This window comes from Streptococcus sp. FDAARGOS_520, assembly GCF_003812685.1.
In the GTDB taxonomy this organism is placed as follows: domain Bacteria; phylum Bacillota; class Bacilli; order Lactobacillales; family Streptococcaceae; genus Streptococcus; species Streptococcus agalactiae.
Genome location: NZ_CP033810.1, coordinates 980,418 through 1,038,088, shown reverse-complemented (window position 1 = coordinate 1,038,088; position 57,671 = coordinate 980,418). Strand labels below are relative to the sequence as shown.

Annotated in this window: 40 protein-coding genes, 28 tRNA genes and 6 rRNA genes (2 of these 74 cut by a window edge); 1 reads left to right on the top strand and 73 read right to left on the bottom strand. The window is 40.2% G+C overall.

The genetic code is table 11. From position 1 onward, the window contains the following. The 11 genes from adhE to purD form a co-directional block, all read right to left on the bottom strand. Nucleotides 1-1,340, bottom strand: partial view of a bifunctional acetaldehyde-CoA/alcohol dehydrogenase gene (adhE, locus tag EGX96_RS05400; RefSeq protein ID WP_000137036.1) — the 5' portion only. 1,303 nt of this gene lie to the left of the window's left edge; 1,340 of the gene's 2,643 nt are visible here — the first part of the coding sequence; it begins with the start codon at nucleotides 1,338-1,340; the stop codon falls past the left edge of the window. Between the two features lie 269 nt (nucleotides 1,341-1,609). Beyond that, nucleotides 1,610-3,388, bottom strand: coding sequence for an acyltransferase family protein (locus EGX96_RS05395; RefSeq protein ID WP_001220909.1), 1,779 nt, complete (start codon nucleotides 3,386-3,388; stop codon nucleotides 1,610-1,612). After that, the gene (locus EGX96_RS05390) at nucleotides 3,385-3,765 is read right to left on the bottom strand and encodes a membrane protein (RefSeq protein ID WP_000787700.1); all 381 of its coding nucleotides are present in this window, start codon (nucleotides 3,763-3,765) and stop codon (nucleotides 3,385-3,387) included. Before EGX96_RS05390 ends, EGX96_RS05395 begins: the two co-directional genes overlap by 4 nt. Before the next feature lie 6 nt (nucleotides 3,766-3,771). Beyond that, on the bottom strand, nucleotides 3,772-4,209 hold the full coding sequence (locus tag EGX96_RS05385; protein WP_000754813.1) for a low molecular weight protein-tyrosine-phosphatase: 438 nt from the start codon (nucleotides 4,207-4,209) through the stop codon (nucleotides 3,772-3,774). Between the two features lie 151 nt (nucleotides 4,210-4,360). Beyond that, a complete protein-coding gene (gene ruvB / locus EGX96_RS05380; protein WP_000196634.1) occupies nucleotides 4,361-5,359 on the bottom strand; it encodes a Holliday junction branch migration DNA helicase RuvB in 999 nt (332 codons plus the stop codon). Nucleotides 5,360-5,655: 296 nt separating this feature from the next. Next, nucleotides 5,656-6,567: a helix-turn-helix domain-containing protein gene (locus tag EGX96_RS05375; RefSeq protein WP_000912100.1), complete on the bottom strand. Its 912-nt coding sequence runs from the start codon at nucleotides 6,565-6,567 to the stop codon at nucleotides 5,656-5,658. Between the two features lie 151 nt (nucleotides 6,568-6,718). Continuing rightward, on the bottom strand, nucleotides 6,719-8,017 hold the full coding sequence (purB, locus tag EGX96_RS05370) for an adenylosuccinate lyase (RefSeq protein ID WP_000572887.1): 1,299 nt from the start codon (nucleotides 8,015-8,017) through the stop codon (nucleotides 6,719-6,721). 24 nt (nucleotides 8,018-8,041) lie between these two features. Continuing rightward, entirely contained in the window at nucleotides 8,042-9,433 is a 1,392-nt protein-coding gene (locus EGX96_RS05365) for a hypothetical protein (protein ID WP_001079802.1), read from the bottom strand. Nucleotides 9,434-9,486: 53 nt separating this feature from the next. Continuing rightward, nucleotides 9,487-10,578, bottom strand: a complete 1,092-nt coding sequence (gene purK, locus EGX96_RS05360) for a 5-(carboxyamino)imidazole ribonucleotide synthase (RefSeq protein WP_001084004.1) — start codon at nucleotides 10,576-10,578, stop codon at nucleotides 9,487-9,489. Further along, complete coding sequence (gene purE / locus EGX96_RS05355; RefSeq protein WP_001182532.1) at nucleotides 10,565-11,053, bottom strand: 5-(carboxyamino)imidazole ribonucleotide mutase; 489 nt, start codon at nucleotides 11,051-11,053, stop codon at nucleotides 10,565-10,567. The genes purK and purE overlap by 14 nt, the downstream gene beginning before the upstream one ends. Nucleotides 11,054-11,333: 280 nt before the next feature. Further along, nucleotides 11,334-12,599, bottom strand: a complete 1,266-nt coding sequence (purD, locus tag EGX96_RS05350) for a phosphoribosylamine--glycine ligase (RefSeq protein ID WP_000772169.1) — start codon at nucleotides 12,597-12,599, stop codon at nucleotides 11,334-11,336. A gap of 281 nt (nucleotides 12,600-12,880) precedes the next feature. Here purD and EGX96_RS05345 point away from each other — a divergent pair, with 281 nt between their 5' ends. After that, complete coding sequence (locus tag EGX96_RS05345; RefSeq protein ID WP_000158187.1) at nucleotides 12,881-13,684, top strand: MurR/RpiR family transcriptional regulator; 804 nt, start codon at nucleotides 12,881-12,883, stop codon at nucleotides 13,682-13,684. A 22-nt stretch (nucleotides 13,685-13,706) separates the two neighbouring features. On the opposite strand, the gene EGX96_RS05340 is transcribed toward EGX96_RS05345, so the two are convergent. The 62 genes from EGX96_RS05340 to tilS form a co-directional block, all read right to left on the bottom strand. Further along, the gene (locus EGX96_RS05340; protein ID WP_000573446.1) at nucleotides 13,707-14,684 is read right to left on the bottom strand and encodes an alpha/beta fold hydrolase; all 978 of its coding nucleotides are present in this window, start codon (nucleotides 14,682-14,684) and stop codon (nucleotides 13,707-13,709) included. Between the two features lie 7 nt (nucleotides 14,685-14,691). Next, nucleotides 14,692-15,573, bottom strand: coding sequence for an ROK family protein (locus EGX96_RS05335; RefSeq protein ID WP_000198864.1), 882 nt, complete (start codon nucleotides 15,571-15,573; stop codon nucleotides 14,692-14,694). Nucleotides 15,574-15,589: 16 nt separating this feature from the next. Then, nucleotides 15,590-16,507, bottom strand: a complete 918-nt coding sequence (locus EGX96_RS05330) for a dihydrodipicolinate synthase family protein (protein WP_000654092.1) — start codon at nucleotides 16,505-16,507, stop codon at nucleotides 15,590-15,592. Continuing rightward, nucleotides 16,504-17,166, bottom strand: coding sequence for a YesL family protein (locus tag EGX96_RS05325; RefSeq protein WP_000710135.1), 663 nt, complete (start codon nucleotides 17,164-17,166; stop codon nucleotides 16,504-16,506). Before EGX96_RS05325 ends, EGX96_RS05330 begins: the two co-directional genes overlap by 4 nt. Nucleotides 17,167-17,185: 19 nt before the next feature. Continuing rightward, complete coding sequence (locus EGX96_RS05320) at nucleotides 17,186-17,629, bottom strand: YhcH/YjgK/YiaL family protein (protein WP_000638661.1); 444 nt, start codon at nucleotides 17,627-17,629, stop codon at nucleotides 17,186-17,188. Between the two features lie 12 nt (nucleotides 17,630-17,641). Then, a complete protein-coding gene (locus tag EGX96_RS05315) occupies nucleotides 17,642-18,472 on the bottom strand; it encodes a carbohydrate ABC transporter permease (RefSeq protein ID WP_000730582.1) in 831 nt (276 codons plus the stop codon). Nucleotides 18,473-18,481: 9 nt separating this feature from the next. Continuing rightward, on the bottom strand, nucleotides 18,482-19,369 hold the full coding sequence (locus EGX96_RS05310) for a carbohydrate ABC transporter permease (RefSeq protein ID WP_001260027.1): 888 nt from the start codon (nucleotides 19,367-19,369) through the stop codon (nucleotides 18,482-18,484). A gap of 87 nt (nucleotides 19,370-19,456) precedes the next feature. Next, complete coding sequence (locus tag EGX96_RS05305) at nucleotides 19,457-20,773, bottom strand: ABC transporter substrate-binding protein (protein ID WP_000023462.1); 1,317 nt, start codon at nucleotides 20,771-20,773, stop codon at nucleotides 19,457-19,459. Between the two features lie 46 nt (nucleotides 20,774-20,819). Continuing rightward, nucleotides 20,820-21,518: an N-acetylmannosamine-6-phosphate 2-epimerase gene (locus tag EGX96_RS05300; protein WP_001120330.1), complete on the bottom strand. Its 699-nt coding sequence runs from the start codon at nucleotides 21,516-21,518 to the stop codon at nucleotides 20,820-20,822. 246 nt (nucleotides 21,519-21,764) lie between these two features. Continuing rightward, nucleotides 21,765-23,069 (bottom strand): surface immunogenic protein Sip, encoded by a 1,305-nt coding sequence (gene sip / locus EGX96_RS05295; protein ID WP_000783419.1) that lies wholly within the window; start codon nucleotides 23,067-23,069, stop codon nucleotides 21,765-21,767. Nucleotides 23,070-23,215: 146 nt separating this feature from the next. Then, nucleotides 23,216-24,115, bottom strand: coding sequence for a lytic exoenzyme target recognition domain-containing protein (locus EGX96_RS05290; protein ID WP_001045908.1), 900 nt, complete (start codon nucleotides 24,113-24,115; stop codon nucleotides 23,216-23,218). Nucleotides 24,116-24,307: 192 nt separating this feature from the next. Next, nucleotides 24,308-25,855: a bifunctional phosphoribosylaminoimidazolecarboxamide formyltransferase/IMP cyclohydrolase gene (purH, locus tag EGX96_RS05285; RefSeq protein WP_000166549.1), complete on the bottom strand. Its 1,548-nt coding sequence runs from the start codon at nucleotides 25,853-25,855 to the stop codon at nucleotides 24,308-24,310. Nucleotides 25,856-25,874: 19 nt separating this feature from the next. Next, on the bottom strand, nucleotides 25,875-26,627 hold the full coding sequence (locus EGX96_RS05280) for a GNAT family N-acetyltransferase (protein ID WP_000780022.1): 753 nt from the start codon (nucleotides 26,625-26,627) through the stop codon (nucleotides 25,875-25,877). A 22-nt stretch (nucleotides 26,628-26,649) separates the two neighbouring features. Then, nucleotides 26,650-27,198, bottom strand: coding sequence for a phosphoribosylglycinamide formyltransferase (gene purN / locus EGX96_RS05275; protein WP_000686114.1), 549 nt, complete (start codon nucleotides 27,196-27,198; stop codon nucleotides 26,650-26,652). A gap of 167 nt (nucleotides 27,199-27,365) precedes the next feature. After that, on the bottom strand, nucleotides 27,366-28,388 hold the full coding sequence (gene purM, locus EGX96_RS05270; RefSeq protein ID WP_001291337.1) for a phosphoribosylformylglycinamidine cyclo-ligase: 1,023 nt from the start codon (nucleotides 28,386-28,388) through the stop codon (nucleotides 27,366-27,368). A gap of 27 nt (nucleotides 28,389-28,415) precedes the next feature. Next, the gene (gene purF / locus EGX96_RS05265; RefSeq protein ID WP_000220683.1) at nucleotides 28,416-29,870 is read right to left on the bottom strand and encodes an amidophosphoribosyltransferase; all 1,455 of its coding nucleotides are present in this window, start codon (nucleotides 29,868-29,870) and stop codon (nucleotides 28,416-28,418) included. A 411-nt stretch (nucleotides 29,871-30,281) separates the two neighbouring features. Beyond that, on the bottom strand, nucleotides 30,282-34,007 hold the full coding sequence (locus EGX96_RS05260) for a phosphoribosylformylglycinamidine synthase (RefSeq protein WP_001042253.1): 3,726 nt from the start codon (nucleotides 34,005-34,007) through the stop codon (nucleotides 30,282-30,284). 122 nt (nucleotides 34,008-34,129) lie between these two features. Further along, nucleotides 34,130-34,834, bottom strand: coding sequence for a phosphoribosylaminoimidazolesuccinocarboxamide synthase (gene purC / locus EGX96_RS05255; protein ID WP_000184494.1), 705 nt, complete (start codon nucleotides 34,832-34,834; stop codon nucleotides 34,130-34,132). 123 nt (nucleotides 34,835-34,957) lie between these two features. After that, complete coding sequence (locus tag EGX96_RS05250; protein ID WP_000085641.1) at nucleotides 34,958-35,197, bottom strand: phosphopantetheine-binding protein; 240 nt, start codon at nucleotides 35,195-35,197, stop codon at nucleotides 34,958-34,960. Between the two features lie 10 nt (nucleotides 35,198-35,207). Then, a complete protein-coding gene (gene plsX, locus EGX96_RS05245) occupies nucleotides 35,208-36,200 on the bottom strand; it encodes a phosphate acyltransferase PlsX (protein ID WP_000716823.1) in 993 nt (330 codons plus the stop codon). A 77-nt stretch (nucleotides 36,201-36,277) separates the two neighbouring features. Beyond that, nucleotides 36,278-37,156: a CPBP family intramembrane glutamic endopeptidase gene (locus tag EGX96_RS05240; protein ID WP_172581991.1), complete on the bottom strand. Its 879-nt coding sequence runs from the start codon at nucleotides 37,154-37,156 to the stop codon at nucleotides 36,278-36,280. Between the two features lie 62 nt (nucleotides 37,157-37,218). Further along, a complete protein-coding gene (gene recO / locus EGX96_RS05235; protein WP_001266275.1) occupies nucleotides 37,219-37,980 on the bottom strand; it encodes a DNA repair protein RecO in 762 nt (253 codons plus the stop codon). Then, nucleotides 37,970-39,145, bottom strand: a complete 1,176-nt coding sequence (locus EGX96_RS05230) for a pyridoxal phosphate-dependent aminotransferase (protein WP_000171453.1) — start codon at nucleotides 39,143-39,145, stop codon at nucleotides 37,970-37,972. Before EGX96_RS05230 ends, recO begins: the two co-directional genes overlap by 11 nt. 107 nt (nucleotides 39,146-39,252) lie before the next feature. Then, the gene (locus tag EGX96_RS05225; RefSeq protein ID WP_000122450.1) at nucleotides 39,253-40,221 is read right to left on the bottom strand and encodes a ribose-phosphate diphosphokinase; all 969 of its coding nucleotides are present in this window, start codon (nucleotides 40,219-40,221) and stop codon (nucleotides 39,253-39,255) included. A 123-nt stretch (nucleotides 40,222-40,344) separates the two neighbouring features. Beyond that, on the bottom strand, nucleotides 40,345-41,724 hold the full coding sequence (locus EGX96_RS05220; RefSeq protein WP_123957823.1) for a PcsB-like coiled-coil domain-containing protein: 1,380 nt from the start codon (nucleotides 41,722-41,724) through the stop codon (nucleotides 40,345-40,347). 235 nt (nucleotides 41,725-41,959) lie between these two features. After that, nucleotides 41,960-42,047: transfer RNA gene (locus EGX96_RS05215), tRNA-Ser, on the bottom strand. Nucleotides 42,048-42,060: 13 nt separating this feature from the next. Then, nucleotides 42,061-42,134: transfer RNA gene (locus EGX96_RS05210), tRNA-Ile, on the bottom strand. 34 nt (nucleotides 42,135-42,168) lie between these two features. Next, nucleotides 42,169-42,239, bottom strand: a tRNA-Gly gene (locus EGX96_RS05205). Between the two features lie 19 nt (nucleotides 42,240-42,258). After that, nucleotides 42,259-42,331 (bottom strand) — tRNA-Phe (locus tag EGX96_RS05200). 2 nt (nucleotides 42,332-42,333) lie between these two features. Continuing rightward, nucleotides 42,334-42,407 (bottom strand) — tRNA-Met (locus EGX96_RS05195). A gap of 10 nt (nucleotides 42,408-42,417) precedes the next feature. Next, nucleotides 42,418-42,507, bottom strand: a tRNA-Ser gene (locus tag EGX96_RS05190). Between the two features lie 15 nt (nucleotides 42,508-42,522). Continuing rightward, nucleotides 42,523-42,596: transfer RNA gene (locus EGX96_RS05185), tRNA-Ile, on the bottom strand. A gap of 19 nt (nucleotides 42,597-42,615) precedes the next feature. Continuing rightward, a tRNA-Met gene (locus EGX96_RS05180) sits at nucleotides 42,616-42,689 on the bottom strand. 15 nt (nucleotides 42,690-42,704) lie between these two features. Next, nucleotides 42,705-42,778 (bottom strand) — tRNA-Pro (locus EGX96_RS05175). Between the two features lie 7 nt (nucleotides 42,779-42,785). After that, nucleotides 42,786-42,859: transfer RNA gene (locus EGX96_RS05170), tRNA-Arg, on the bottom strand. 11 nt (nucleotides 42,860-42,870) lie between these two features. Further along, a tRNA-Leu gene (locus EGX96_RS05165) sits at nucleotides 42,871-42,955 on the bottom strand. An 8-nt stretch (nucleotides 42,956-42,963) separates the two neighbouring features. After that, a tRNA-Gly gene (locus EGX96_RS05160) sits at nucleotides 42,964-43,035 on the bottom strand. A 33-nt stretch (nucleotides 43,036-43,068) separates the two neighbouring features. Then, a tRNA-Thr gene (locus EGX96_RS05155) sits at nucleotides 43,069-43,141 on the bottom strand. A gap of 10 nt (nucleotides 43,142-43,151) precedes the next feature. Continuing rightward, nucleotides 43,152-43,233 (bottom strand) — tRNA-Leu (locus tag EGX96_RS05150). A gap of 9 nt (nucleotides 43,234-43,242) precedes the next feature. Beyond that, nucleotides 43,243-43,314: transfer RNA gene (locus tag EGX96_RS05145), tRNA-OTHER, on the bottom strand. A 2-nt stretch (nucleotides 43,315-43,316) separates the two neighbouring features. After that, nucleotides 43,317-43,389 (bottom strand) — tRNA-Asp (locus EGX96_RS05140). Between the two features lie 2 nt (nucleotides 43,390-43,391). Continuing rightward, nucleotides 43,392-43,464: transfer RNA gene (locus EGX96_RS05135), tRNA-Val, on the bottom strand. Nucleotides 43,465-43,467: 3 nt separating this feature from the next. Continuing rightward, nucleotides 43,468-43,583, bottom strand: a 5S ribosomal RNA gene (rrf, locus tag EGX96_RS05130). A 74-nt stretch (nucleotides 43,584-43,657) separates the two neighbouring features. Further along, a 23S ribosomal RNA gene (locus tag EGX96_RS05125) occupies nucleotides 43,658-46,559 on the bottom strand. A gap of 154 nt (nucleotides 46,560-46,713) precedes the next feature. Further along, a tRNA-Ala gene (locus EGX96_RS05120) sits at nucleotides 46,714-46,786 on the bottom strand. Nucleotides 46,787-46,840: 54 nt separating this feature from the next. Next, nucleotides 46,841-48,389, bottom strand: a 16S ribosomal RNA gene (locus EGX96_RS05115). A gap of 145 nt (nucleotides 48,390-48,534) precedes the next feature. Next, nucleotides 48,535-48,608, bottom strand: a tRNA-Pro gene (locus tag EGX96_RS05110). Nucleotides 48,609-48,615: 7 nt separating this feature from the next. After that, nucleotides 48,616-48,689 (bottom strand) — tRNA-Arg (locus tag EGX96_RS05105). Between the two features lie 11 nt (nucleotides 48,690-48,700). Beyond that, a tRNA-Leu gene (locus EGX96_RS05100) sits at nucleotides 48,701-48,785 on the bottom strand. A gap of 8 nt (nucleotides 48,786-48,793) precedes the next feature. Continuing rightward, nucleotides 48,794-48,865: transfer RNA gene (locus EGX96_RS05095), tRNA-Gly, on the bottom strand. Nucleotides 48,866-48,898: 33 nt separating this feature from the next. Further along, nucleotides 48,899-48,971: transfer RNA gene (locus EGX96_RS05090), tRNA-Thr, on the bottom strand. 10 nt (nucleotides 48,972-48,981) lie between these two features. After that, nucleotides 48,982-49,063: transfer RNA gene (locus tag EGX96_RS05085), tRNA-Leu, on the bottom strand. A gap of 9 nt (nucleotides 49,064-49,072) precedes the next feature. Next, nucleotides 49,073-49,145 (bottom strand) — tRNA-Lys (locus EGX96_RS05080). A 2-nt stretch (nucleotides 49,146-49,147) separates the two neighbouring features. Then, nucleotides 49,148-49,220, bottom strand: a tRNA-Asp gene (locus EGX96_RS05075). Between the two features lie 2 nt (nucleotides 49,221-49,222). Continuing rightward, nucleotides 49,223-49,295 (bottom strand) — tRNA-Val (locus EGX96_RS05070). Between the two features lie 3 nt (nucleotides 49,296-49,298). Beyond that, nucleotides 49,299-49,414: ribosomal RNA gene (gene rrf / locus EGX96_RS05065) — 5S ribosomal RNA — on the bottom strand. Nucleotides 49,415-49,488: 74 nt separating this feature from the next. Further along, nucleotides 49,489-52,391 (bottom strand): 23S ribosomal RNA (locus tag EGX96_RS05060). 154 nt (nucleotides 52,392-52,545) lie between these two features. Beyond that, nucleotides 52,546-52,618, bottom strand: a tRNA-Ala gene (locus EGX96_RS05055). Nucleotides 52,619-52,672: 54 nt separating this feature from the next. Beyond that, a 16S ribosomal RNA gene (locus tag EGX96_RS05050) occupies nucleotides 52,673-54,221 on the bottom strand. Together the 16S, 23S and 5S rRNA genes with 28 tRNA genes alongside form the textbook arrangement of a ribosomal RNA operon. A gap of 492 nt (nucleotides 54,222-54,713) precedes the next feature. Further along, the gene (ftsH, locus tag EGX96_RS05045) at nucleotides 54,714-56,690 is read right to left on the bottom strand and encodes an ATP-dependent zinc metalloprotease FtsH (RefSeq protein ID WP_000794527.1); all 1,977 of its coding nucleotides are present in this window, start codon (nucleotides 56,688-56,690) and stop codon (nucleotides 54,714-54,716) included. A gap of 22 nt (nucleotides 56,691-56,712) precedes the next feature. Next, nucleotides 56,713-57,255 (bottom strand): hypoxanthine phosphoribosyltransferase, encoded by a 543-nt coding sequence (gene hpt, locus EGX96_RS05040; protein WP_000892188.1) that lies wholly within the window; start codon nucleotides 57,253-57,255, stop codon nucleotides 56,713-56,715. Between the two features lie 4 nt (nucleotides 57,256-57,259). Further along, nucleotides 57,260-57,671: the 3' portion of a tRNA lysidine(34) synthetase TilS gene (gene tilS / locus EGX96_RS05035; RefSeq protein WP_000282856.1), read on the bottom strand. The gene runs 863 nt beyond the window's last position; 412 of the gene's 1,275 nt are visible here — the last part of the coding sequence; the start codon falls outside the window, past its right edge; its stop codon occupies nucleotides 57,260-57,262.

Genomic DNA, 57,671 nt, shown 5'->3' with positions numbered 1-57,671 from the left:
CTAACGTTATCACCAACTGAGTTACGTCCATACGAACCACAACCAAGAGTCAATGATGGCAAGAAAGCATTGTAAACATCCCCAATACCACCAAAAGTAGAAGGAGAATTCCAAATAACACGGATAGCACGAATTCTAGTTCCAAATTCACGAGCTAAGTCTGCATCTTTTGTATGAATAGCAGCTGAGTGCCCTAGACCATTAAACTCAACCATTTGACGAGCTTTTTCAACACCATCTTCTGTAGATTCAGCTTTCAATACTGCAATAACAGGTGATAGTTTTTCACGTGTCAAAGGTTCTTTTTCACTAACTTCAGTACATTCTGCGGCAAGAATATTTGTTCCTTCTGGAACAGTAAATCCAGCTTGTTCAGCAATCCAAACTGCTGATTTTCCAACAATATTTGGATTTAATTTTGCACCAGCACAGTTTTTGCTATTTGCTTTTGCACCAAAACAGAATTCTTCAAGAAGAGCTTTTTCTTTCTTATTAACGAAATAGGTATGATAAGATTTAAATTCTTCAACAAATTCTTTATAAATTTCTTTATCAATAATAACAGCCTGTTCTGATGCACATACCATACCGTTATCAAATGATTTAGACATAACAATATCGTGAGCGGCTTGTCGGATATTAGCTGATTTTTCAACATAAGCTGGAACATTCCCAGCACCTACACCAAGGGCAGGTTTCCCACATGAGTAGGCAGCTTTAACCATCGCATTACCACCTGTCGCAAGGATAGTGGCAATACCATCATGGTTCATCAAAGCATTAGTTGCATCAATTGATGGTTGTTCAATCCATTGGACACAATTTTCAGGAGCTCCAGCAGCAATAGCAGCATCACGAACAATACGTGCTGCATGTGCTGATGATTCTTGTGCTGATGGGTGGAAGGCAAAAATAATTGGATTACGTGTTTTAAGAGAGATTAATGACTTGAAAATAGCAGTTGAAGTTGGGTTGGTTGTTGGCGTGATACCACAGACAACTCCCACTGGTTCAGCAATTAATGTCAAGCCTGTGACATCGTCTTCTTCAATAACTCCCACTGTCTTTGTATGACGCATGTTGTTAACGACGTGTTCACATGCAAATAAATTTTTTGTCGCTTTATCTTCAAAGACACCACGACCAGTTTCTTCTACTGCATGAAGAGCAAGTTCTCCATGGGCATCCAAGGCTGCAACAGAAGCTTTAGCTACAATATAATCAACTTGTTCTTGATTAAGTTGACGCATCTCATCAAGTGCTTTTAAACCATTTTGAACCAATGTATCAATTGCAAGAGCAACATCTGTAGTTTCTACTGCTTTAGTTTTTTCAGTCATTTGAGACTCCTTTTGATTTGTTAAATGTTTCACAAATTTGTTTACGAGATTATTATAGCATATTTAAAAACTTTGTAAATAGTTTCACAACTTTTTTGTGAACTTTTTTTCAATCTTTCGGAAATATTTCTTGAAAGCGCTTTAATTATATTTGTTTTTTCATTACTAATTTTCAGATTAAAGCCTATCGATTTCATTTTTATCACCATAAACGGAGATATCTATTATTCGTTTTCACAAAAAAAGCCGAGTACATGACTCGGACTTGTTTATTTTGCAGCTCGTTGAGCTGATTTTTGAATAGCTTTTTTGACGTTACTAACATATAAATCAGCCCCTGTAGTATCGCTATCACTATAATGCACACCATCTGTATTTCCCCAGATTTCTGGATGTTCTGTCGCAACCTTATACCAGTCAGCAACCGTTATGTAATTATATTTTTTCATTAGCGAGAGTTCATAATCACGCACTGTCGTAACTTGACTCATATTTTTAGCATTATAAGGTGTTACTATAATCAAACGGTGTCCCTTAGGCAAAGATTTAATAAATTGGCTCAAGTCTGTCTTGTAGTTATCTAATGAATTCACACCAACTGCCAAAACAACAATTTTGGACAAGGCTTTATTTTGAATACGGTTTTCAAAAATATCAAATGATTTACTAAAATTACGACTCACCGCAGCATCTAATTGTACTTCTGGTAACAATTTATTAAAAGCAGCACTTGACCTTAAGGCAACTGAATCTCCGATTACTGTCACATCACTAAGAGCACCTGCATCCCCTGCGGCTAGTGTATGTGTTCGGTTAGTATTTGTTCTAGCTTGTTGTAACGAATTCTGCAATAATTCTGTCTCAAAACTACCTATACTTGGAGCTGTCAACATTGTCACTACAGTAATAAGAGTTAGTACCCCTCCGATACTAAATAACCACTTTTTGTAAGGCAACAAGTCAAATTCATAATCAAGGAATTTAGGTTTTCTACCTAAAATAAAAGGTTCAATGATATAAAATGATAATGTTGAGAAGACTGCTGATAATACTACTGTCAAAATAACAGCTATCCAGTTTGGGGATAAACGACTAAAAATAATATAAAATGGCCAATGAAAAAGGTACATACCGTAACTGATATCAGCAAGATAAGTAATCACAAAAGGTTCTGAAATATCTGGTGTATGCTCGTGTAAAATACGTGCATTGTAAATCATTACACTAGCAAAAATGCTAGACAATACAAAACCAAAAAGATATGTTAGCCGATTATCAAAATCAAGTGCAAAAGTTAAAATCATTAGACCAGCAAAAGCACTACCCATCATGATTAAATTATGCTTCAAAGTCAGATTTTTGATATTTTTCTTGAATCGTCCGGTAATCTCTCGAATACCAGATATTGTAGCCACCATCGCTCCTAAAAAGAACGGAAATATATGTGATAATGTAGAGAAATATATCGTTGAAAAATTATCAACGAAAAAGGCTCTAACAAACATGGTAAGGAAGCTGACTCCAAAAATTCCCATGGAAATAAGGAACAAAGTCCCCCTCAATTGCTTTTGATCTTTTGATCTTTTCGATAAGAGCCATACCGTTAAGCCCCATAAAACATAAAAATGGACTTCAATAGAAAGACTCCAGGTATGCACAAATAAGTGAGGGATAAATTGACTTTCGTAGTTACCACCAGTCAAGATTTCGTAAAAGTTGCTGGTAAAACCTAAAGCAGTCATAATTTGAGAGCCAATACTTGCTCTAAAATCGCTTTTAACCAGAAATACAAAAGGTATTGTCACCAAAACCATCAATACTAATGGTGGGAAAATACGGTAAAAACGTCTACGACAAAAACTAACAAAATCAATTTTTTTCGTTTTAGAAAATTCATCAATCAATAAGGCCGTAATCAGAAAACCAGAAAATGTAAAGAAGATGTCAACGCCAACAAATCCTCCTGGAAAACTATTCTTAAAGAAATGGTAAAGTAAAACAAGTAGTAGTCCTGTTATACGTACCAAAGAAAACCATTTTATTCTCATTTTTGATAAATCCCCTGTTTAAATGTCCCCTTATAGACTTTCTTATTTTTAGCATTGAGGCGACCTTGTCCATCAGGTTGACCTTTTTTAAAGTCACCTGTATAAGACCAGCCATGAACTGAAACAAATGTTCCTTTCCCTTCAAAGACTCCATTTACAAAATCGCCCTTATAGTAATCCCCATTCTCATAGGTTAATTTACCTTTACCAGTCATATGGTGATTAACAATAGAGCCCACATATTTTATCTTGCCGCCATCATAGCTAAAGACTCCTTGACTAGAAGTCGTTAAGGTAAATACTGATAAACCAAAAACAACAATAATTATCAAAGATAATATTTCTAGATGAGTTCGTGTTATTTTAAAATTCTTCATTTCTACTTAATCTCTACTATTATTTATTAGCGTTAACCACTGTTTACAGCCATCATTGACTAGACGATAGGTTTCCTCAAAATCACCAGTATACCATGGATCAGGAACACCACCATCACAAAAAAGACTAATCTTATCATCATAGGTTCCTTGTGATAGAGCTTTTAAATCCTTGACATTTTGCTCATCCATACCGATGATATAATCAAAATATGCTAAATCGTCTTTAGAAATAGGTTGTGACCCTTTATCGTTAATGTAAGGAATTTGATAACGCTGCAAAATCGCTTGCGTTCCCCTATGTATAGGATTTCCATGCTCCCATGTTGAAGTCGCACGACTCTCAACCAAGAGGCTATCCTCCTTATCTAAATTCGCCATAACAAACTCAGCCATCGGGCTACGGCAGATATTTCCAAGACAAACAAAACAGACTTTCTTCATAGCAAACTCCTTTTGGTCTATTATAACAGAAAAAAGGTACTTATAATACGTTTAACTGCTCAAAGAATAACTACAACATATCTAATACTTAACATTGCATGAAAATTAAAAAATTAAGACTAGATACTCTAGCCTTAAAATGACTTATGTTTTATTTATCAAATCGCTGATAACCTAAATGTTCATATGCCTTAACCGTAGCTACACGACCGGTACGGGTACGCATAATAAAACCTTTTTGAATTAAATAAGGTTCGTACATGTCTTCAACAGTATCTCGTTCTTCAGCAATATTAACGGATAGAGTTCCTAAACCAACAGGACCTCCATTATACATTTCAATCATGGTTCTTAAGATTTTTTGATCGACGTAATCAAGCCCCTCGTGATCAACATCTAACATCGTTAATGCTTTATCTGTAATATTGTCATCTATCAAACCATCTCCCATGATTTGAGCATAATCTCGAACACGTTTCAATAAACGGTTAGCGATACGTGGCGTTCCACGACTGCGACGCGCTAATTCAGAAGCAGCTTCATAAGTAATTTTCATTTCAAAAATGTCTGCTGTACGCTCAATAATTTCTGTCAAATCATTTTCTTCATAATACTCCATATGCCCTGTAATACCAAAGCGAGCACGTAAGGGATTAGATAACATACCTGCACGTGTCGTTGCACCAATTAAGGTAAAGGGCGGCAAATCTAGATGAACACTTCTACTAGTTTCTCCTGCACCGATCATAATGTCAATATAGAAGTCTTCCATTGCACTATAAAGTACCTCTTCAACCGCCATCGGCATACGATGAATTTCATCAATAAAAAGAACATCACCTGGTTCTAAATCATTTAAAATGGCTACTAAATCCCCTGATTTTTCAATTGCGGGACCTGATGTTTGTTTGAGATTGACACCCAACTCATTAGCAATTACAAATGCCATGGTTGTTTTCCCTAAACCAGGAGGGCCAAATAATAACACATGATCCAATGACTCATCACGCAATTTAGCAGCTTCAATAAATATTTTTAGCTGATCTTTAACCTTATCTTGTCCAATATACTCTCTTAAATACTGCGGACGAAGTGTACGTTCTACCAATTCTTCGTCACCCATTGCATCACTATCTAAAAATCTTGTCATGATATTATTATAACATTTGTATAGGAAAAGTTAAGAACTAAGTTGGTGTATTAGTATCTCCCTTATTTAAAGGAAGAATAAACTGATCTTATAGTTAATCCAACCTCAAGAAATCACAGAACAGCTTACTTAGCCCATATTCCACCAACCCATTCCTAAAAACAAATCAAATGAACCTAAATTTGATAATAGAACAAGTAATACTATTAAAAAACATTTTTTAATCACTATAATAAACTCCTAAATAATATTTTGTACGTTTATTATAAATTTTTAGACCTCAGAGTCACAGGACATCAATGTCCTGTTATATCTTCTTGCCACTCCAATTCTAATTTTTTAATTAGATGCTTGTCATCAATCATTTTTGAAAACATAATTGATTGTTGGTAAGCATTTTCTGCAGACTTTATATCATTGTCAATTGTAATGAAGTATTTCCATTGGTACATAAAATATAAAGGCATTTTATGAAAATCATGTGTTGACACCATCGTTTGTCGGCTAACTTCTAACATTTCTGCAAGACACTCTTCACTATTTAAACAAAGTCCAACAAATACACAATTCAGGAGTACATGATTAAACCAAAACAAATCTTCTGCTGTAAGTTTGTGGTTCTGACTTATCAAAGTTTTACATATAGTTTGAAATACTTCTTTAGTAAATGCTCTATTGTTAAATTTAGATACAACTGCACAAGTTAAAAACAAATCTATGATAATCAAATCATTAAGAGTATATTTTTCTTTATATTTTACTTTATCAAAGCATTCGCATAAAACCTCCACACCAAAATTAATGTCTCCTGTTTGATAGACTTCAAATTTAGCTTGTAAACTGTCAATTGCTAAGCACTCGTCTTCTGGAAGATTATCATAGAATTCTTCGAAAATATGATCAAACTGACATTCTCTTAATTTTAATCGTTCAGCATCTGCATAAGTTGGAATTCTTAAAATCAAATACTTCAACTCTTTATACCGTTTAGGTAATTCTAAGCTCTCTCCTCCTGTTAAAATATCCAATTTTACATTCAATTGTTTAGCTATGTAGTGAGCTTTAGTCAAGTTTGGAATTGACTGTCCACTTTCAATCCTAGCTAATTGTCTTACAGATAACTCAGTTTCATCACCACAAAAATCTTCGCGAGTAATATTTCTAGTTACTCTCAAATTTCTTACTTTACTACCAAAATGTTTTAACATTTTCCTTTAAAAACTAACTCCTAAATTTTTCTTCTTATTATATATTATCATAATAAACTCATTTTAAGTATGTTTTTTAATATTAATTCCTTTTAAATCAATAAAAATTCCATTACTGGTTAAAAAAACGTTAACCAGTAATGGAATTTTCTTATTTTTCTAATCCTAGTCTTTCAAAAATATCATCAACACGTTTTGTGTAATAAATCGGATTAAATAGTTCATCAATTTCTTCCTGTGTAAGACAAGAGGTAACTTTGGTGTCTTCTTCTAAAAGTGGTTTGAAATCCACTTGATTGTCCCAGGAATAAGCTGTCTTAGGTTGAACTAAGTCATAAGCTTCTTCTCGTGTCATTCCTTTTTCAATCAATTTGAGCATAACACGTTGACTATAAATCAAACCAAAAGTTGATTCCATATTGCGCATCATATTTTCCGGGAAGACAGTCAAGTTCTTAACGATATTGCCAAAACGGTTGAGCATGTAGTCAATCAAGATCGTTGTGTCAGGTGTGATGATACGCTCAGCAGATGAGTGCGAAATATCACGCTCGTGCCAAAGTGCCACGTTCTCATAAGCCGTCACCATGTGACCACGAATCACGCGCGCTAGCCCAGTCATGTTCTCTGAACCGATTGGGTTGCGTTTGTGAGGCATAGCAGAGCTACCTTTCTGACCTTTGGCAAAGAATTCTTCAACTTCACGTTGTTCTGATTTTTGCAGACCACGAATCTCTGTCGCCATACGTTCGATAGAAGTTGCAATGCTTGCAAGCACTGCAAAATATTCTGCGTGGAGGTCACGTGGAAGAACCTGTGTTGAAATCTCTTGCGGACGGATGCCCAATTTGTCACAAACATATTGTTCCACAAATGGAGGAATGTTAGCAAAGTTACCAACGGCACCTGAAATCTTACCAGCTTCCACACCTGCGGCAGCATGTTCAAAACGCTCAATATTACGTTTCATCTCGCTGTACCAGGTCGCCAACTTAAGACCGAAAGTCGTTGGCTCAGCGTGAACACCGTGGGTACGACCCATCATGATGGTGAACTTGTGCTCCTTAGCCTTATCAGCCACAATATTTGTGAAATTCTCAAGGTCACGACGGATAATATCGTTAGCCTGCTTGTAGAGGTAACCGTAGGCAGTGTCCACCACGTCAGTCGACGTCAAACCGTAGTGCACCCACTTGCGCTCCTCACCAAGCGTCTCAGAAACCGCACGAGTGAAAGCCACCACATCGTGACGCGTGTCCTGCTCAATCTCAAGAATGCGGTCAATGTCAAAATCCGCCTTCTCACGAATCTTAGCCACATCCTCCTTAGGAATCTCACCCAACTCAGCCCATGCCTCGTCAGCCAAAATCTCGACCTCCAACCAAGCACGGTATTTATTTTCCTCTGTCCAAATTGCCGCCATCTCAGGGCGTGAATAACGTTCGATCATTTTGTTTTACTCCTTTAAAAAATTCTAATTACTACCCTTAGCTTTATCATATTCTTTTTCAAAATAATTCAAAGATTCTTCAGTTAAATAATCCGACACTTCTTTTAATATTTCTTTAGCTTTTTCAACTTCTCCTAAAGAAATTAAGATGTATATGTATTCCTCATAAAGTTTAGGTATAAATATCTTTTGATTATTATGATCAAATATTGATTCTAGTATTAATTTCAAGTTAGTGTAGTTGGGAATTTTATCCAATTCTAAGTTGATAAAATAAACATTTCCTTGAACAAATTGTATATATTTTTCATAGCCATTTTTCATATATATATCTGATAAAATCAAAAATTCTTCCTCTAACTCTAGACGCAACCTAATTACCATTTGCCTAACAAGTTCAAGTTCTCCAATATCTACATTTTCAAGATACTTAATTTCTTTTATCTCACTAAGTAATATTGATGGCTTTATATTTTCATGATCATAATAAAATAAAATACTCTTAGATATAATCAAATCACGCATTTCTTTAGATAGAGCAATAATTCTATCCATAGTAAAAAATATACTAATAAAAAGTAATGGTGTTTCTAAGATTGACAACTCATTTTTTAAATTACCAATTAAAGTGGCAATGAAAAAAATAAAATAGATAACTAACTTTTTTAATAGGAAGGGTTCTGTAACAGACTTATTTTGGTATAACCATGCTAATAAAATAGCAGAACAAGCTAATATTGTAGAAAATTTTATATTAAAATTCAACAATCTAACCATTGCAAAATCAATTACAAAAACAAAAGAAATAGTAAGTAAAAATTTAATAATCAATGATTTTTCTTTTATTTTAACCGGATTTTCTTCAAAATAATTCCAAATCACTTCTTCAAAGTAGTTTAAATTTTGAACAAAATTATAAACACGATTCTTACCTATTGAAACAAAAGCAATTAATAAAAGTATTAGTCCCACTACTATCAATATCTCTAAATATAAATGGAAACTTACAATTATAGTAACAATCGCTCCTAGTAAAATAACAACTTCATTGAAAAAACTTTCTTTTTTCAATACTTTTCTAATAACAGAAGGAATAAAAGCAATTAAAAATACTTTTACAAATAAATTTATAGCCTCTACAAAAATACTCCAAAAATCAAAACTGTATGGAAGGTTATATTGTAAATAGCTGTCCATACCCAATATGAAGGCTTCCATATAATAATAAATATTTAAGAGGTTTACTATTAATTGATTAAACATCGGTTTTAAATCATTAACTGTAACTACTCCCAAAGCAAATATTATAAAGATTAGCCAAGTAATATAAGCTATAGATAGTAAATCTTTCTCTTTATTATTTTTAGAAATCTTTGAAATTCTAGGTAAAATATCCCTGTTTATTATTCTATTCATCTGACAACACTCCCTTCAAAATCATTCTCCCCCCTAAAATTCCATAAACCTCCTTAGAAATCCATCCTTTCTTCAAACTCTTCCACCTCATCAGGTACATCGCTAAACACCGTCACGTGTCCCATTTTGCGGTTATGTTTTGCTTCTAGTTTACCATACATGTGGAGGTGGGCGCTAGGGTTTTGGGCAACATGGTCAATTGCCTGCTGGACATGTTGTCCTAGGACATTGAACATAACGGCTGGAGCATGGAGTTTGATTGGCGGAAGCGGTGCGCCCAGTACGCCCAAGATGTGGGTGTCAAACTGTGAAAAGTCGCAGGCTTCGATAGAGTAGTGCCCTGAGTTGTGGGGACGTGGGGCAATTTCATTGACGATGATGTCATCTGCGGTCGCAAACATTTCCACACAGAGGGTTCCTGATAGCTGGAGTTTCTTGGCAATCTGCACAGCCATTTCCTTAGCCTTGTCAGCTAGTTGGTCTGAGATGCGAGCTGGTACGATGGTTTTTGACAGGATATTGTTGCGGTGGATATTTTCCTGAACGGGAAAGACCGTCACATCCTGACCATTTCCAGACACGATGACTGATATTTCAAGGTCGAAGTTGACAAACTCTTCCAAGACACACTGAGCTGAGTTGGCTAATTGCTGCGCCTCTGGCAGGTCTTCTGCTGAGCGGATAACCTTTTGCCCATGACCGTCATAACCACCTGTCGCTGTCTTGAGGACATAGGTCTTGGTCAAGTCAAGCCCCTCTAGGTCAAGGCTAGATGTCACCACCTTATAGGGAGCGACAGTCACGCCAGCCTTATTTGCCAGAAAGTCTTTTTCAAAGATACGGTTTTGAGAAATGCGGAGCAGATCAGTCCCCTGCGGTAGCTGACCAGCTGACACAACGGCATCCAGACCATCGGCATCGACATTCTCAAACTCATAGGTCAAAACATCGCAACGCGCAGCTAATGTTCCCAAAGCCTCAACATCATCGTAAGGTGCCACAATCACCTCGCTAACGCGGGAGGCAGGGCAGTCGCTAGCTGGATCCAGCGTAATGACCTTGTGGCCCATGTAGATAGCCGCAATCGCCATCATCTGCCCCAGCTGACCACCACCAATAATCCCAATGGTCTTAAATGAGTTCATTGCTTGACTCCTCTGCGATTTTTCCTTGTTCCTCATGGAAATGAGCTAGCGCATCAGCCAGATTTTGATCCTCGATAGAGAGGATACGGAGGGCTGTCAGGGCAGCGTTAGTCGCTCCTGCTTCTCCGATAGCCATGGTCGCCACAGGCACACCACCAGGCATCTGCACAATAGAGTAGAGCGAATCCAAACCTGAGAGGGCACGTGATTTGACAGGCACACCGATAACAGGCAGGGTTGTTTTAGCTGCTACCATACCCGGCAAGTGGGCTGCTCCACCTGCTCCAGCGATGATAATCTTGATACCACGACCACGCGCCTCCTCAGCATGCTTGAACATGAGGTCTGGCGTACGGTGGGCAGAGACGACTTTCTTCTCGTAAGCAATGCCAAAGTTATCTAGAACTTCAGCCGTTTTTTGCATGGTTGTCCAGTCGGATTTGGAACCCATGATAATAGAAATAATTGGTTGCATAATATTAAGATACAAAGGGACGTTTCGACTTGTCGAAAATTTTCGTAGAAAAATATGCGGTAAGTCCGAAATCTTTGATTTCGAAGACGTACCCACGTCAGGGCGACTAGGTGCTTTAGCAGCAGACGCCTACGACGCAGAAATCTGACGAAGATGCTTTAGCATCTAGGAAGATTTATCTTTTTCACTAGAAAATTAGTTCCGTGTTCAGTTCCTTTCTTCTTTCTTTTTGGAGCGACCTTCGGTCGCTTTGCTGACGCTAATATTTGAATGAGTAGTCTTATTCCTTAATAGCTTTGCTTCCGATGTCGTTTCGGTAGAAGAGGCCTGTTGTGTCTTGTTGGGCGAGTTGGGTATAGATTTTGTCCTGCCCTGCTTTGACGCTGTCTTCTGTGGTGACAAGCATGTAGACACGTCCTCCGTTTGAGAGCAGTGCTTTGCTATTTTCCGCAAACTTAGCTCCCGCATAGTAGGTGATGATGTCGCCGTCGGTCTTTTCAGGCAGTGGCACACCTTTCTCGTAATCGAGCGGATAGCCTTCTGAGGCAACGACAACGCCCAGAGTCACGCCGTCCTTCTGCCAAGTGATGTAAGGCTCGATGCCCATCATGATGTCGTCGATGTTCTGAGCGAAATCGGAAGTCAGGCGAGGGAGGATAATCTGAGTTTCAGGGTCACCAAAACGTGAGTTGAACTCGATAACCTTAGGGCCATCAGCCGTCAGGATAAGCCCAGCATAGAGGACACCTAGATAAGGACGCCCTTCGGCAATCATGCCTTCAAGGACAGGCTTAACGATAGTCTCAACTGCTGTATCCACCACGCTCTGAGGCAGGTGGGGAACTGGCGCATAGGCACCCATACCACCGGTATTTAGCCCCTTGTCACCATCATAGGCACGCTTGTGATCCTGAGCTGTCGGCATGATGTAGAACTTATCGCCATTAGCGAAGGCGAAAAGGGAGAACTCTTCACCATCCAAGAATTCCTCGATAACCACGCGCGCACCCGAGTCGCCAAACTTGTTGTCCAAAAGCATCTCTTGCGCCGCCTCTACCGCCTGCTCAACGGTTTCAGCCACGACCACGCCCTTGCCTAACGCCAATCCGTCAGCCTTGACCACGATTGGTGCGCCCTGCTCTTCGATGTAGGCTTTAGCTTTTTCAAAATCTGAAAATGTGCCATAGGCTGCTGTTGGAACATTGTATTTGACCATGATTTCCTTGGCAAAGTCTTTTGACCACTCTAGCTCCGCGGCTGCCTTGGTTGGACCAAATGCTCTGAGTCCAGCACTATTAAAACCATCAACGATACCAGCTGCTAGCGCATCATCAGGACCAATAAGGGTCCAAGCAATCTCATTCTCCTTAACAAAGTCAATCAGTCTAGAATGTTCGGAAATTCCGATATTTACCAAGTCTAGACCATCCAAGGTCATACCATCATTACCAGGTGCCACAAAAACCTGATCCACATCCTTAGACGCTAACAACTTCTTAGCAATCGCATGCTCACGACCACCAGAACCAACAACAAGCAATTTCATATCAGAATAACTCCTATTAAATAATATAAAAAGAAATTTTCAATAAAAACGTATCATTTATAAAATTATAACACATTTGTTCGCTTTTATTTTTTTTATTACAGCTTTTTGGAAAAATTTATATCATAATATATACTTAACATATATTATGTTATTGATCCTTCATATTGCTATTTAAAACTTATCATTGCTGTTTCTTAGAACTTAGTTTGGTCCCTCACTAACTTTATGTTATACTGAATATATTAAGCGCTTTCTTAAAGAGGAGAGGACCGTGTATTATGACTATTTATGACCAAATTGAGTCTGCTCTTGATTTAATGACTGATTTAGAACGTGAAATTGCTTGTTATTTTATGGGGCAGCCCATTTCAAAAGACGCTCTTGCTTCTACCATTGTCACTAAGCAACTACACATTTCACAAGCAGCCTTAACGCGTTTTGCTAAAAAATGTGGGTTTAAAGGCTATCGTGAATTTGTTTTTGAATATTTAAAAAGCCATGAGACCATCAGTCAACAATTATACGGTCTTCAAAATGACAACACTAAGAAAGTATTTATGAATTATCAAGAGATGATTTCTAAATCTGCTGATATTATTGATGAAGAACAGCTTCTAGAAGTATCACATATGATTGAGCAAGCTGATCGTGTTTATTTTTATGGCAAAGGGAGCTCATCGCTAGTAGCTAAAGAATTTAAAATACGCCTTATGAGGCTGGGAGTGATTTGTGAGGCTCTGGATGATACAGATAGTTTCTCATGGACTAATAGTATTGTTAATGATAGATGCCTCGTCATTGCCTTCTCACTTTCTGGGAACACCAACTCTGTTATTGGTGCCTTAAAAATCGCAAGTTGTCACGGAGCTAAAACCGTTCTATTTACAAAACAACCTCACACAATTGACTATGCTTTTGACAAGATTATTCAGGTGGCTTCTGCTAGGCATTTAGACTACGGCAATAGAATTTCGCCTCAGATCCCAATGTTAATCATGGTAGATATTATCTATGCACAATTTTTAGATATTAATAAAATAGAAAAAGAGCGAATTTTTAGAGAAACCATTATTCAACGCTAAATGAAAATCGAGTAGAAATAATCTACTCGATTTTTTGCTTTGTAAATTGACTTCCTGTCAGTTGATCAAAAATATGGTCTTTTACTTGCACTGTCATTGGATCATGTCCATAATCTGGTAATAAAAGATGCTTTTTAGTTGATGTCAGACGATTAAAAATGGCAAATTGAGTTGATGGAGGACAAATATCATCTTTTAAGGCTGTTAGTAAAACAACGGGGCAAGAAATCCTATGTGCAAAATTTTTAACATCAATATAAGCCAAAGTTTTTAACACATTATTCTCTGTTTTATGAAAAGGATCACTATATTTAAAATAGCGGAAGAGTTCATCATAGGGCTCACTGACACCCCCTAAATCTAATACTCGTCTAAAGTCTGACAAAAATGGGTAAACAGCAACGGTCTTGACGATTTTGGGATTAAGAGCTGCAGCTATCAAAGCAAGTGCTCCACCTTGAGACCAGCCATAACTATAAAGTTGATTACTATCAACACTCTCTAATGTAGCAATGATATCAATCAATTGGAAAACATCAAGATAAATGTCTTTATAAAAAAGATGATTTGGTCCTGAGATCATTCCTCGCACAATCTGGCCCTTAACTGTAATGCCATCAAAATGCCCCTTGTCTTGAGACTGTCCAGCTTGACCTCGAACATCCATTGAAACAACGCCGTAACCTGCTGCTACATAATTAAGTTGGTCACTCCAGTCAGGACTTTGGTTTTGGTAACCATGAAAATAAAAAACTACAGGATAGGGTTTATTTGTTTTAGGGAATAAACATTTGGCATAGACAATAGAGTTATTGCTGCCTTTAAAATGAAGATCATAAGCTTGTGCAAAAGTAATATTGAAATCTTTTTTGTCTAGACGATACTCAATATTCCCTTGATATTTCATTGTTTGTTTTTTCCAGAAGTCATCAAAATCCTCGGGAATTTGGTCTTGACCTAGGTATTCTCTCATGTCATCTAGCGACATTGTTTCAATCATATACCCGTCACCCCCTGTTTTTAAAATGGTAGTAAGCTCCTAGCATACCAGCTTGGTTTTCGTGTTGTGCAAAGACTATTGCTGTTTTTTCAGCAAGACTTGTCACAAGATTTCGTTTCAAAGATTCACTAAGTTTATCTTGTAAATAATCTTTTTGAGCCATGATTCCACCACCTAAAACAACTTTTTCAGGATTTACCACATAAACCATATTAGCGATTCCTTGGCCAAGGTAGTTTATCATACGGTCTATACTTGCAATACATTTTTCATTGCCTTTTTTAGCCTCCTGAAAAATACGACGTCCATCCCATCGGCTAATTTCATCTCCATGCGCTTTGGCAACATCAGCAATCAGTGCAGTTGTAGAGGCTAAATCTTGAAAATCACCATCTGAAAGGTGCATATAGCCAACTTCACAAGCAGAATTACTAAAGCCATGAAAAACTGTTTTATCAATAATCAGACAACCACCAATACCTGTTCCAATAGTAAGACAAAGCGCTATTGAACTATCTTTGGCACTACCTGAGACAGCTTCAGCTAATCCTGCACAATTAACATCATTTTCAATTTCTGTGCGTACTTGATAAGTGTCTTCTAAAACTTTCTTAAATTGTGTCCCAGCATAGTTTGGAATTTGAGGACCAGAGTAAAATATACATCCTTCATCTGGATCTACCATGCCAGCAGATGAGATAGCAATTCCATCAATGCTCCCTTCTGCTAGATAGTTATCGATAATTTGACAAACTTTTTGTAAAATGCCTGGACCACCTTTGTAGGCTTCTGTGGCAAGCTCACTTGCCTCAACAATACAACCTAAATTATCCACAATGCCATGCTTAATCATTGTACCGCCAATATCAATTGCTACTGTTCTGGTCATAATTATCTACCTCACTTTAACAAAACTGTTTTTTAGCATGTCTAATCATTTCTGCTGCCTCTTTAATAATAGGTTTATCTTCTTCTGTTACAGATGCTAAAGGTAACCGAACGGAACCTATAGTTAGTTGCTCATTGATTTCCAATACAGCTTTGATCACAGCATACATATTACCATGACCCGAACAAAGCTTTGTGATAATATCGTTAATTGTAAATTGAAGTTCACGCGCTTTTTCTAAATCTTTATCAACAATTAACTGATTTAAAGTCAAGTATAATTCTGGCATTACGCCATAGGTACCACCAATACCTGCAGCGGCTCCCATGAGACGACCACCCAAAAATTGTTCATCTGGACCATTAAAAACAATATGATTTTCTCCTCCAATAGCCACAAAATTCTGAATGTCTTGAACTGGCATGGAAGAATTTTTAACACCAATTACTTGCGGATTTTGTAACATTTTTCGATATAAATCCGATGTCAAAGCAACCCCTGCCAATTGAGGAATATTGTAAATAATAAAATCAGTTTGTGGTGCTGCTTGACTAATAGTATTCCAATAATCTGCTATGGCATACTCTGGTAATCGAAAATAAATTGGTGGAATTGCTGCAATAGCATCAACACCTATAGCTTCAGCATGCATAGCCAACTCTACGCTATCCTTAGTATTATTACATGCCACATGCGCTATTACTGTTAGTTTACCCTTAGCAACGGACATAACATTTTCCAGTACAAGTTTACGATCTGCTACACTTTGGTAAATACATTCTCCGGATGAACCATTAACATAAAGTCCTTGAACACCTTTATCAATAAAATAATTGGTCAGGGCTTTTACTCGTTCGGGACAAATATCACCCTTATCATCATAGCAAGCATAAAATGCAGGAATAATTCCTTGATATTTTTGTAAATCTTTCATTGATAATCTCCTTGTTGTTTGCTGAAATAGGCAAATTGTTTTTGTAAAATAATAATTTTAAAGTAAGCAAAGGCGGTATAAGCAAAAATAAATATAGCTGACACTGTAAGCATAAATAAGAGACTAGACTGCACCATAATAAACCAAGTCATGATTAATAAAAACATCAATACACCAGTCCATTTCAAGTTTAAACATGCCATTATAAAGCTCTTTTTCACGGTATCTAAAAGAGACATTTCGTAGCGGGCAGCCATAGGAAATAGGTATATGCTCGTCATCACAGTCAATAACAAAAAGGCGTAACAAGTTATCTTCAAGAAAGACACAATGAAACCTATTTGATAATGAAGAATTGTTAAATCAAATATGATCACAACCAAAATACTTAGTTCAACCAAACCTAAAAGCATACCTTGGAACCACTCTTTTTTTAGGTGTTTTATATACAATATTAAAAGATTTGTCTGATCACCTTCTAATTTTTGCCACAACGTTCGATACAAACTAATTTTAGCAGCACCAATAGTTACCAATGGTAGGCAAGTTATCATAAAGAGAAGGTTTAGTAATGCCAGATCAAAAACAACATTGCAACCTTGCATAAAGGGGTTGTTAACATCAAAAATCGCTGCTATTAATTGATTTGCTTTTTTCACAATATACTCCCTGTATTTCTTACGCCATTAACACTTTCAATACCCCTTTTTTGACATAATTACCTAGACTTCCCATACCATTTGGCTGATGAGCTTCTTCTGGGAAAAAGAAGGCTATATAATTATCTCTCAAATCAAAAGAAGTCTCTTCTGAGCACTTGATAAATCCTATATCGCCTAAGTATTCCTCCACCTCTACCTTATCACCTTTTCCCAATTTGATAACTTCATGTCCTTCAATGACATAATGTATATCAAGGTATTTTTTATGGTATTCAAAAATATGATCAAATGACTCACTAAGTTGATTTGATTGGACCATGAGTATCACTTCTGGGCTAATATGATAGGTGCCTATATCTAAATTCCTTAAATCATGACTTAGTAGATAATCAATCGCTAAATCTAAATTAGGATTAATATCTTTATAATGCGTTAAATTCAATAAATGATCGTAAATCATAATAAATCCTACCTATCCTTTAACAGCTCCCATTGTAATCCCCTGAGTAAAGGATTTTTGGAAAACTAAGAATACTGTCACAATAGGAACAGCAGCTAAGGCTGCACCTGCCATAATTAAGCCATAGTTTGTTGCCATTTCAGCCTGCATAGTAGCTACCCCAAGAGAAATGGTCAGATTATTTCTAGAAGTTAGCATAACTAATTGCATAAAATAGTCATTCCAAGTATTGATAAATGTGAAAATAGCTAGGGCAGCAAATCCAGGTTTGACAATTGGAAATGCTACATTAATAAATGTTCGAATCTCTCCACAACCATCAATTTTAGCTGATTCCAGTAATTCTGTTGGAATATTTTCAGAAAACTGTTTCATCAAGAAGACCCCAAAAGGCCAACCAACAAGAGGTAAAATAACCGCCCATAAGGTATCATGTATCCCCATAAAATTGATAATTCTAACTAATGGCACTAAAACAACTTGTTTAGGTAAAGCCATAGCAGCAATAAAAAGGGAGAACAATATTTTTTGACCGTAAAATCGTTTCTTAGCTAAAACATAGCCTGCCATTGACGATGTACAGCAAACTAGGAACATTGTCATAATTGAGATAAAGACACTATTCCAAAGCCATCTCAAAGCTGGGTTTTGTACAGTTAAAGCTTTAAAATTTTCTAAGGTCGGTGCTTTGGGCCACCATTGTGGGGGGATGATAATAGTATCAGGTTGAGATTTAAAAGCTCCTGTCATAATCCAATAAAATGGAAAGATAAAAAGCACTGTCAAAAGACAAAGGATAAGAGCCGTTAAAAAGTTATAAGCACTGAATGTTTTCTTTTTCATGTTTTCCTCCTAATATTCCACATCATTTCCTAAGATCTTAAATTGAGCAAAACTTATTAAAGCAATCATTACTGCTAGGAATACTCCCATAGTATTAGCATAGCCATATTCTGATAGTTTAAAGGCTTTTTCATAAAGATAATACATCAAAGTGCTTGTTGAATAATTTGGTCCACCAGATGTTAGGAGCTGGATTAAGGCAAAACATTGAAATGAATTAATTGTTGTTATAACTGCAATATAGAGTGTAGTTGGTAAGAGACTCGGCCATTTAATTTGCCAAAAAACTTGCATTTCATTGGCTCCATCAACACGCGCAGCTTCGCAAAGAGAATTATCAATATTTCCCATCGCCGCAATATATAGAATAATAGGTTGACCAACTGAGGTCGTTAGCAAAATAATAATAATAGCAAGCAATGCCCAGTGCTTATCCCCAAGCCAGCTAATATTCTGTTCAATGACATGACCTGATTTCAAGATGTAATTTAAAATTCCGGACATAGGGTCATAAATCCATTTCCAAACAACTGTAACTGCAACACTACCAGTTACTACTGGCAAGAAGAAGACACAACGGTAGAAAGAGCGTGAAAAAACATTTTTTTCATAAGTATTGGCAGCAACAAAAAGTGAGAAGAAAACCACTACTGGCACAGAGCCAATCACAATGATTACTGTATTTATCAAGGATTTCATGAAAATAGAATCATGAAACATACGATTGTAATTAGCTAACCCAATAAAAGTGAACTGTGTCATAGAATAATTAAAAAAACTAGTGACAAAGCCCATAACCATCGGTGCAAAAACAAAAATTAAGAAAAATAAGAGAATAGGTGCTAGAAAAGCATAAGCTATCATCGTTTCCCTCATCTTTAACTTATTAGTACGCATACGGTACTCTCCTTTACATCTTAACTTGACTAAAAACTCCTCTTCTATCCCAATATGTGATTGACCATAGAAAAGGAGTCTCCTTAATTATTTAGCTGCTTTTTTAATGGTATCATTTGCTTTTTGAGTAAAGTCTTTCAAAGCATCTGCTGGTTTTTCGTCACCATTGGATACAGATTGAACCATTGGGAACCATAAGGTTCTCATTTCAGAAAATCCATCGATAGTGTTGTAATATGGTGAATAATATTGAGTCCATTTTGAAATCTTCATCATACGTTTATCACCTTTATAAAGATCTCCAAATGATGTTCTAACTGGGAAAGCACCTGTACGTATAACATCTTTTGGTCCCCATTTTTTATCGTCAGCAATAAAAGTGATAAATTTCTTAGAGGCTTTTACTTTGTTTTCATCTTTATTATTAAAGACCGCAAAACCATTAACAAGGTATTCTAAATCTGGTTTTCCATCTTCTGATGGGAATGGCACTTCAAGGTAATCCACTTTACTTGACTCTAATAATTTTGCTTGAGTTTTGGGTTGAGCTGGAGCCCATAGGATAGTGAAAGCAGTTTGTCCATTGGCAAAGTTTTGAATGTCAGCTGAGCCATCATACTGAGACCCATTCATCAAGTAGCCTTTCTTAATCCATTCAACTATTTTTTTCATTGATTTTACAGAATTTTTAGTGTCAGTGGTATATTTTGTTACTTCTTTATCTGTTATTGGAGCACTATAAAGATTAGCAAAAAATGCACGTGGTCCTTGATCTCCTCCTTGCCCGTTTGCAAAGAATGAACCTGGTGTATAGCCTTTATTTTTTAGTGCTTTTAGTACTTTTTCAAAATCACTAGTAGTCCAACCTTCTTTTACGAGTTTCAAAACTCCTGCATCTTTAAGCATTTTTTTATTGAACGCCATATAAAATGGGGCAGAACTTATTGGATACATGTAGGCTTTATCGCCAGACTTAGAAGCTTGAATGATATTCTTATTATTGACATCCTTAATAAATTGGTCTGTAAATAAATCATTCAAATCTGCTAATTTACCATTTTTACCATATTGAATAATTCGCCCTGGTGCATCAAAAAGCACATCAGGTGCTGTCCCTGCTTCAATCGCTGTAGTGATTTTTTCAGGTCCAGATGTGAAATCAATTGTCTCTAGTTTTACTTTTATATTAGGATTTTTCTTTTCAAAAGCCTTGATGACTTTTTTCTCATAAGTACCTACTCCATCCTTAGCCTTTTCTTGAGTAAAGGTTGGAAAAGCCCACCACGTAATTTCGACTTTATCCTTCTCGGCAGCCATAACAGATTGACTACTGTCTACACAAGCAAACATTGATAATGCTGCAGCTCCGAGGCAAAAACCAATCACACTTTTTTTGATACTCATAACTATTCCCCTTTTTTATTTTGATTTTGATTTTTGAGTAACACTTTTAACTAAGTCCTGAGATGAAACGCTCCGCTATTTCTTTTGGTCTAGTGATAGCACCACCAACTACAATTCCTGCAACACCTATATGATTAATTTCATTAGCCTGCTTAGGAGTATGAATTTTACCTTCCGCAATCACATCTATACCGGCTTGACAGAGCTTATTAAGGAGTTCTATATCCGGTCCTTCTTCTTGGCGGCTGTAATCTGTGTATCCAGATAGAGTTGTACCCACAAAATCAACTCCTGCTTCAAAAGCATTTTTGCCTTCTTCAAAAGTACTTATATCAGCCATTAACAACTGTTCAGGATATTTCCTTTTTATCTTTTGAATAAACTCAACTACACTCAAACCATCATGACGCTCTCTAAGTGTACAATCTAAGGCTATTACTGCAATATCTAAACTAGCTAATTGATCCACCTCTGTCATCGTAGCAGTGATAAATGGTTCTTGTGGAGGATATTCACGTTTAATAATGCCGATGATAGGTAAATTAGTAACCTCTTGAATTTCCTTAATGTCGCGGACACTATTGGCTCTTATACCAACCGCTCCTGCTTCTTGAGCTGCCAAAGCTAAAAGAGGCATAACACCTCCACTTTCAGTATAAAGAGGCTCCCCGGGCAAAGCTTGACATGACACAATAATGCCATTTTTTATTTGCTTTTTAAAAGCTTCTTTACTTAGATGTGGCATATTCTCACTTCCTTATCTTTTTTAATTTTAGATATCTACAAACCTTATTATATCTATTTTTAAAGCGTTTTCAATAATCTTTACGGACTTAGATTTTAGTTTTAACGTTTTGATTTAGTCACGGTTAACGTGAAAGTAGTTTCAGACTTATAGCTTAATCTCCTCAATTTAATAAAAATTATATAAGAACCTTGAAAGTCTATTCAAGGCATATAAAAAAGAAGCCAAATAGCTTCCTTTTTTATATTATTTGTTAAATGATACGTGAACGTGGTCATAGTGGTTGGCAGTAACGCCACCACGATCTGGCATTGCATTCCAAGTATTAGCAGGTCCATAAATACTGTTTGTATTTGAGTAAAACTTTTGTTGCCAGATAACATATGAAATGTTATTTGCTGCCATATTTTGTGTAGAGTACTGTGCAACTTTATTACCAAGTGCTTGATTAGTACCTACAATAAAGTCAACTGCTAAACCTTTACCATGATCACCTGGATCTCCCGCACGGTATGTACTGAATTCATTAACTCCATAAGTTGACGCTACTTTTTCTTTATAAGCTGCAACATGAGGTTGGAGCCCTGCATTTTCAGGATGTGCAGCTACTGCATTTGTTGTTGAAGCTGGTTGTGCTACCGGTGTTGCTGTTGGAGCTTTTTGTGCTACCGGAACGCTCTTAACTTCAGTCGCTTGTAACTTACTGTCTGTAGCTGGTGAAGTCGTAGTCACAGGAACTGCTGGAGCTGATACATGCTCTGGTGATGCACCAGTTTCTACTTTAGGAGTGACTACTTTAACACTTGCCACTCTAGGGGCTGCTACAGTTCTTACCGGTGCTACTTTAGCTACTGGAGCTGGTGTTTCAGCGGCAACAGAAGCTGGTGATACTGTTGTTGACTGACTGACTGACGTCTGAGTTGGTTTAACTTCCTCTTTAGCTGCTGGAACTTCTGAAGTAATCGACTTCACAGGAGCTGGTGATACCTGTTCATTAGCTGCTGCTTGACTAACAGCTTGCTCTTGTGCTAATACTTCTTTTGATTTCAAAGCTGGCGCAGAAGAATATGTCTTCATTGGCGAAACAATCGTTGTTGCTGCTTCTGGTGTCATACCTTCCGAAATTGTATTGAGAGAAACTTTTTGGTCTGCAACAGAAACTTGATTGGTTTTCAAATCCACAGTAGCTGTTGTTTGACCAGCAGCATTTGTTGCTGGTGTTTCTATTTTCATTGAAGTGGCAGTATGACTCTTCTGATCGTAAGTTACTGTCAGTGTTGTCTCAGGATAAATAAGATTGATATCTGCAATGTTATTTATTTTTGCTAAGACATTCATATCAATTGACATTGCTTCTGAAATAACGCTTAGTGTATCACCATATTTCACAGTATATGATGATTTATTGTCTTGCTTTACCAAATCAGCCTTTACCTCTGAAACAGTACGTGCTGTCCACGTCGTATCTGTTTCTTGTGCTTGAACACTTGCGACTGATAATAGCGAAGCTGCCATTGTCGATGTCAATAGTACCTTTTTATTCATTTTCATTGCTTCAATTCCTATTTCCTTTTTATTAGTCCGAGACTATAATATCACACTTTACTGGACTATAAAATTATTTTCAGACGGTTTAAAGAAATTGTACTTAGTTAGTAACACAACTGTCATTTAAAACAATGAATCAATACCTCAAACTATTTGTAAAGCAGTTCTTGACTGTTGTCAACGCGAAGCCAAACTGAACTACCATTAGCAAAGCGTGTCTTAGCCCAAGTTAAACCAGCTGTTCCTTGGATGGGTTTTTCTACAGTCTTAAGAGTTTTAGGATTAAAGATAAAGTAACCACCTTTTTGAAGAACCTGATCAGCTGTCAAATTACCATTAGCATCAACCTCATCAATTTCTGATGCTGGTATACCATTATCGTTCCAATCAAACCCAGTCGGCGTTAGGGTGTTATTTTTGACTAACCAAACACCATTAACCTTTTGTAATTCATCTACTCGATACACTTTTAATTTACTAGATTGATTCTGTACAGGAGCTGATTGTAATGGCTTAATGCTTGGAGCTGATGCTTGCGTTTTTCCACTAAAGGTCGCAACATTAGCAATTAGTGACGTTGGATTGATACGTCCATGGAAACCATTTTGAAAATTAGGGTTAGCTGGTAAAAATTCAAAATGAAGGTGAGGTCCCGTCGCCATACCAGTTGCTCCTACGTAACCGATGATATCTCCTTGTTTGACTTTTTCCCCAGTCCTAGCCACCACACGTGACATATGAGCGTAACCACTATGCATTCCATCCGCATGTTGAATCATGACACAATTTCCTGCTAAGTCTGTCATCCAAGAAAAGTTGGCTCCAGCTCCTGCAAATTTCACAGTACCATCTGCCACTGCCCTAATAATCGTTCCAGTCGGAACAGCATAATCCACCCCACAATGTCCAGGATAACCATTGAAACCTGTTGTAATTCTACCATTATCAATTGGACGGACATAAGTATCCGCTAAAACTCGGGAACCCGCAGATAAAACCATACCACCTAAAACAACTAAGGAACTTGCCTTAACTAACCATTTATTCAAGAAAAACCTCCAAATAGAATTAATATAATGAAGTGCTCAAACACTTGCAATTAACTTATTCGAAAATTTAAATCAAAATATCAAAAAAAGTACTCACCTTGATGAGTACTTAGGAGGTTTAATAAAAAGAAAAGTTTTTAGGATATACGTAGTATACCTGAGTTAACTTAAGAAAACCTAAACTACTATTTTTTAATGTCTAAAATGTCTCACGCCTGTGAAGATCATGGTCAAGCCATGTTTGTTTGCGGCGTCAATAGATTCTTGGTCACGAACTGAACCACCTGGTTGGATGATTGCTTTGATCCCTGCGGCAGCGATTTCTTCAATGTTGTCCGCAAATGGGAAGAAGGCATCTGATGCTAGAACGGCACCGTCAAGGTGGTCCTTAGCCTGCTCGATAGCAATCTTGACTGAGCCGACACGGTTGGTTTGACCTGCACCGAGTCCAAGCGTCATGTGATCGTTAGTAATAATAATCCCGTTAGACTTAACATACTTGATAGCCTTCCAGGCAAACTCAAGGGCAGTCGCCTCTTGTTCTGTTGGCTGGCGGTCTGTCACCACTTGCCAGTCAGATGGATTTTCAGCCACAACGTCTTGGTTTTGCACCAAAAGTCCACCAACTACGCCAGTGTACTCAGCTTCCACTTCGCTGGCAGCTTGGGCATCAAACGGCAACTCAAGGATACGCAAGTTTTTCTTTTTATTTGTGAGAATAGCTAGCGCTTCTTCTGAGTATGATGGTGCGATGATGATTTCCAAGAAGATAGGGTGCATCTTCTCAGCTGTCGCTGCGTCAACTTCACGGTTAAGGACAACAATTCCACCAAAGATTGAAACTGGATCAGCTTCATAAGCGTAATCCCAAGCTGTCTCAATATCATCAGCCTGTCCGATACCACATGGGTTCATGTGTTTGAGGGCAACAACCGTTGGACTGTCTTTGAAATCGCGGATAATACGGATTGCTGCATCAGCATCACGGATATTATTGAAGGACAATTCTTTTCCATTGAGCTGTTTAGCTGAAGCGATTGAGTAGTCTGTTGGTAAGGCTTTTTGGTAGAAATCAGCGTCTTGCTGTGGATTTTCTCCGTAACGCATAGCCTGTTTAAGGTCATAAGTGATGGTCAATTTTTCAGGCTTAGCCTCTCCCACTTGAGCTGTGAAGTACTCAGCAATCAAAGCGTCGTAGGCTGCCGTATGACGGAAGGCCTTAGCTGCCAAGCGTTGACGAGTTTTAAATGTCGTCTGACTAGCGTCAGCCAATTCTCCCAAAACAGTGGCATAGTCAGCTGAATCAACCACAACGGTTACGCTAGCGTGGTTTTTAGCAGCTGAGCGAAGCATTGATGGACCGCCGATGTCGATATTTTCCACCGCCAAATCGTAGGTCACGTCTGGGCGAAGGATGGTCTCCTTGAAGGGATAGAGGTTGACAACCACGAGGTCAATCAACTCAATATTGTTGTCCTTAGCAGCCTGAAGGTGGCTGTCAGCGTCGCGACGAGCCAGAAGCCCACCGTGAATGTTTGGGTGGAGGGTCTTAACACGACCGTCCATCATTTCTGGGAATCCAGTCACATCGTCGATGGCAATGGTCTCAACACCAGCATCATCAAGGGCAACCTTAGTCCCACCAGTTGAGATAATATCCCAACCCAAGTTTTTCAATTCTTTTGCAAAGTCAATAATTCCTGATTTGTCAGAAACTGAGATTAAAGCACGTTTAGTCATGAGTTCTCCTTTTCTTACTTCAATCTATTTCATAGGCTATGTATTCATGAGAAAATTCATAACCGAGTTTTTCAGATAAATTCAATGAAGTCCTTGTATGAGCATCCCAGCTAGGATAAATTCCCTTATCTAAACAAGTTAGTATTAACTGAGCTGCAACTATTGTTGCTAAACCACGCCGACGAAAATCTGGATGCGTATCTACTTCTATCTCAATCCCATTTTTATAGGTTGAATAAGATGAAGCTCCTGCAATGATATTCCCCTGATAATATACAACATAACCTATACCTTGTTTTTTATAGTACTGATAAGTAGCGTAATTTGCTACTAAATCCTGTGACCATTCCTTTTCTAAGCAAGAGTTGTAAACTTTCTCATCAATAGCACGTAATTCAAAACCATTTGGCAACTGAGTAACAAACTTCTCTAACCTACTTCGCTCAAACAAAGTATCTTTTTTCGTCGCATAACGCTTAAAAGAATGAGCATTCTGACCATAAGTTGATTCAATCAAATCTGACCATCCTTTATGCTGAGGAACAAGGATAATATCCTCCCCAGAGCAAACTTCTAGTAGAAATAAAGTAGGCTGACCTGCTAGAAAACCAAAAGATGATTTCCTTCCCAATTTTGCCAAAGAAGATTTTGGTTGGTCTAAACTATCTACAAAAACTTCTCCCATAATACCTTGGACACACGACCAGATTATGGTCTCGTCCCAATCACCAAAAATAGACTCTACTATCTCTAAATTTTTCACTAGTTTCATTAGCTTATTATAACAAATTTTACTATTTTCTCTTTATGCCCAAGCTATCTAAGACAGCTGGGTAGAGTTGGTATTCGGTTTCGTGGATGCGGGTTTCAAAGCTTTCTAGACTATCATCTGCTAGGCGTGGCACGTGCACTTGTTGGATGACCTGACCGGTATCCACACCAGAGTCCACCCAATGGATGGTCACACCAGACTGGTCAACACCTGCCTCCCAAGCATCCTTGATACCGTGAGCACCTGGAAATTCAGGCAGATAGGTTGGGTGAATATTGATGATACGCCCTTCATAGGCTGAGAGCAAGGTTTCTCCGACAATCTTCATGTAGCCCGCCAGACAGACCAAGTCAATCTCGTGTTTGTCCAACAAATCAACGACGGCTTGCTCGTAAGCCGCCTTATTCTCAAACTCTTTGAGTTCAAAAGCGAAGCTTGGAATGGCTAAGTTCTGAGCACGCTCTAAAACATAGGCATCACGATGATCTGAAAAGACAAAACTAACTTGAAACTGCTCTGCTATGACCTGAAAGTTGGAACCATTACCAGAAGCAAAAACAGCGATTTTCATATTCGATACAAAGGGATGATTCGGCTTGCCGAAAAATTTCGTAGAAAAATAGGAAAACGAACAACGACGCTTGCGTCTAAGTCGTTTTATCTTTTTTCCTAGAAATTTAATCCCGTGTTCAGTTAGGCAAACTAACTAAACACTCCTTTCTTATAAAATTTAGTGACTTATTTAATCACCACACTATCGTCTGCTTTCTTGATGATACGACCGATTTCATAGACTGGTTCGTCCAAAAGTTCTTTGACACGGTCAACATTTTCAGGGTTAACATCCAGCATAAGACCGACACCCATGTTGAAGATTTCAAACATTTCTTCGTGCTTGATGTCACCATATTTTTCAAGCGCCTTGAAAATCGGAAGTACAGGCACCTTATCCTCATCGATTTCCGCAGCCAAATCATCCGCAAACATACGAGGAACATTCTCGATAAAACCACCACCCGTGATGTGGGCGATACCGTTAACTAGTTCTTCCTTGATCAATGGCAGAGCTGCTTTAACATAGATACGAGTTGGCTCAAGAAGGACATCCTTGAGTTGTTTGCCTTCAAGCTCTGGAAGCACCTCATCACCAGTGTAGTCAGCAAAGACACGACGTACCAATGAATAACCATTTGAATGGATACCACTTGAAGCAAGTCCAAGAAGAATATCCCCTTCTTTTACCTTTGAACCGTCGATGATTTGAGATTTTTCAGCCACACCAACAGCAAAGCCTGCAAGGTCATAATCATCTTCGCCATACATACCAGGCATCTCAGCCGTTTCACCACCGATAAGAGCTGCGCTAGCTTGAACACAACCTTCAGCAACACCAGCGACAACCTGTTCCAATTTGGCAGGTTCGTTTTTACCAGTCGCGACATAGTCAAGGAAGTAAAGGGGCTCAGCACCTGCTGCAATAATATCGTTGACACACATGGCAACACAGTCTTGACCGATTGTGTCGTGCTTGTCGTACTTGATAGCAAGCATGAGTTTAGTTCCGACACCGTCAGTCCCTGAAATCAAGACAGGTTCTTTAACACCTGTTTGTGACAGGTCAAACATACCACCAAAGCCACCGAGAGCTCCCATGACACCAGCACGTTCTGTGCGAGCAACGTGTTTCTTGATACGTTCGACAACTTCGTAGCCCGCTTCTACATCAACACCAGACTGGGCATAAGCATTTTTTTCAGACATGTTTTCTCCTTATATAATTAGCAGAGCTTATTTCACTTTTTGAATATAAAAACTTGTTTTTTCTTCTAAACTTCTGAGGTATTCTTCTTCATAATCATAAAGCGGTGTTGGATAATGTCCATCAAAGTAAGCTACGCATAAACCACCATTTGGTGCTTTTGTTTCGAGTCCAATTGATTTAATTAACCCATCGATTGATAGATAAGTTAGACTATCTGCGCCAATAATATCACACACTTCGTCAACAGCGTGATTTGCTGAAATTAATTCTCGTCTTGTTTGAATATCAATTCCATAAAAACAAGGATACTTTAATTCTGGACTAGCTATAGCAACATGTACTTCAGTAGCTCCTGCTTCTCTTAATAATCCTACAATCCTTCTAGAAGTCGTTCCTCTTACAATTGAGTCATCAATCATAACAACGCGCTTTCCTTTGACAACACCAGATACTGCTGATAATTTCATTCGAACACCTTGTTCCCTTAATTCTTGTGTCGGTTGAATAAAGGTTCGCTGCGTATACTGATTTTTTACAAGGCCCATCTCATTTGGTAATCCGGATTCTTCAGCAAAGCCCATAGCAGCCGATAAGGACGAATTTGGGACACCAATTACAATATCAGCATCCTGTTTAAATTCTTGTGCAAGACGCTTTCCCATATTTTTTCGAGCCGTATGAACATTAACACCATGTATAGTTGAATCCGGCCTTGCAAAATAGACATATTCCATCGAACAAATTGCCAGTTGCGTTTCATCAGTATAACGATCACATTGAATACCACTATCGTCTATAAGAATAACTTCACCAGGTTCAACATCTCTAACCCATTTTGCGCCTACCACCTCAAAAGCACAGGTCTCACTGGAAATAACCCAGGCACCATTTTGCATTTGTCCAATTGACAAAGGACGAAAGGCATTAGGGTCAAGAGCAGCAATTAATTTATCTTCTGTCATCAGTAGATAGGCGAAACCTCCCTTTACAGTGCTTAAAGCTTCTTTTACCTTCCCCATAAAACTTGGGTTATGGCTTCGACGAATCAAATGCATTAAAATTTCAGTATCTGAGGAGGCATTGAAAATTGCACCTTGCTTTTCTAATTCTTTCCTTGAGGAAATAGCATTTGTCAAATTACCATTATGACATAAAGCAAATTGCCCATCATGAAATTTATAAAGAAAAGGCTGAATATTGCGAATATCTGCAGAACCTGCAGTAGCATACCGAACATGTCCAATAGCCGCATTCCCAGTTAAATTATCTAATTCAGATTGATTCTTAAAAACTTCAGAAAGGAGCCCAACATTTCGATAACCATAGAGTTTCCCATTATCATTTGAAATAATACCAGCTCCTTCTTGACCGCGATGTTGAAGGCTATGAAGCCCAAAGTAAGTGACTTGAGCTGCCTGAGGATACCCCCAGATACCAAAGACTCCACATTCTTCATTTAGAGATTTTACTTCGTATGTCATTCTTTTTTCCTAATTCTTTTTGTATCTCTTCTTAAGTAGCTTTGATGATTTTCTCAATTTTGGATCTGTCGTCATCAATGCCAACATTAAAATAGAAAATCTATCAAGCTAGCCATTGAACCTTAGTCTCAATGACTCCCAAATACCAATACGGCGGAAAGATACGGTTAAGCTCGCTTCGTTCAAAAGATAGCGAATTTCTATCTAACCTCGCCTTCACTAATTCAAGGCGAGGGCTAAAGCTAGGACAAAAGTCCTAAGCCTCCATATTTTTTATAATCTAGTTCGCAAAACGTAGGGGTTGAGTGGGCTCTAATTCGCTGATAAATCAACTCTTACAGCCCCACTCAACTGTGCGGAGGGGGACGACAAAATCGAATTCCTTTGGAATTACCGATTTTTGTCCCACTCTCACTTCCCTGTAAAGTATTTTACAGCACTTTCAAAGAGTTTTTGGTCTTTGTTTCCAGGGATATTTTGGAAGAGTCCGTCTTCCCAGCGTTCTGAGTGCCCCATCTTACCGATGATTTGACCATTCTTGCTGGTAATCCCTTCGATGGCATTGACAGAGCCGTTTGGATTGTATTTAGAATCCATAGATGGTTGTCCGTCAAAGTCCACATATTGGCTCCAGATTTGACCATTGTCTCTTAGCTCTGCAAATTCAGAAGCGCTGACAACAAATTTACCTTCACCGTGTGAAACTGGAATGACATGAATATCGCCGACCTCAACTCCTGCCAACCAAGGTGAATTGGTATTTGCGATACGAGTCTCAACCATCTTTGCAACGTGCTGGTTAGCATCGTTATAGAAGAGGGTTGGACTTGTCTCACCAGCTTCCTCGAAGTTTCCGTATGGAAGAAGACCTGATTTAACAAGGGCTTGGAAACCATTACAGATACCGATGATAAGGCCACCTTTTTCGATGAAGCTGTCAATAGCTGCGCGAACCTTCTCGTTAAGCAAGATATTGACGATAAACTTAGCAGAGCCATCTGGTTCATCCGCTGCTGAGAAACCTCCAGCAAAGAAGATGATATTTGCCTTAGCAATATTAGCAACCATCGTATCAACTGACTCAGCAATAGCAGCCTCATTCAAGGTTACAAATGGCACCAAGTTGACGCTAGCTCCAACCTGTTCAAAGGCCTTAGCTGAATCGTACTCTGAGTTAGTACCAGGAAAGACTGGGATGTAAACTACTGGTTTTTCAATAATTTCCTTAGCCTTGATAACAACATCTGATACCACAGCAGGAACTTCCTCAATAGCATCTACCTGTTCAAACTCTGTTGGGTAAACTTCTTCTAATTTACCTTCGAAGGCTGATAGAAGGCTTGCACCAGCTAGGTCATTTCCATTGACAGTGACTGTAAAGTCTGCCTGAGTTTGACCGATCTTCACAACGTCAGCAATTTCCTCAACTGATGTAAAGACAAAGCCTCCGAGTTGAGCTGTCAAGCTGCTGTCAAGCTCTGCAATTTCAACAGAAGCACCGATACGGTTACCAAAAGTCATGAGAGCAAGACTTTCTAGGACACCACCGTATTTAACGGCTGAGGCAGCGGTAATCTTATGTTGAGCTTGAATAGCCTCAAACTGGCTAAAGTTAGCCTTGATAAGGTCAAAATCAATATCTTCTGAAATAGCTTGACCTGGAATGTAGTAGATATTCTCACCAGCCGCTTTAAACTCAGGAGAGAGAACCTTGCGGCTGTCCGCTGTTGTCACACCGAAAGCTACCAAGGTTGGTGGTACTGTCAATTCTTCGAAAGTACCAGACATAGAGTCCTTACCGCCGATTGATGGCAAACCAAATTGAATCTGAGCCTCAATAGAACCAAGAAGAGCTGATACTGGCTGACCAAAACGCTCTGCCTGTTTATCCATACGCTCGAAATACTCTTGGTAAGAGAAACGTGCACGAGACCAGTCAGCACCCGTTGCTACCAAGCGAGCTGTCGCTTCAATAACAGCATAGGCAGCACCGTGATAAGGTGACCACTCTGCAATATAAGGATTGTAACCTTGAGCCATAACAGATGCTGTTGTTGTCACACCATATTGAACTGGCAATTTTTGAACAGAACTTTCTGTCGGTGTGATTTGGTAACGACCACCGATTGGGTGGTTAACGGTTGAACGACCAACAGATGAGTCAAAGATAGTTTGAAGACCTTTTTGACTAGCGTGATTGAGGTCAGACAAGACCTTAAGCATATCTGCTTCAAGTGTCTCTGCTGATGTTGTGCGCGCTTCTGGAACTGTTAAGTCCTTGTCAACGACTTTGGCATCAACTACGACACGAACACCGTTGGTATCAAGGAAACAGCGTTCCAAATCAACAATTGTTTCACCATTCCAAGTCATGACAAGATTTGGTTTTTCAGTAACTGTCGCAACAACAACTGCATCGATATTTTCCTTGTTACAGGCTGCGATGAAGGCATCCACATCACTTGGACCAACAACAACTGACATCCTTTCTTGAGATTCTGAGATAGCAATTTCAGTACCATTAAGACCTTGGTATTTAAGTGGCACCTTGTCCAAATCGATTTCAAGACCATCAGCTAATTCACCGATGGCAACACAGACACCACCTGCACCGAAGTCATTTGATTTCTTGATTAGGCGAGTGACATTACCATCACAGAAAAGGCGTTGAATCTTACGTTCTTCGATGGCATTCCCTTTTTGTACCTCTGCGCCAGCTGTTTCCACAGATTCAACCGTTTGAACCTTAGATGAACCTGTCGCACCGCCGACACCGTCACGACCTGTTTTACCACCGAGCAAGACAACCACATCGCCTGCCTCTGGTTTTTCACGAACCACATTTTCCTTAGGTGCAGCACCAACCACAGCTCCAAGCTCCATGCGTTTAGCTACGAAGCCAGGGTGGAAGTACTCACGCACATAAGTTGTCGCAAGCCCAATTTGGTTACCATATGAAGAATAGCCGTGCGCCGCAGTCTTAGAAATAACCTGTTGTGGCAATTTACCAGCACGTGTTTCCGCAATCGGAGTCGTGATATCTCCTGCGCCTGAAATACGCATAGCCTGATAAACGTATGAACGTCCTGACAATGGGTCACGAATGGCACCACCGATACAAGTCGCCGCTCCACCAAATGGCTCAATTTCTGTTGGGTGGTTGTGAGTCTCGTTCTTAAACATGAGGAGCCAAGGCTCTTTCACACCATCAACATCTACTTCAATTTCAACTGAGCAGGCATTGATTTCATCTGAGACTTCCATATCGTCCAGACGACCATTGGCACGCTCATAACGACCAAAGATAGTCGCCATATCCATAAGTGTCTGCGGCTTTTCAGAACGACCAAGCTCATCACGCATGGCAATGTATTTGTCATAAGTCGCCTGCAATTGTTTTTGGAATTTAGAGGCCGAAAAATCAATGTTTTTCAATTCAGTTTCAAAGGTTGTGTGACGGCAGTGGTCTGACCAATACGTATCCAAAACTTTCAACTCAGTCTCAGTTGGCACACGCCCGATTGATTTGAAATAATCTTGGATGAAGAGAAGGTCATCGACCTCCATAGCCAATCCCTGCTCTGCCTTATAGGCTGCAAAATCGTCAGCCTGATAAGTTTCGAAGAAATCAAGATTAGAGATTGTCTTATCAGACACAGAGAAAGCCTGCACTTCAAGTGGCAAGGTAATATCCTTGAAACGTGAATCAACGGGATTCAAAAGATAGTTCTTAACGGCTTCAAGCTCTGCTTCTGCAATATCCTTATTGACCAAGTAAAGCTGAGCTGTATTGACCTTGACCTGACTGTCACTTCCAAGCAATAGCAAAGCTTCTTGCGAACTAGCAGCACGTTGGTCAAATTGACCAGGAAGCGCCTCAATGGCAAAGAAGGCAACCTTATCAAGCTCCGCAGTGATTTCAGCTTCTGTCAAAAGACGGTCTGTCACCTGCTCAGAGAAAATATGCTTCTCAGCACGCGCCAGCAAATCCTCAGCCAAATTGAAGACATCATAGACCTGCACGATACGCAAATCCTTCAAAGAAGCCAGTTGTAGATTATGCGTCAACTCTTTCACAAGACTAGCCGATTTAATGCCAAAGTCAGCCTTTTTCTCAACAAAAATACGTTTATTCATATAAGATACCAAGTCCGACAAGGGAGCGACTCGAAAATAGGAGGACGTCTGAAATTGAGATTTCAGTAAGCCCAATCTTTTTTCTGAGTTTCCCGAACGGATTCAATTCCTTCCTCTTCTAATTACAATGCTATCAACTTCTCAAGTACAACTTGATAGACATCGGTCAAGCTACCAAGATCCCTACGAAAAACATCCTTGTCCATATGATTACCATCAGCATCCCAGAGACGGCAGTTGTCAGGTGAGAACTCATCAGCCAAGATGATTTTGCCATCCTTGTCAAATCCGAACTCCAACTTGAAGTCAATCAAGTTAAGCCCAATCTGAGCAAACCAATCTTTCAAGAGTTCATTAATATGGCGAGTCTCTCCTTTCAGATAAGCAATCTCCTCATCATTAACAATACCCAAAAACTTCACATGCTCATCATTGATAAAAGGATCATTCAGATTATCATTTTTGTAGTAAAATTCCACGATTGGCGTTTCAAGAACGTGTCCTTCTTCCACTCCAAAACGTTTTGAAAATGAGCCTGCTGTCACATTCCGTAGCACCACCTCAAGTGGAATAATATCAACTTTTTTATTCAATTGTTCGTTTTTTGAAATTTGCTCAATATAATGTGTCACCACACCAGCCATATTTAATTTCTCAAAAATAAGAGATGAAATCTGATTATTTAGTGCTCCCTTGCCATCAATAGTCTCCTTACGAGCTCCATTCAACATAGTAGCTTGGTCTTTATAGACCGTTCTAATCACATTTTCATCTTTTGTACTATAAATATCTTTCGCTTTTCCTGTATAAATAAGCTGGTTAGTCACTTGATTATTCGCCTTTCTCTTATTTTAAGAGTTATTCTAACACACAACATTATCTAATACAACAAAAACTTTATTTAAAATCAAAAAAAAGAAGAAACGTTCGTATTTTCTTCCTTTTTATTATTACTTATGTTCAATGATATAATCTAATAGTTGTTGGACGCTTGACATGTGTTCGACAGCCTCATCTGGAATCTCTAGATGAAACACATCTTCCAAATTGATAATAAACTCTGTTAAAGCGATAGAGTCAATTGCTAAATCATCATGTAACGATGACTCTGGTGTGATATCTAACTGTGGGTCACCAAGTTGCTGCCTTAATAATTCCAGCATCTTTTCAAAAACTTCATCTCTTGACATGAGTTCACTCCTATTCATCTGTAAAGGCATCAACTAATTGATCAACTACTTGAGTTTCCAACATTGTACGAACTTGCTTCAAAGTAGAATAAACAGCTTTAGAATCACTTGATCCATGGCATTTTACTATTGGAGCTTTTAAACCAAAAAGAACCGCTCCACCCGCGCTTGAATAGTCCATACTATCTTTTAGCTGATATAGGCTATCTTTTAATAGAAGTGCTCCTAATTTAGCTTTCACGCCACCTGATTTAATTGAAGATTTTAGGCTTCCCATAATACTCATAGCTGTACCTTCCATTGTCTTTAGAACAGCATTTCCAGTAAAACCATCAGTGACAACAACATCTGCTACACTAGACATCAAATCACGTGCTTCAATATTTCCAATAAAATTAATAGAAGGCTCTGCTGCTAACAGTTCATAAGCTTCTTTATGAAGAGAATCGCCTTTTGTTTCTTCCGTTCCGTTATTTAAGAGACCTACACGAGGAACTTCAATACCACGGACATTTTTTGCATAAAACGACCCTAAAATAGCATATTGATGAAGATGAGAAGCTGTGTTTTCTGCATTAGCTCCTAAATCAAGCATATCAAAACCCACACCATCTAACGTAGGCATAGTTGACATTAAGCCTGGTCGATCAACACCTTTTATACGTCCTACTACAAACAAACCAGCAGCTAATAAAGCTCCTGTATTCCCTGCAGAAATAAAGGCCTGTGCAACACCATCTTTGACTGCCTTAGCTCCTAAGACCATCGAAGACTGTTTTTTACGACGAACAGCTTTAGCAGGCTCATCATCAGAATTAATTTTTTCTTCAGTATGAATAATACTAACTCGCTCCGTTACTGTTAAATATTTCTCAATTTTTTTCTGATCGCCATAGAGTTGTACTTCAATATCACTAAAATCTGAAATAGCTTGATTAACACCCTCTACAATAGCTTTGGGAGCGTAATCTCCACCCATAGCATCTATAGCAATTTTCTTCATGAATGAACTCCTCATAAAAACTTAGTGGCTATATTATAGCACGTTTCTTTATTTTTTTCACAAGAAGGCAATAATAGCTAATATCTAACAGATACTCTCACGCTTTCCAAAGAAAAGTATGCTAAACAACCTACTAATATCAAAGAACATAGTACTCCCCCTTCAAAACCAAAATCCCCACCATTCCAAAGAGCAAAGCTAGAATTTTCAGTAATTCTAAAAAGAGAAACAGGAGAATCCCCCCCACTAACCTTATTACCTAATACACATCCCATAGTAAAATTCCATGTAGTATGAACTCCTGTAACAAAAAGAATATTTTTGGTCATATTAAAAAGAATAGAAAAAATAATACCAAGTAAAAATAAATTAAAAAGTGCTATTGCTGTGATACCATAGTTTCTAAAGTGGATAAAAGAAAACAACATAGAATTACATAAAACACCTGCAAAACTACCTTTAAATTTGGTAACTGTTGTCATAACATATCCTCTAAATAAAATTTCCTCTGTCAAGCTTTGGATAAAGTATGCAAGAAATAAAAAGAAAAAAGGTCCAAAAGAAAAGGAATTGCTGGAAGAAATTTCCACAAAACCTGATAACCAGTGGCAAATATAAATAAAAAACATCAGTAAACTACCAGTAATAAATCCTGAGATCGTTGTTAAAACATTATTATCTTTAGTAAATCCCAAGGAAGTAAAATCCCTTTTTGGAAAATAGATTAAAAATAGTAAAATACTTGCCAAAATAGGAACAAATAGTAAAAGCGCAATGTATAAATTGAATTTATAATCATCAGGTAGCAATTTTACTACAAGGCGTCTACTTACAATGATGCCGATAACTTGAATTAGAACTGCACCAATAACTGGCACAAACCAGTTAGCAAAAAAGAGTTTATTGGTAATGTATAATGTTTTTTTCATCTCAAATATCCTAAAAATTAATTCCATATTAGTTTATCCTAATATTAAAAAAAAGAACATGACACTAATGTCATGTTCCTCTTTACAACTTAATCTGATTTCATAATACTTCCCCAACTAGACAAATCATCAATAAATTTTTTACTTTTAAGATGAATCCCTACATATTCATCGTAAATCATGTCCAAAAATTGACGAATTTTAAGTTTCATCTCAGGTTTCACAGAAATTGTTTGTAAATCATCAAATTGAATTGACTGAAAACGATTGATTAAGTACAGCATATTAGGATCTAGGTGGTTTCTTCTCTCGTCTTTATAATAATGGTTTGGACATAATAATCCAGAATATTTGTGTGAAAAATCAAAAGGTAATCCTACCCTATGACAAAAAACACAATCATGAAAATTTAAAGCAACACCGAACCTCTCTAGTAGTTGTACTTCAAAAATATTCGTTAGAATCTCATAATCTAAACCGTCCTCAATCAATTCTAACGTTTTCTTTAGGAAAATAAATAATTGAGCATCCGCTACATTATCACTAATAGCCACATCAGCCAAAGAAGTAATATAACTCGCATATGACAACTTAAACAAGTCTGAATTGGTTTCTTGAAATGCTAAAACTTCTTTATAATCATCAATATAAGAAAGACCATTATCATTAATTTTTAAAATAAAATGAGCAATAGTCAAAGGTTGGAGCACAGCATTGAATTTTGACTTTGAAGCATGCTTTACAAAAAACATCCTTTTCCCCTCAGTCTCCGTAAAGATTTTAACTAATTTATCATCTTCACGATAATTACGATTATACAAAACGAGACCGTATGTTTGACTAACCCTCATATGATTCCATAAAAACTTTCAATCTAGCCATTGCTGTTTCAATAACTTCCATACTAGCAGCATAAGAAAGACGTATATATCCTTCACCATATTTACCAAAAGCCACTCCTGGAATAATAGCTACAGCTTGTTGATAAGCAAAATCCTGACAAAACTTGAAAGAATCCTGTGGATAGCTATCAGGTATTTTAGCAAAGATATAAAAAGCGCCACTCGGTTTAATTATTTTGAAACCAAGTTTAGACATTTTATCAATGATATAATCTCTACGTTTAATATATCCTTGACGCATAGGTAACGTATCATTTTTACCCACAGATAAGGCTTCTACCCCAGCAAATTGCGAAATAGTACTAGCAGCTGTCACCATGTATTGATGACTTTTAATGATTTGAGCAATAAATGCTTCAGGAGCATACACCAATCCAACTCTCCAACCAGTCATAGCATGTGATTTTGATAAGCCATTAATTAAGATAGTTTGGTTAGGTAAATATTCTGCAATTGAAACATGCTGCTGACCAGTGTAAGTTAACTCAGAATAAACTTCATCACTAATAACAAAAATATCATATTTTTTAAGGACTTCAGCTAATGCAGCAATTTCTTGCCTTGAATAGGTAATACCTGTAGGGTTAGTAGGATAATTAAGTAAAACAGCCTTTAATTTTTCACCTTGTTGGATAATAGCCGTTTCTAACATTTCAGGAGTTAGTCTAAAGTCATTTTCTCTAGTATCAATTTCTACGATATCAGCTCCTACAAGGTTAACTATTGGCTCATATCCTGGATAAGCGGGGGCAGGTAATAGAACAACATCACCAGCTTCTAAAATAGCTATAAGAGATGCAGACAGAGCTTCTGTGGCACCTATCGTAACCAAGATCTCACAATCAGGATTATAAGTAAGATTATATTTATCCTTTGCAAAATCTGCAGCAGCTTGCCTTAGAGCTAATAAACCGCTCATACCAGTGTAATACGATTGATTCGCATCAATAGCTGATTTAGCTGCTTCTTTAACATGATCAGGAGTGGTAAAATCTGGTTCTCCAAGAGTTAATTTTACCATTCCAGGTATATCTGAAATAGATTGATCAAACTGACGAATTAAGGAGACCTCTATTCTATCTAAGTACTTATTAAATCGTTTCTCTAATGTCATCATAACCTCCTGATAAGAAATAATATATTTAATTATACAAGAAAAATAATTTGTGTCCAGTTTTCCGTCATTAAATGATAAAAAACCTGTTAATAACAGGTTTTTTGTCATTTTAGTTTATTCATTTCAAATAATGGTGATAAAGGACGTTTCTCGTGAATACGGATAATAGCTTCACCAATCAATTCCGCAATTGAAATTTGTTCAATCTTATCAATCAAACGTTCTTCAGGGAGGTAAATCGTATCTAACACAATTAATTTTTCAATAGCTGAATTTTGAATATTATCCAAAGCCGGCCCTGATAAAACAGGGTGAGTACATGAAGCATAAACCGCTGTTGCCCCTGCTTCAGCTAAAGCGTCTGCAGCATGGCAAATAGTACCTGCAGTATCAATCATATCATCAATTAAAATACATTTTTTACCTTTGATATTACCAATAATATTCATTACTTCAGATGTATTCATTTTAGTAACACTACGGCGCTTATCAATGATAGCAATCGGTGTCTTTAAACACTGTGCCAGCTTACGTGCACGTGTTACGCCACCATGATCAGGACTAACGACAACAACATCATCACCAACCAATCCCTGACGATCAAAGTAATCTGCAATAAGGGGAGCCCCCATAAGGTGATCAACGGGAATATCAAAGAATCCCTGAATTTGAGCTGCATGTAAATCAACTGTTAAAAGACGATCAACACCAGCAACTTCTAGCATGTTCGCAACGAGTTTCGAAGTAATAGGTTCACGAGAACGTGCCTTGCGATCTTGACGAGCATACCCATAGTAAGGCATTACCACACTAACAGACTCCGCACTAGCACGCTTTAAAGCGTCAACCATAATTAAAATTTCCATCAAATTATCATTAACTGGTGAGCTTGTTGATTGTAAAATAAAAACATGATGGCCACGAATAGACTCTTCAATATTAACTTGAATCTCACCATCAGAAAATTGGCGAACTGTCGATTGACCTAGCGGAATTCCAATCGTCTGAGACACTTTTTTCGCTAGTTCTTTGTTTGATGACAGTGCAAACAATTTTAAATTAGAATAAGACATGATTTCCTCCAAAACTTTAGTCCTATACCATTTTAACGCTTTTTACACAATTTTTCAATCCAAAATAAACCATACCTAATTAATAAACAAAAAGGAGACCACGAAAGATCTCCTTAGTATTCATTAATTTGGGTAAATATAGTAAACAGAGCCAGAAGCACTAGGGTTAAATGAACCACGGTAATTGCCAATACTCATATTTCCAGCATAGTTTGATTCCATAACTTGGATAGATGAATTGTTAGCCACTGACGTTACTACTGCAACGTGCCCGTAACCACCACCATCATATGGCCAAACAGCTACTGCACCAACACGAGGGGTAGTTCCTACAGAATAACCAGCTGCACGTGCACTAGCACCCCACTGATTAGCATTTCCCCAATAGTTACCAACCCAAGAAGCCATTGACTTAGCTCCCCAAGTACATTGTCCCATTGGGTATGTGTTACTTGAATCATAACTTCTGACAACAGGTTTTGATACCGCTCTAGGTGTTGAAGAAACAACTGCTTTAGGTGCTTCAACTGCTTTAGTTACTACAGAAGGTTGAGTAACTTTTGGCTCATTAGTAGCTGTAGCTGTAGTTGTAGCAACAGTAGTTGCCGAAGAAGTAGCCGTAAGATTAGAAGGCTTTATTTCAGTTCTCGGTTGTGTTTGAACTGTTTCAGTAGGAGCTGTGGCAGACTCAACTTGTGCTGCTGCCTGTGCTTTTGCTACAGACTCAGCTTGTGCTTTCGCTTCAGCTTGTGCTTTCGCTTCAGCTGCTGCTTGTGCTTCAGCTTGTGCTTTCGCTTCAGCTGCTGCTTGTGCTTCAGCTGCCTTACGCGCAGCTTCCTCAGCTTGTGCTTTTGCCTGAATTAAAGATGCTTTTTCATTTTGGACTGTAGTCAATTGAGCAGATAACTCTAATTGAGCTGCTTCTAATTGTGCTCTTTGTGTTGCTAAGGCTGCTTTATTATTTTCGATAGCTTGCTTGTTAGCTGCTACAGTATTTATAGCATTTTGATTTTCAATTTGTTTAGCTTCTAAGGCCGCTTTGTCAGCCTCTTGTTGTGCTAACATCTTTTCATTAGCTGAAACAACCTCACGAATAGCAACAACACGATTAACAGCATCAGATACTGATTTCGAATTTAAAATAGTATTAATATAGTTAGTCAAGTTACCCTTTTGAGCACTACGAACTTGCTTTTTCAAAGATTCGTTACGTGCAACAATTTTATTAGAAAGAGTTTGAATCTCTTGACCTAACTGCTGAGATACAGCCTCAAGTTGAGCATTTTGCGCTTCTAATTCTGATTGTTGAGACTCTAAAGCACCAACTTGTCCTTTAATAGCAGTCACCTGGTTTTGTGCTGCTGCTTGTTGCCCTGATAAAGTATTGATTACTGAATCAGTAGCAGCAATTTTCGAGTCAAAGTCATCAGCGTTTACTGTTACGGCAGCAGTTCCAAGAGTTACTCCACTCACAAGGACTGCTGATAATATTCTTTTTTTCATTTTTATTAAACTACTCCTTTACGATAAGACATTAAATATTTTACCAAAAAATTCACGAAATTATATTACGTCATTGTTACATTTATATTTGAAATCAACTATTTCTAAATGAACCATAATCAAATCTAGAAAACGATAACCTTCTTCTATTCACTCTATCAATATAATTACTCCATAGTGAAACTAAAAGAGAAATAAAAAAAGAGTATAATTACTCTTAAAATTATAATATTTACGGAGAATAAGGGATTCGAACCCTTGCGCCAGTTACCCGACCTAACGATTTAGCAAACCGTCCTCTTCAGCCTCTTGAGTAATTCTCCAAATTAATATTAATGGGCACGAGTGGACTCGAACCACCGACCTCACGCTTATCAGGCGTGCGCTCTAACCACCTGAGCTACGCGCCCAAGCAAATGCTTGGTTTTACTTTTATGTAAAGTAAGCGGGTGACGAGAATCGAACTCGCGACAACAGCTTGGAAGGCTGTAGTTTTACCACTAAACTACACCCGCTAAAAACTTATATAATAAATGGCGCGAGACGGAATCGAACCGCCGACACATGGAGCTTCAATCCATTGCTCTACCAACTGAGCTACCGAGCCTATTGCGGGAGCAGGATTTGAACCTACGACCTTCGGGTTATGAGCCCGACGAGCTACCTAGCTGCTCCATCCCGCGATATCTTTAAAGGAGGATGTGGGATTCGAACCCACGCACGCTTTTACACGCCTGACGGTTTTCAAGACCGTTCCCTTCAGCCGGACTTGGGTAATCCTCCATATAACAAAAAATATGGACCTTGTAGGACTCGAACCTACGACCGCTCGGTTATGAGCCGAGTGCTCTAACCAGTTGAGCTAAAGGTCCAAAGTCTCAATAAAATAAATAGCGGCGGAGGGGATCGAACCCCCGACCTCCCGGGTATGAACCGGACGCTCTAGCCAGCTGAGCTACACCGCCATAAAAATATATCCATCGGGAAGACAGGATTCGAACCTGCGACACCTTGGTCCCAAACCAAGTACTCTACCAAGCTGAGCTACTTCCCGAAAAATATGCACCCTAGAGGAGTCGAACCTCTAACCGCCTGATTCGTAGTCAGGTACTCTATCCAGTTGAGCTAAGGGTGCTAAATATTATATGCCGAGGACCGGAATCGAACCGGTACGATGTTTACCATCGCAGGATTTTAAGTCCTGTGCGTCTGCCAGTTCCGCCACCCCGGCCTCTAACAAGCGAACGACGGGGTTCGAACCCGCGACCCTCACCTTGGCAAGGTGATGTTCTACCACTGAACTACGTTCGCACTAAAGACACTATTTATCCTATAAAATTGTAATGCCGGCTACATGACTTGAACACGCGACCCTCTGATTACAAATCAGATGCTCTACCAACTGAGCTAAGCCGGCAATCTACTAATGCGGGTGAAGGGACTTGAACCCCCACGCCGTTAAGCGCCAGATCCTAAATCTGGTGCGTCTGCCAATTCCGCCACACCCGCATTTCTAAATGACCCGTACTGGGCTCGAACCAGTGACCCATTGATTAAAGTCAATTGCTCTACCAACTGAGCTAACAAGTCTACGGTCCCGACGGGAATCGAACCCGCGATCTTCGCCGTGACAGGGCGACGTGATAACCGCTACACTACGGGACCTATGGGAGTTAACGGGATCGAACCGCTGACCCTCTGCTTGTAAGGCAGATGCTCTCCCAGCTGAGCTAAACTCCCTTTGCTAAGCGACTACCTTATCTCACAGGGGGCAACCCCCAACTACTTCCGGCGTTCTAGGGCTTAACTTCTGTGTTCGGCATGAGAACAGGTGTATCTCCTAGGCAATTATCACTTAACTATTGAGTCTTATTCACTCAAAATTGAATATCTATAGTCTAACAAGAAACCGTAACGTTGTCAATATCTCTTTTTGGATAAGTCCTCGAGCTATTAGTATTAGTCCGCTAAATGTGTCACCACAATTACACTCCTAACCTATCTACCTGATCATCTCTCAGGGCTCTTACTGATATAAAATCATGGGAAATCTCATCTTGAGGTGGGCTTCGCACTTAGATGCTTTCAGCGCTTATCCCTTCCCTACATAGCTACCCAGCGATGCCTTTGGCAAGACAACTGGTACACCAGCGGTAAGTCCACTCTGGTCCTCTCGTACTAGGAGCAGATCCTCTCAAATTTCCTACGCCCGCGACGGATAGGGACCGAACTGTCTCACGACGTTCTGAACCCAGCTCGCGTGCCGCTTTAATGGGCGAACAGCCCAACCCTTGGGACCGACTACAGCCCCAGGATGCGACGAGCCGACATCGAGGTGCCAAACCTCCCCGTCGATGTGAACTCTTGGGGGAGATAAGCCTGTTATCCCCAGGGTAGCTTTTATCCGTTGAGCGATGGCCCTTCCATACGGAACCACCGGATCACTAAGCCCGACTTTCGTCCCTGCTCGAGTTGTAGCTCTCGCAGTCAAGCTCCCTTATACCTTTACACTCTACGACTGATTTCCAACCAGTCTGAGGGAACCTTTGGGCGCCTCCGTTACCTTTTAGGAGGCGACCGCCCCAGTCAAACTGCCCGTCAGACACTGTCTCCGATAGGGATTGCCTATCTGGGTTAGAGTAGCCATAACACAAGGGTAGTATCCCAACAACGCCTCAAACGAAACTGGCGTCCCGTTATCATAGGCTCCTACCTATCCTGTACATGTGGTACAGATACTCAATATCAAACTGCAGTAAAGCTCCATGGGGTCTTTCCGTCCTGTCGCGGGTAACCTGCATCTTCACAGGTACTAAAATTTCACCGAGTCTCTCGTTGAGACAGTGCCCAAATCATTACGCCTTTCGTGCGGGTCGGAACTTACCCGACAAGGAATTTCGCTACCTTAGGACCGTTATAGTTACGGCCGCCGTTTACTGGGGCTTCAATTCATACCTTCGCTTACGCTAAGCACTCCTCTTAACCTTCCAGCACCGGGCAGGCGTCACCCCCTATACATCATCTTACGATTTAGCAGAGAGCTGTGTTTTTGATAAACAGTTGCTTGGGCCTATTCACTGCGGCTGATCTAAAATCAGCGCCCCTTCTCCCGAAGTTACGGGGCCATTTTGCCGAGTTCCTTAACGAGAGTTCTCTCGCTCACCTGAGGCTACTCGCCTCGACTACCTGTGTCGGTTTGCGGTACGGGTAGAGTATATGTATCGCTAGAAGCTTTTCTTGGCAGTGTGACATCACTAACTTCGCTACTAAACTTCGCTCCTCGTCACAGCTCAATGTTAAAGATATAAGCATTTGACTCATATCACACCTCACTGTTTGACCAGACACTTCCAATCGTCTGGTTTAGTTAGCCTACTGCGTCCCTCCATCACTATATACTCTAGTACAGGAATATCAACCTGTTGTCCATCGGATACACCTTTCGGTCTCTCCTTAGGTCCCGACTAACCCAGGGCGGACGAGCCTTCCCCTGGAAACCTTAGTCTTACGGTGGACAGGATTCTCACCTGTCTTGCGCTACTCATACCGGCATTCTCACTTCTATGCGTTCCAGCGCTCCTCACGGTACACCTTCTTCACACATAGAACGCTCTCCTACCATGACACTTTTGTGTCATCCACAGCTTCGGTAATATGTTTTAGCCCCGGTACATTTTCGGCGCAGGGTCACTCGACTAGTGAGCTATTACGCACTCTTTGAATGAATAGCTGCTTCTAAGCTAACATCCTAGTTGTCTGTGCAACCCCACATCCTTTTCCACTTAACATATATTTTGGGACCTTAGCTGGTGGTCTGGGCTGTTTCCCTTTCGACTACGGATCTTAGCACTCGCAGTCTGACTGCCGATTATATCTCGTTGGCATTCGGAGTTTATCTGAGATTGGTAATCCGGGATGGACCCCTCACCCAAACAGTGCTCTACCTCCAAGAGACTTAACATCGACGCTAGCCCTAAAGCTATTTCGGAGAGAACCAGCTATCTCCAAGTTCGTTTGGAATTTCTCCGCTACCCACAAGTCATCCAAGCACTTTTCAACGTGCCCTGGTTCGGTCCTCCAGTGAGTTTTACCTCACCTTCAACCTGCTCATGGGTAGGTCACATGGTTTCGGGTCTACAACATGATACTATGACGCCCTATTAAGACTCGGTTTCCCTACGGCTCCGTCTCTTCAACTTAACCTCGCATCATATCGTAACTCGCCGGTTCATTCTACAAAAGGCACGCTCTCACCCATTAACGGGCTCGAACTTGTTGTAGGCACACGGTTTCAGGTTCTATTTCACTCCCCTCCCGGGGTGCTTTTCACCTTTCCCTCACGGTACTGGTTCACTATCGGTCACTAGAGAGTATTTAGGGTTGGGAGATGGTCCTCCCAGATTCCGACGAGATTTCGCGTGTCTCGCCGTACTCAGGATACTGCTAAGGTTAATCTATCATTTTAAATACGAGGCTGTTACTCTCTTTGGCTTACCTTCCCAGGTAATTCTTCTATAATGATTAATCCTATATCGCAGTCCTACAACCCCGAAGTGTAAACACTTCGGTTTGCCCTCCTGCCGTTTCGCTCGCCGCTACTAAGGCAATCGCTTTTGCTTTCTCTTCCTGCAGCTACTTAGATGTTTCAGTTCACTGCGTCTTCCTTCTCATATCCTTAACAGATATGGATACTAGTCATTAACTAGTGGGTTCCCCATTCGGACATCTCTGGATCAGCGCTTACTTACAGCTCCCCAAAGCATTTCGTCGTTAGTCACGTCCTTCTTCGGCTTCTAGTGCCAAGGCATCCACCGTGCGCCCTTATTAACTTAACCTTATTAACCTAGTTTCTTTAAAACTAGAAAACTCATTAAATATTCACAGCGTTTTCGGTTTATTTTCTTGTTACTTTCTACAATCTATTTCTAGATCGTGGAATTTGATATAGATATTCAATTTTCAATGAACAATTTGAACCTTTCGATTCAATGGAGCCTAGCGGGATCGAACCGCTGACCTCCTGCGTGCAAAGCAGGCGCTCTCCCAGCTGAGCTAAGGCCCCACAAGACCTCTCAAAACTAAACAAGACGCAAATGGCAGGTTTCCTTATCCTTAGAAAGGAGGTGATCCAGCCGCACCTTCCGATACGGCTACCTTGTTACGACTTCACCCCAATCATCTATCCCACCTTAGGCGGCTGGCTCCTAAAAGGTTACCTCACCGACTTCGGGTGTTACAAACTCTCGTGGTGTGACGGGCGGTGTGTACAAGGCCCGGGAACGTATTCACCGCGGCGTGCTGATCCGCGATTACTAGCGATTCCGACTTCATGTAGGCGAGTTGCAGCCTACAATCCGAACTGAGATTGGCTTTAAGAGATTAGCTTGCCGTCACCGGCTTGCGACTCGTTGTACCAACCATTGTAGCACGTGTGTAGCCCAGGTCATAAGGGGCATGATGATTTGACGTCATCCCCACCTTCCTCCGGTTTATTACCGGCAGTCTCGCTAGAGTGCCCAACTTAATGATGGCAACTAACAATAGGGGTTGCGCTCGTTGCGGGACTTAACCCAACATCTCACGACACGAGCTGACGACAACCATGCACCACCTGTCACTTCTGCTCCGAAGAGAAAGCCTATCTCTAGGCCGGTCAGAAGGATGTCAAGACCTGGTAAGGTTCTTCGCGTTGCTTCGAATTAAACCACATGCTCCACCGCTTGTGCGGGCCCCCGTCAATTCCTTTGAGTTTCAACCTTGCGGTCGTACTCCCCAGGCGGAGTGCTTAATGCGTTAGCTGCGGCACTAAGCCCCGGAAAGGGCCTAACACCTAGCACTCATCGTTTACGGCGTGGACTACCAGGGTATCTAATCCTGTTTGCTCCCCACGCTTTCGAGCCTCAGCGTCAGTTACAGACCAGAGAGCCGCTTTCGCCACCGGTGTTCCTCCATATATCTACGCATTTCACCGCTACACATGGAATTCCACTCTCCCCTTCTGCACTCAAGTCCTCCAGTTTCCAAAGCGTACAATGGTTAAGCCACTGCCTTTAACTTCAGACTTAAAGAACCGCCTGCGCTCGCTTTACGCCCAATAAATCCGGACAACGCTCGGGACCTACGTATTACCGCGGCTGCTGGCACGTAGTTAGCCGTCCCTTTCTGGTTAGTTACCGTCACTTGGTAGATTTTCCACTCCTACCAACGTTCTTCTCTAACAACAGAGCTTTACGATCCGAAAACCTTCTTCACTCACGCGGCGTTGCTCGGTCAGACTTCCGTCCATTGCCGAAGATTCCCTACTGCTGCCTCCCGTAGGAGTCTGGGCCGTGTCTCAGTCCCAGTGTGGCCGATCACCCTCTCAGGTCGGCTATGTATCGTCGCCTTGGTGAGCCTTTACCTCACCAACTAGCTAATACAACGCAGGTCCATCTCACAGTGAAGCAATTGCTCCTTTTAAATAACTAACATGTGTTAATTACTCTTATGCGGTATTAGCTATCGTTTCCAATAGTTATCCCCCGCTATGAGGCAGGTTACCTACGCGTTACTCACCCGTTCGCAACTCATCAGTCTAGTGTAAACACCAAACCTCAGCGTTCTACTTGCATGTATTAGGCACGCCGCCAGCGTTCGTCCTGAGCCAGGATCAAACTCTCATTAAAAGTTTGAGCTTTGCTCTTTTCTGTCTCGCTGACAGATTTATTGTTTTTTTGTCATTGACGGATTTACAATGTAAATCCACCCTGCACATTCGTTCGTCTTGTTCAGTTTTCAAAGGTCTAATGATATATCATAAAAATATATCCATCGGGAAGACAGGATTCGAACCTGCGACACCTTGGTCCCAAACCAAGTACTCTACCAAGCTGAGCTACTTCCCGAAAAATATGCACCCTAGAGGAGTCGAACCTCTAACCGCCTGATTCGTAGTCAGGTACTCTATCCAGTTGAGCTAAGGGTGCTAAATATTATATGCCGAGGACCGGAATCGAACCGGTACGATGTTTACCATCGCAGGATTTTAAGTCCTGTGCGTCTGCCAGTTCCGCCACCCCGGCCTCTAACAAGCGAACGACGGGGTTCGAACCCGCGACCCTCACCTTGGCAAGGTGATGTTCTACCACTGAACTACGTTCGCACTAAAGACACTATTTATCCTATAAAATTGTAATGCCGGCTACATGACTTGAACACGCGACCCTCTGATTACAAATCAGATGCTCTACCAACTGAGCTAAGCCGGCAATCTACTAATGCGGGTGAAGGGACTTGAACCCCCACGCCGTTAAGCGCCAGATCCTAAATCTGGTGCGTCTGCCAATTCCGCCACACCCGCATTTCTAAATGACCCGTACTGGGCTCGAACCAGTGACCCATTGATTAAAAGTCAATTGCTCTACCAACTGAGCTAACGAGTCTACGGTCCCGACGGGAATCGAACCCGCGATCTTCGCCGTGACAGGGCGACGTGATAACCGCTACACTACGGGACCTATGGGAGTTAACGGGATCGAACCGCTGACCCTCTGCTTGTAAGGCAGATGCTCTCCCAGCTGAGCTAAACTCCCTTTGCTAAGCGACTACCTTATCTCACAGGGGGCAACCCCCAACTACTTCCGGCGTTCTAGGGCTTAACTTCTGTGTTCGGCATGAGAACAGGTGTATCTCCTAGGCAATTATCACTTAACTATTGAGTCTTATTCACTCAAAATTGAATATCTATAGTCTAACAAGAAACCGTAACGTTGTCAATATCTCTTTTTGGATAAGTCCTCGAGCTATTAGTATTAGTCCGCTAAATGTGTCACCACAATTACACTCCTAACCTATCTACCTGATCATCTCTCAGGGCTCTTACTGATATAAAATCATGGGAAATCTCATCTTGAGGTGGGCTTCGCACTTAGATGCTTTCAGCGCTTATCCCTTCCCTACATAGCTACCCAGCGATGCCTTTGGCAAGACAACTGGTACACCAGCGGTAAGTCCACTCTGGTCCTCTCGTACTAGGAGCAGATCCTCTCAAATTTCCTACGCCCGCGACGGATAGGGACCGAACTGTCTCACGACGTTCTGAACCCAGCTCGCGTGCCGCTTTAATGGGCGAACAGCCCAACCCTTGGGACCGACTACAGCCCCAGGATGCGACGAGCCGACATCGAGGTGCCAAACCTCCCCGTCGATGTGAACTCTTGGGGGAGATAAGCCTGTTATCCCCAGGGTAGCTTTTATCCGTTGAGCGATGGCCCTTCCATACGGAACCACCGGATCACTAAGCCCGACTTTCGTCCCTGCTCGAGTTGTAGCTCTCGCAGTCAAGCTCCCTTATACCTTTACACTCTACGACTGATTTCCAACCAGTCTGAGGGAACCTTTGGGCGCCTCCGTTACCTTTTAGGAGGCGACCGCCCCAGTCAAACTGCCCGTCAGACACTGTCTCCGATAGGGATTGCCTATCTGGGTTAGAGTAGCCATAACACAAGGGTAGTATCCCAACAACGCCTCAAACGAAACTGGCGTCCCGTTATCATAGGCTCCTACCTATCCTGTACATGTGGTACAGATACTCAATATCAAACTGCAGTAAAGCTCCATGGGGTCTTTCCGTCCTGTCGCGGGTAACCTGCATCTTCACAGGTACTAAAATTTCACCGAGTCTCTCGTTGAGACAGTGCCCAAATCATTACGCCTTTCGTGCGGGTCGGAACTTACCCGACAAGGAATTTCGCTACCTTAGGACCGTTATAGTTACGGCCGCCGTTTACTGGGGCTTCAATTCATACCTTCGCTTACGCTAAGCACTCCTCTTAACCTTCCAGCACCGGGCAGGCGTCACCCCCTATACATCATCTTACGATTTAGCAGAGAGCTGTGTTTTTGATAAACAGTTGCTTGGGCCTATTCACTGCGGCTGATCTAAAATCAGCGCCCCTTCTCCCGAAGTTACGGGGCCATTTTGCCGAGTTCCTTAACGAGAGTTCTCTCGCTCACCTGAGGCTACTCGCCTCGACTACCTGTGTCGGTTTGCGGTACGGGTAGAGTATATGTATCGCTAGAAGCTTTTCTTGGCAGTGTGACATCACTAACTTCGCTACTAAACTTCGCTCCTCGTCACAGCTCAATGTTAAAGATATAAGCATTTGACTCATATCACACCTCACTGTTTGACCAGACACTTCCAATCGTCTGGTTTAGTTAGCCTACTGCGTCCCTCCATCACTATATACTCTAGTACAGGAATATCAACCTGTTGTCCATCGGATACACCTTTCGGTCTCTCCTTAGGTCCCGACTAACCCAGGGCGGACGAGCCTTCCCCTGGAAACCTTAGTCTTACGGTGGACAGGATTCTCACCTGTCTTGCGCTACTCATACCGGCATTCTCACTTCTATGCGTTCCAGCGCTCCTCACGGTACACCTTCTTCACACATAGAACGCTCTCCTACCATGACACTTTTGTGTCATCCACAGCTTCGGTAATATGTTTTAGCCCCGGTACATTTTCGGCGCAGGGTCACTCGACTAGTGAGCTATTACGCACTCTTTGAATGAATAGCTGCTTCTAAGCTAACATCCTAGTTGTCTGTGCAACCCCACATCCTTTTCCACTTAACATATATTTTGGGACCTTAGCTGGTGGTCTGGGCTGTTTCCCTTTCGACTACGGATCTTAGCACTCGCAGTCTGACTGCCGATTATATCTCGTTGGCATTCGGAGTTTATCTGAGATTGGTAATCCGGGATGGACCCCTCACCCAAACAGTGCTCTACCTCCAAGAGACTTAACATCGACGCTAGCCCTAAAGCTATTTCGGAGAGAACCAGCTATCTCCAAGTTCGTTTGGAATTTCTCCGCTACCCACAAGTCATCCAAGCACTTTTCAACGTGCCCTGGTTCGGTCCTCCAGTGAGTTTTACCTCACCTTCAACCTGCTCATGGGTAGGTCACATGGTTTCGGGTCTACAACATGATACTATGACGCCCTATTAAGACTCGGTTTCCCTACGGCTCCGTCTCTTCAACTTAACCTCGCATCATATCGTAACTCGCCGGTTCATTCTACAAAAGGCACGCTCTCACCCATTAACGGGCTCGAACTTGTTGTAGGCACACGGTTTCAGGTTCTATTTCACTCCCCTCCCGGGGTGCTTTTCACCTTTCCCTCACGGTACTGGTTCACTATCGGTCACTAGAGAGTATTTAGGGTTGGGAGATGGTCCTCCCAGATTCCGACGAGATTTCGCGTGTCTCGCCGTACTCAGGATACTGCTAAGGTTAATCTATCATTTTAAATACGAGGCTGTTACTCTCTTTGGCTTACCTTCCCAGGTAATTCTTCTATAATGATTAATCCTATATCGCAGTCCTACAACCCCGAAGTGTAAACACTTCGGTTTGCCCTCCTGCCGTTTCGCTCGCCGCTACTAAGGCAATCGCTTTTGCTTTCTCTTCCTGCAGCTACTTAGATGTTTCAGTTCACTGCGTCTTCCTTCTCATATCCTTAACAGATATGGATACTAGTCATTAACTAGTGGGTTCCCCCATTCGGACATCTCTGGATCAGCGCTTACTTACAGCTCCCCAAAGCATTTCGTCGTTAGTCACGTCCTTCTTCGGCTTCTAGTGCCAAGGCATCCACCGTGCGCCCTTATTAACTTAACCTTATTAACCTAGTTTCTTTAAAACTAGAAAACTCATTAAATATTCACAGCGTTTTCGGTTTATTTTCTTGTTACTTTCTACAATCTATTTCTAGATCGTGGAATTTGATATAGATATTCAATTTTCAATGAACAATTTGAACCTTTCGATTCAATGGAGCCTAGCGGGATCGAACCGCTGACCTCCTGCGTGCAAAGCAGGCGCTCTCCCAGCTGAGCTAAGGCCCCACAAGACCTCTCAAAACTAAACAAGACGCAAATGGCAGGTTTCCTTATCCTTAGAAAGGAGGTGATCCAGCCGCACCTTCCGATACGGCTACCTTGTTACGACTTCACCCCAATCATCTATCCCACCTTAGGCGGCTGGCTCCTAAAAGGTTACCTCACCGACTTCGGGTGTTACAAACTCTCGTGGTGTGACGGGCGGTGTGTACAAGGCCCGGGAACGTATTCACCGCGGCGTGCTGATCCGCGATTACTAGCGATTCCGACTTCATGTAGGCGAGTTGCAGCCTACAATCCGAACTGAGATTGGCTTTAAGAGATTAGCTTGCCGTCACCGGCTTGCGACTCGTTGTACCAACCATTGTAGCACGTGTGTAGCCCAGGTCATAAGGGGCATGATGATTTGACGTCATCCCCACCTTCCTCCGGTTTATTACCGGCAGTCTCGCTAGAGTGCCCAACTTAATGATGGCAACTAACAATAGGGGTTGCGCTCGTTGCGGGACTTAACCCAACATCTCACGACACGAGCTGACGACAACCATGCACCACCTGTCACTTCTGCTCCGAAGAGAAAGCCTATCTCTAGGCCGGTCAGAAGGATGTCAAGACCTGGTAAGGTTCTTCGCGTTGCTTCGAATTAAACCACATGCTCCACCGCTTGTGCGGGCCCCCGTCAATTCCTTTGAGTTTCAACCTTGCGGTCGTACTCCCCAGGCGGAGTGCTTAATGCGTTAGCTGCGGCACTAAGCCCCGGAAAGGGCCTAACACCTAGCACTCATCGTTTACGGCGTGGACTACCAGGGTATCTAATCCTGTTTGCTCCCCACGCTTTCGAGCCTCAGCGTCAGTTACAGACCAGAGAGCCGCTTTCGCCACCGGTGTTCCTCCATATATCTACGCATTTCACCGCTACACATGGAATTCCACTCTCCCCTTCTGCACTCAAGTCCTCCAGTTTCCAAAGCGTACAATGGTTAAGCCACTGCCTTTAACTTCAGACTTAAAGAACCGCCTGCGCTCGCTTTACGCCCAATAAATCCGGACAACGCTCGGGACCTACGTATTACCGCGGCTGCTGGCACGTAGTTAGCCGTCCCTTTCTGGTTAGTTACCGTCACTTGGTAGATTTTCCACTCCTACCAACGTTCTTCTCTAACAACAGAGCTTTACGATCCGAAAACCTTCTTCACTCACGCGGCGTTGCTCGGTCAGACTTCCGTCCATTGCCGAAGATTCCCTACTGCTGCCTCCCGTAGGAGTCTGGGCCGTGTCTCAGTCCCAGTGTGGCCGATCACCCTCTCAGGTCGGCTATGTATCGTCGCCTTGGTGAGCCTTTACCTCACCAACTAGCTAATACAACGCAGGTCCATCTCACAGTGAAGCAATTGCTCCTTTTAAATAACTAACATGTGTTAATTACTCTTATGCGGTATTAGCTATCGTTTCCAATAGTTATCCCCCGCTATGAGGCAGGTTACCTACGCGTTACTCACCCGTTCGCAACTCATCAGTCTAGTGTAAACACCAAACCTCAGCGTTCTACTTGCATGTATTAGGCACGCCGCCAGCGTTCGTCCTGAGCCAGGATCAAACTCTCATTAAAAGTTTGAGCTTTGCTCTTTTCTGTCTCGCTGACAGATTTATTGTTTTTTTGTCATTGACGGATTTACAATGTAAATCCACCCTGCACATTCGTTCGTCTTGTTCAGTTTTCAAAGGTCTTTGCCTCTCTTGAGACAACTTCTATATTCTAGCAAACTTATTCTGCTTTGTCAACTACTTTTTTTTAAGTTGTTAACTACGCGTTACTAGAAGCTACTCTCTCGAGACAACTTATTCATTATACTAAATATTTCTACTTCCTGTCAATACTATTTTTGCATTTTTTCTTTTATTTTTAAAAAGTTAATATTATTTATAGTAACTAACCTTCTATACTTGTTGAATGGATAGCATTTTTACCGTTGTCATGTTCATATTTCATCTTCTTAATTCACAAATTTAAACTTCATCTTCATAAAAAATACCCTTCAAATTTTATCTAAATTTGAAGGGTATTTGAAATTTATAAAGTTCTTTAAAAATATATGATGACTTATTTTTTATCTTCTTCTTGCATTTTTTCTTTGATTTCATCGTATGATAACGCTCTTGCTTTATCTTCATCATTTTCTGTCTCAGGCATTTTACCTGTCTCAAAAATCGATTTAATCTGAGCAGCATCAAGAGTCTCATATTTTAAGAGGGCTTCTGCAATTAATTTATGAGTATCACGGTTTTCGTTGATAATATCAGCTGCCTTATTACGTGCTTCATTAAGAAGGTGACGAACTTCATCATCAATAAGTTGTGCAGTTTGAGCAGAATATGATTTTTCAGGTGACATTTGACCAGCCATCATTGCGTGGTTGCCTTCGTATTGAACTGGTCCAAGTTTCTCGCTCATACCATATTCAGTTACCATAGCGCGGGCCATAGCAGTGGCTTGTTCGAAGTCATTTGAGGCACCTGTTGTCTGAGCGTTGAAAATAATTTCTTCCGCTACACGTCCTCCCATAAGACCTGCTAATTGCTCTTTCATATCATCTTTTGAAAGAAGCATTTGATCTTCTTTAGGTAAAGCAATCATATATCCACCTGCACGACCACGTGGTACGATAGTAACTTTATGAACAACTCGCGCATTTGAAAGAATCAAACCGACAATTGTGTGCCCAGCTTCATGGTAAGCAACCATAGCTCTTTCTCTTTCAGAAATAGTACGATCTTTTTTAGAAGGACCAGCAATTACACGGTCTTCTGCTTCATCAATATCTGAAGCATCAATAACTTTTTTATTTCGTCGCGCAGCAACTAAAGCAGCTTCATTGAGAACATTCTCCAAATCAGCACCAACAAATCCTGGGGTTTGTTGAGCTACTACTTTTAAGTCAACATTATCTGCTAATGGTTTATTTTTAGCATGTACTCTCAGAATTGCTTCACGACCTTTTACATCAGGTTGTCCAACTAGAACTTTTCTATCAAAACGTCCTGGACGCAGTAATGCGGGATCTAACACATCACTACGGTTGGTAGCAGCGATAACGATAATACTTTCGTTTCCTTCAAAACCATCCATTTCAATTAAAAGTTGGTTGAGCGTTTGTTCACGTTCATCGTTTCCGCCACCCATACCAGCTCCACGTCGACGTCCAACAGCATCAATTTCATCAATGAAAATAATAGCACGTTCAGCTTTTTTAGCATCTTCAAACAAAGAGCGTACTCGACTAGCTCCAACACCGACAAACATTTCAACAAAATCTGAACCGGAAATACTAAAGAATGGAACCCCTGCTTCACCGGCAACAGCTTTTGCTAATAGGGTTTTACCTGTCCCTGGAGGTCCTTCTAATAGAACCCCTGCTGGAATTCGGGCACCTAGAGATTTATATCGTTTAGGATCTTTAAGGAAGTCAACGACTTCTATTAATTCTTGCTTTTCTTCCTCTGCTCCAGCAACATCCGAAAATCGAACTTTAACCTCATCTTTACTAGATGATCTTGCTTTATTTTTACCAAAGCTCATGGCACCACGAGCGCCACCGCCACCGCCTTGGTTCATCATCATCATGAAGAAACCAATCATGATAACTAAAGGTAAAAAACTGGCAATATAAGAAATCCATGTCCCACTTGAACTTTCATGTTTGACCTGAATATTAGTGTTATTTTCTTCAGCAGCGCTAACAAGAGATTTTATTGAAGAGTCATTTGGTAGTATAACAGAATTAAATCCTGTAACTTTAGTAGCAACACTACCACCTAAAAAAGTAAAACTATTAGCTGATTTAATTGTTTTGGCTTTCTTATATGTCCCACTAACTTCAACAACACCACCACTTGGCTGGTATGAGATAGACTTAATTTCTCCAGCTTTTAATTGTTTAACAAGTTTTGTATAAGAAATTTGCTGGTTTTGAGAGCTAGTTCCTTTTAAATAGTATTGAAAGGTTGTAATAACCGCAATAATCAATAATATGTAAATAAAGGAATTTTTCAGAAAACCATTATTTTTATTATTTTTCATAGTTTAAGAGAGTACCTTTTTTCTATTTTGAGTAAATTTCTTCTTTTAACACACCAACATAAGGTAAGTTACGATAGTTTTCAGCATAGTCTAAACCGAATCCCACAATAAATTCATTTGGGATATCGTAACAAACGTAATCAGCATCAATATCTACCAATCGCCCTTCTGGCTTATCAAAAAGGGTTGCAACTTTGACAGAGTTAGCTTGGCGATACTTAAACATATCTCGAAGGTATTTTAATGTACGTCCAGTATCAATGATGTCTTCAATAAAGATTACATCTCTTCCTTCAATGTTAGTATCAACATCTTTTAAAATTTTAACTTCTCCACTACTAGTTGTACCACCATGATAGCTTGAAACAACCATAAAATCAATTTCAACATGTGTATCAATATGCTTTAATAGCTCAGCCATAAAAGGCACTGACCCCTTTAATACACCTACTAATAATGGATTCTTACCTGCATAATCTGCAGTTAATTTAGCTCCTAATTCTTTCGTTTTCAGAATAATATCTTCTTCTGAATATAAAACTTTTTTTATATCATTTTCAAGCATGATGTCACCTTTTTTCTAAATTTTCAATATAAAGTTTGCCCTTCATTATATCATGTTCAGAAGGTTTTCTCAAATATGTTCTACCTGCAACAATCACAAATATCAACTCTTTATTTTGCTCCCCAATAACAGCTTCTTCTCTCTCTTTTAGAGTTATTTTCTCATCAATAAATAGACGGCGAATTTTTTTAGTGTGATTTCCTAAAAATATCCTATCCCCTTCTTTTCTTCTTCTTAAAATAATCGGAGAAGTATCATAAATAGGAATAGTAATGTCTGCTTGAGAAATGAATTTTCCATAGGAAAATAAATATTGTGAGAATATTTGTATATTATGCAATTCTAATCTTTTTTCAACCTTAAAACTATCCGTCTTAGGATGGATTTTTGTAATATGAAAACTCTCGTAATCCTTA

Bases quoted from the DNA above. Each gene is read 5' to 3' on its own strand.
- recO (WP_001266275.1), bottom strand. From the start codon at position 37,980: ATGAGGGTTAGTCAAACATACGGTCTCGTTTTGTATAATCGTAATTAT.
- EGX96_RS05375 (WP_000912100.1), bottom strand. From the start codon at position 6,567: ATGTTAAAACATTTTGGTAGTAAAGTAAGAAATTTGAGAGTAACTAGA.
- EGX96_RS05220 (WP_123957823.1), bottom strand. From the start codon at position 41,724: ATGAAAAAAAGAATATTATCAGCAGTCCTTGTGAGTGGAGTAACTCTT.
- EGX96_RS05395 (WP_001220909.1), bottom strand. From the start codon at position 3,388: ATGAGAATAAAATGGTTTTCTTTGGTACGTATAACAGGACTACTACTT.
- hpt (WP_000892188.1), bottom strand. From the start codon at position 57,255: ATGCTTGAAAATGATATAAAAAAAGTTTTATATTCAGAAGAAGATATT.
- EGX96_RS05260 (WP_001042253.1), bottom strand. From the start codon at position 34,007: ATGAATAAACGTATTTTTGTTGAGAAAAAGGCTGACTTTGGCATTAAA.
- EGX96_RS05330 (WP_000654092.1), bottom strand. From the start codon at position 16,507: ATGAAAGATTTACAAAAATATCAAGGAATTATTCCTGCATTTTATGCT.
- EGX96_RS05335 (WP_000198864.1), bottom strand. From the start codon at position 15,573: ATGACCAGAACAGTAGCAATTGATATTGGCGGTACAATGATTAAGCAT.
- purH (WP_000166549.1), bottom strand. From the start codon at position 25,855: ATGACTAAACGTGCTTTAATCTCAGTTTCTGACAAATCAGGAATTATT.
- EGX96_RS05300 (WP_001120330.1), bottom strand. From the start codon at position 21,518: ATGCCACATCTAAGTAAAGAAGCTTTTAAAAAGCAAATAAAAAATGGC.
- EGX96_RS05340 (WP_000573446.1), bottom strand. From the start codon at position 14,684: ATGATTGAAACAATGTCGCTAGATGACATGAGAGAATACCTAGGTCAA.
- EGX96_RS05310 (WP_001260027.1), bottom strand. From the start codon at position 19,369: ATGCGTACTAATAAGTTAAAGATGAGGGAAACGATGATAGCTTATGCT.
- EGX96_RS05225 (WP_000122450.1), bottom strand. From the start codon at position 40,221: ATGTCTTATTCTAATTTAAAATTGTTTGCACTGTCATCAAACAAAGAA.
- purF (WP_000220683.1), bottom strand. From the start codon at position 29,870: ATGACATACGAAGTAAAATCTCTAAATGAAGAATGTGGAGTCTTTGGT.
- purD (WP_000772169.1), bottom strand. From the start codon at position 12,599: ATGAAATTGCTTGTTGTTGGTTCTGGTGGTCGTGAGCATGCGATTGCT.
- ftsH (WP_000794527.1), bottom strand. From the start codon at position 56,690: ATGAAAAATAATAAAAATAATGGTTTTCTGAAAAATTCCTTTATTTAC.
- EGX96_RS05240 (WP_172581991.1), bottom strand. From the start codon at position 37,156: ATGGAATTAATTTTTAGGATATTTGAGATGAAAAAAACATTATACATT.
- EGX96_RS05365 (WP_001079802.1), bottom strand. From the start codon at position 9,433: ATGAATAGAATAATAAACAGGGATATTTTACCTAGAATTTCAAAGATT.
- purM (WP_001291337.1), bottom strand. From the start codon at position 28,388: ATGTCTGAAAAAAATGCTTATGCCCAGTCTGGTGTTGATGTAGAAGCG.
- EGX96_RS05250 (WP_000085641.1), bottom strand. From the start codon at position 35,197: ATGTCAAGAGATGAAGTTTTTGAAAAGATGCTGGAATTATTAAGGCAG.
- purE (WP_001182532.1), bottom strand. From the start codon at position 11,053: ATGCAACCAATTATTTCTATTATCATGGGTTCCAAATCCGACTGGACA.
- purN (WP_000686114.1), bottom strand. From the start codon at position 27,198: ATGAAAATCGCTGTTTTTGCTTCTGGTAATGGTTCCAACTTTCAGGTC.
- sip (WP_000783419.1), bottom strand. From the start codon at position 23,069: ATGAAAATGAATAAAAAGGTACTATTGACATCGACAATGGCAGCTTCG.
- EGX96_RS05280 (WP_000780022.1), bottom strand. From the start codon at position 26,627: ATGAAACTAGTGAAAAATTTAGAGATAGTAGAGTCTATTTTTGGTGAT.
- EGX96_RS05305 (WP_000023462.1), bottom strand. From the start codon at position 20,773: ATGAGTATCAAAAAAAGTGTGATTGGTTTTTGCCTCGGAGCTGCAGCA.
- plsX (WP_000716823.1), bottom strand. From the start codon at position 36,200: ATGAAGAAAATTGCTATAGATGCTATGGGTGGAGATTACGCTCCCAAA.
- EGX96_RS05320 (WP_000638661.1), bottom strand. From the start codon at position 17,629: ATGATTTACGATCATTTATTGAATTTAACGCATTATAAAGATATTAAT.
- ruvB (WP_000196634.1), bottom strand. From the start codon at position 5,359: ATGACAAGATTTTTAGATAGTGATGCAATGGGTGACGAAGAATTGGTA.
- EGX96_RS05385 (WP_000754813.1), bottom strand. From the start codon at position 4,209: ATGAAGAAAGTCTGTTTTGTTTGTCTTGGAAATATCTGCCGTAGCCCG.
- purB (WP_000572887.1), bottom strand. From the start codon at position 8,017: ATGATCGAACGTTATTCACGCCCTGAGATGGCGGCAATTTGGACAGAG.
- EGX96_RS05230 (WP_000171453.1), bottom strand. From the start codon at position 39,145: ATGACATTAGAGAAACGATTTAATAAGTACTTAGATAGAATAGAGGTC.
- EGX96_RS05315 (WP_000730582.1), bottom strand. From the start codon at position 18,472: ATGAAAAAGAAAACATTCAGTGCTTATAACTTTTTAACGGCTCTTATC.
- purK (WP_001084004.1), bottom strand. From the start codon at position 10,578: ATGAACTCATTTAAGACCATTGGGATTATTGGTGGTGGTCAGCTGGGG.
- EGX96_RS05390 (WP_000787700.1), bottom strand. From the start codon at position 3,765: ATGAAGAATTTTAAAATAACACGAACTCATCTAGAAATATTATCTTTG.
- EGX96_RS05345 (WP_000158187.1), top strand. From the start codon at position 12,881: ATGACTATTTATGACCAAATTGAGTCTGCTCTTGATTTAATGACTGAT.